Annotated in this window: 55 protein-coding genes (1 of these 55 cut by a window edge); 43 read left to right on the top strand and 12 right to left on the bottom strand. The window is 73.7% G+C overall.

Annotation, left to right across the window (positions count from 1 at the left end):
- Positions 1-758, top strand: partial view of a lysophospholipid acyltransferase family protein gene (locus tag AC54T2_RS12050; protein ID WP_496666292.1) — the 3' portion only. Its footprint begins 34 nt before the window's first position; only the last 758 of its 792 coding nucleotides appear in the window; its start codon lies beyond the left edge, outside the window; its stop codon occupies positions 756-758.
- Positions 755-1,756 (top strand): NAD(P)H-dependent glycerol-3-phosphate dehydrogenase, encoded by a 1,002-nt coding sequence (locus AC54T2_RS12045; RefSeq protein WP_496666291.1) that lies wholly within the window; start codon positions 755-757, stop codon positions 1,754-1,756. The genes AC54T2_RS12050 and AC54T2_RS12045 overlap by 4 nt, the downstream gene beginning before the upstream one ends.
- 180 nt (positions 1,757-1,936) lie before the next feature.
- On the opposite strand, the gene AC54T2_RS12040 is transcribed toward AC54T2_RS12045, so the two are convergent.
- Genes AC54T2_RS12040 through AC54T2_RS12030 form a run of 3 tightly spaced genes read right to left on the bottom strand, consistent with a single transcriptional unit; the run spans position 1,937 to position 4,243 of the window.
- Positions 1,937-2,554, bottom strand: a complete 618-nt coding sequence (locus tag AC54T2_RS12040) for a hypothetical protein (RefSeq protein ID WP_489974746.1) — start codon at positions 2,552-2,554, stop codon at positions 1,937-1,939.
- Positions 2,551-3,117 (bottom strand): sigma-70 family RNA polymerase sigma factor, encoded by a 567-nt coding sequence (locus AC54T2_RS12035; protein WP_489974745.1) that lies wholly within the window; start codon positions 3,115-3,117, stop codon positions 2,551-2,553. Before AC54T2_RS12035 ends, AC54T2_RS12040 begins: the two co-directional genes overlap by 4 nt.
- A gap of 52 nt (positions 3,118-3,169) precedes the next feature.
- Positions 3,170-4,243, bottom strand: a complete 1,074-nt coding sequence (locus AC54T2_RS12030) for a trans-sulfuration enzyme family protein (RefSeq protein WP_496666290.1) — start codon at positions 4,241-4,243, stop codon at positions 3,170-3,172.
- 32 nt (positions 4,244-4,275) lie between these two features.
- Between AC54T2_RS12030 and AC54T2_RS12025 the strand changes: the two genes are divergently transcribed.
- Positions 4,276-5,433 (top strand): D-alanine--D-alanine ligase family protein, encoded by a 1,158-nt coding sequence (locus AC54T2_RS12025; protein ID WP_496666289.1) that lies wholly within the window; start codon positions 4,276-4,278, stop codon positions 5,431-5,433.
- Positions 5,434-5,473: 40 nt separating this feature from the next.
- On the opposite strand, the gene AC54T2_RS12020 is transcribed toward AC54T2_RS12025, so the two are convergent.
- Positions 5,474-5,989, bottom strand: coding sequence for a DUF3515 domain-containing protein (locus tag AC54T2_RS12020; RefSeq protein WP_496666288.1), 516 nt, complete (start codon positions 5,987-5,989; stop codon positions 5,474-5,476).
- A gap of 14 nt (positions 5,990-6,003) precedes the next feature.
- Positions 6,004-6,240 carry an Lrp/AsnC family transcriptional regulator gene (locus tag AC54T2_RS12015; RefSeq protein ID WP_090972075.1) on the bottom strand — a complete coding sequence of 79 codons (237 nt, stop codon included), beginning with the start codon at positions 6,238-6,240 and terminating at the stop codon, positions 6,004-6,006.
- 117 nt (positions 6,241-6,357) lie between these two features.
- On the opposite strand from AC54T2_RS12015, the gene AC54T2_RS12010 reads away from it, so the two are divergent.
- On the top strand, positions 6,358-7,320 hold the full coding sequence (locus AC54T2_RS12010) for a thiamine-phosphate kinase (protein ID WP_496666287.1): 963 nt from the start codon (positions 6,358-6,360) through the stop codon (positions 7,318-7,320).
- 258 nt (positions 7,321-7,578) lie between these two features.
- On the opposite strand, the gene rpmB is transcribed toward AC54T2_RS12010, so the two are convergent.
- Positions 7,579-7,764, bottom strand: coding sequence for a 50S ribosomal protein L28 (gene rpmB / locus AC54T2_RS12005; RefSeq protein WP_056602600.1), 186 nt, complete (start codon positions 7,762-7,764; stop codon positions 7,579-7,581).
- A gap of 232 nt (positions 7,765-7,996) precedes the next feature.
- Here rpmB and AC54T2_RS12000 point away from each other — a divergent pair, with 232 nt between their 5' ends.
- From AC54T2_RS12000 to coaD, 4 genes are read left to right on the top strand one after another with little or no spacing between them, the layout of a single operon-like run.
- Positions 7,997-9,646 carry a DAK2 domain-containing protein gene (locus AC54T2_RS12000; protein ID WP_496666286.1) on the top strand — a complete coding sequence of 550 codons (1,650 nt, stop codon included), beginning with the start codon at positions 7,997-7,999 and terminating at the stop codon, positions 9,644-9,646.
- A 16-nt stretch (positions 9,647-9,662) separates the two neighbouring features.
- Positions 9,663-11,870 (top strand): ATP-dependent DNA helicase RecG, encoded by a 2,208-nt coding sequence (locus AC54T2_RS11995; protein WP_496666285.1) that lies wholly within the window; start codon positions 9,663-9,665, stop codon positions 11,868-11,870.
- 10 nt (positions 11,871-11,880) lie between these two features.
- A complete protein-coding gene (rsmD, locus tag AC54T2_RS11990; RefSeq protein WP_186340906.1) occupies positions 11,881-12,450 on the top strand; it encodes a 16S rRNA (guanine(966)-N(2))-methyltransferase RsmD in 570 nt (189 codons plus the stop codon).
- Between the two features lie 52 nt (positions 12,451-12,502).
- Positions 12,503-12,991, top strand: coding sequence for a pantetheine-phosphate adenylyltransferase (coaD, locus tag AC54T2_RS11985; RefSeq protein WP_496666284.1), 489 nt, complete (start codon positions 12,503-12,505; stop codon positions 12,989-12,991).
- A gap of 26 nt (positions 12,992-13,017) precedes the next feature.
- Here the strand turns inward: coaD and AC54T2_RS11980 are convergent, their stop codons facing one another.
- On the bottom strand, positions 13,018-13,686 hold the full coding sequence (locus AC54T2_RS11980) for a hypothetical protein (protein ID WP_186340908.1): 669 nt from the start codon (positions 13,684-13,686) through the stop codon (positions 13,018-13,020).
- A gap of 156 nt (positions 13,687-13,842) precedes the next feature.
- On the opposite strand from AC54T2_RS11980, the gene AC54T2_RS11975 reads away from it, so the two are divergent.
- The 8 genes from AC54T2_RS11975 (at position 13,843) to AC54T2_RS11940 (ending at position 19,810) form a co-directional block, all read left to right on the top strand.
- On the top strand, positions 13,843-14,997 hold the full coding sequence (locus AC54T2_RS11975) for a sensor histidine kinase (RefSeq protein WP_496666283.1): 1,155 nt from the start codon (positions 13,843-13,845) through the stop codon (positions 14,995-14,997).
- Positions 14,994-15,701 carry a response regulator gene (locus AC54T2_RS11970; protein ID WP_489974737.1) on the top strand — a complete coding sequence of 236 codons (708 nt, stop codon included), beginning with the start codon at positions 14,994-14,996 and terminating at the stop codon, positions 15,699-15,701. Before AC54T2_RS11975 ends, AC54T2_RS11970 begins: the two co-directional genes overlap by 4 nt.
- Before the next feature lie 113 nt (positions 15,702-15,814).
- Positions 15,815-16,414 (top strand): YceD family protein, encoded by a 600-nt coding sequence (locus AC54T2_RS11965; RefSeq protein ID WP_496666282.1) that lies wholly within the window; start codon positions 15,815-15,817, stop codon positions 16,412-16,414.
- 52 nt (positions 16,415-16,466) lie between these two features.
- Positions 16,467-16,652, top strand: coding sequence for a 50S ribosomal protein L32 (rpmF, locus tag AC54T2_RS11960; protein WP_056906555.1), 186 nt, complete (start codon positions 16,467-16,469; stop codon positions 16,650-16,652).
- On the top strand, positions 16,607-17,371 hold the full coding sequence (gene rnc, locus AC54T2_RS11955; protein WP_496666281.1) for a ribonuclease III: 765 nt from the start codon (positions 16,607-16,609) through the stop codon (positions 17,369-17,371). Before rpmF ends, rnc begins: the two co-directional genes overlap by 46 nt.
- A 3-nt stretch (positions 17,372-17,374) precedes the next feature.
- The gene (gene mutM, locus AC54T2_RS11950) at positions 17,375-18,247 is read left to right on the top strand and encodes a bifunctional DNA-formamidopyrimidine glycosylase/DNA-(apurinic or apyrimidinic site) lyase (protein WP_496666280.1); all 873 of its coding nucleotides are present in this window, start codon (positions 17,375-17,377) and stop codon (positions 18,245-18,247) included.
- Between the two features lie 77 nt (positions 18,248-18,324).
- A complete protein-coding gene (locus AC54T2_RS11945) occupies positions 18,325-18,519 on the top strand; it encodes a hypothetical protein (protein WP_186340912.1) in 195 nt (64 codons plus the stop codon).
- A 46-nt stretch (positions 18,520-18,565) separates the two neighbouring features.
- Positions 18,566-19,810 carry an MFS transporter gene (locus AC54T2_RS11940; protein WP_186340913.1) on the top strand — a complete coding sequence of 415 codons (1,245 nt, stop codon included), beginning with the start codon at positions 18,566-18,568 and terminating at the stop codon, positions 19,808-19,810.
- A gap of 1 nt (position 19,811) precedes the next feature.
- On the opposite strand, the gene AC54T2_RS11935 is transcribed toward AC54T2_RS11940, so the two are convergent.
- A complete protein-coding gene (locus tag AC54T2_RS11935; protein ID WP_496666279.1) occupies positions 19,812-21,092 on the bottom strand; it encodes a methyltransferase domain-containing protein in 1,281 nt (426 codons plus the stop codon).
- Between the two features lie 88 nt (positions 21,093-21,180).
- Between AC54T2_RS11935 and AC54T2_RS11930 the strand changes: the two genes are divergently transcribed.
- From AC54T2_RS11930 to ftsY, 6 genes are all read left to right on the top strand, one after another.
- Entirely contained in the window at positions 21,181-22,542 is a 1,362-nt protein-coding gene (locus tag AC54T2_RS11930; protein ID WP_496666278.1) for an FAD-binding oxidoreductase, read from the top strand.
- A 28-nt stretch (positions 22,543-22,570) separates the two neighbouring features.
- Complete coding sequence (locus AC54T2_RS11925) at positions 22,571-23,662, top strand: aminotransferase class V-fold PLP-dependent enzyme (RefSeq protein WP_489974731.1); 1,092 nt, start codon at positions 22,571-22,573, stop codon at positions 23,660-23,662.
- Between the two features lie 145 nt (positions 23,663-23,807).
- Positions 23,808-27,362 (top strand): chromosome segregation protein SMC, encoded by a 3,555-nt coding sequence (gene smc / locus AC54T2_RS11920; RefSeq protein WP_496666277.1) that lies wholly within the window; start codon positions 23,808-23,810, stop codon positions 27,360-27,362.
- Entirely contained in the window at positions 27,359-27,862 is a 504-nt protein-coding gene (locus AC54T2_RS11915) for an acyl-CoA thioesterase (RefSeq protein WP_186340917.1), read from the top strand. The genes smc and AC54T2_RS11915 overlap by 4 nt, the downstream gene beginning before the upstream one ends.
- 106 nt (positions 27,863-27,968) lie before the next feature.
- Positions 27,969-28,145, top strand: coding sequence for a hypothetical protein (locus AC54T2_RS11910; protein WP_186340918.1), 177 nt, complete (start codon positions 27,969-27,971; stop codon positions 28,143-28,145).
- Between the two features lie 72 nt (positions 28,146-28,217).
- Positions 28,218-29,381 (top strand): signal recognition particle-docking protein FtsY, encoded by a 1,164-nt coding sequence (gene ftsY, locus AC54T2_RS11905; protein ID WP_496666276.1) that lies wholly within the window; start codon positions 28,218-28,220, stop codon positions 29,379-29,381.
- A 258-nt stretch (positions 29,382-29,639) separates the two neighbouring features.
- Here the strand turns inward: ftsY and AC54T2_RS11900 are convergent, their stop codons facing one another.
- Positions 29,640-32,630 (bottom strand): glycosyltransferase family protein, encoded by a 2,991-nt coding sequence (locus tag AC54T2_RS11900; protein WP_496666275.1) that lies wholly within the window; start codon positions 32,628-32,630, stop codon positions 29,640-29,642.
- A complete protein-coding gene (locus AC54T2_RS11895; RefSeq protein WP_186340921.1) occupies positions 32,620-33,564 on the bottom strand; it encodes a rhamnan synthesis F family protein in 945 nt (314 codons plus the stop codon). The genes AC54T2_RS11900 and AC54T2_RS11895 overlap by 11 nt, the downstream gene beginning before the upstream one ends.
- A gap of 233 nt (positions 33,565-33,797) precedes the next feature.
- Between AC54T2_RS11895 and AC54T2_RS11890 the strand changes: the two genes are divergently transcribed.
- The 6 genes from AC54T2_RS11890 (at position 33,798) to AC54T2_RS11865 (ending at position 40,807) form a co-directional block, all read left to right on the top strand.
- On the top strand, positions 33,798-35,087 hold the full coding sequence (locus AC54T2_RS11890) for an ammonium transporter (RefSeq protein ID WP_186340922.1): 1,290 nt from the start codon (positions 33,798-33,800) through the stop codon (positions 35,085-35,087).
- On the top strand, positions 35,084-35,422 hold the full coding sequence (locus AC54T2_RS11885) for a P-II family nitrogen regulator (RefSeq protein WP_489974727.1): 339 nt from the start codon (positions 35,084-35,086) through the stop codon (positions 35,420-35,422). Before AC54T2_RS11890 ends, AC54T2_RS11885 begins: the two co-directional genes overlap by 4 nt.
- A gap of 28 nt (positions 35,423-35,450) precedes the next feature.
- Positions 35,451-37,673 (top strand): [protein-PII] uridylyltransferase, encoded by a 2,223-nt coding sequence (locus tag AC54T2_RS11880; protein ID WP_496666274.1) that lies wholly within the window; start codon positions 35,451-35,453, stop codon positions 37,671-37,673.
- A 92-nt stretch (positions 37,674-37,765) separates the two neighbouring features.
- The gene (ffh, locus tag AC54T2_RS11875; protein ID WP_186340925.1) at positions 37,766-39,343 is read left to right on the top strand and encodes a signal recognition particle protein; all 1,578 of its coding nucleotides are present in this window, start codon (positions 37,766-37,768) and stop codon (positions 39,341-39,343) included.
- Positions 39,340-39,699, top strand: coding sequence for a hypothetical protein (locus AC54T2_RS11870; protein WP_496666273.1), 360 nt, complete (start codon positions 39,340-39,342; stop codon positions 39,697-39,699). Before ffh ends, AC54T2_RS11870 begins: the two co-directional genes overlap by 4 nt.
- Positions 39,700-39,709: 10 nt before the next feature.
- A complete protein-coding gene (locus tag AC54T2_RS11865) occupies positions 39,710-40,807 on the top strand; it encodes an amidohydrolase family protein (protein ID WP_186340927.1) in 1,098 nt (365 codons plus the stop codon).
- Here AC54T2_RS11865 and AC54T2_RS11860 read toward each other — a convergent pair.
- Positions 40,791-41,690, bottom strand: a complete 900-nt coding sequence (locus AC54T2_RS11860; protein ID WP_186340928.1) for a VanW family protein — start codon at positions 41,688-41,690, stop codon at positions 40,791-40,793. The two genes, AC54T2_RS11865 and AC54T2_RS11860, sit on opposite strands and share 17 nt — an antisense overlap.
- Positions 41,691-41,772: 82 nt before the next feature.
- Between AC54T2_RS11860 and AC54T2_RS11855 the strand changes: the two genes are divergently transcribed.
- The 14 genes from AC54T2_RS11855 (at position 41,773) to AC54T2_RS11790 (ending at position 53,659) form a co-directional block, all read left to right on the top strand.
- Positions 41,773-42,426: a GNAT family N-acetyltransferase gene (locus AC54T2_RS11855; RefSeq protein WP_241005139.1), complete on the top strand. Its 654-nt coding sequence runs from the start codon at positions 41,773-41,775 to the stop codon at positions 42,424-42,426.
- A 60-nt stretch (positions 42,427-42,486) separates the two neighbouring features.
- Positions 42,487-43,704: a calcium-binding protein gene (locus AC54T2_RS11850; RefSeq protein ID WP_496666272.1), complete on the top strand. Its 1,218-nt coding sequence runs from the start codon at positions 42,487-42,489 to the stop codon at positions 43,702-43,704.
- Positions 43,705-43,873: 169 nt separating this feature from the next.
- Positions 43,874-44,446 carry a 30S ribosomal protein S16 gene (gene rpsP, locus AC54T2_RS11845; RefSeq protein WP_496666271.1) on the top strand — a complete coding sequence of 191 codons (573 nt, stop codon included), beginning with the start codon at positions 43,874-43,876 and terminating at the stop codon, positions 44,444-44,446.
- Positions 44,447-44,448: 2 nt separating this feature from the next.
- Positions 44,449-44,691, top strand: a complete 243-nt coding sequence (locus AC54T2_RS11840) for an RNA-binding protein (RefSeq protein WP_091196877.1) — start codon at positions 44,449-44,451, stop codon at positions 44,689-44,691.
- Between the two features lie 95 nt (positions 44,692-44,786).
- Positions 44,787-45,392 carry a ribosome maturation factor RimM gene (gene rimM, locus AC54T2_RS11835; protein ID WP_496666270.1) on the top strand — a complete coding sequence of 202 codons (606 nt, stop codon included), beginning with the start codon at positions 44,787-44,789 and terminating at the stop codon, positions 45,390-45,392.
- Entirely contained in the window at positions 45,389-46,567 is a 1,179-nt protein-coding gene (gene trmD, locus AC54T2_RS11830) for a tRNA (guanosine(37)-N1)-methyltransferase TrmD (protein WP_489974719.1), read from the top strand. Before rimM ends, trmD begins: the two co-directional genes overlap by 4 nt.
- A gap of 198 nt (positions 46,568-46,765) precedes the next feature.
- Complete coding sequence (gene rplS / locus AC54T2_RS11825) at positions 46,766-47,116, top strand: 50S ribosomal protein L19 (RefSeq protein WP_496666269.1); 351 nt, start codon at positions 46,766-46,768, stop codon at positions 47,114-47,116.
- Between the two features lie 137 nt (positions 47,117-47,253).
- Positions 47,254-48,021: a signal peptidase I gene (gene lepB / locus AC54T2_RS11820; protein WP_186340935.1), complete on the top strand. Its 768-nt coding sequence runs from the start codon at positions 47,254-47,256 to the stop codon at positions 48,019-48,021.
- Positions 48,018-48,764 carry a ribonuclease HII gene (locus AC54T2_RS11815; protein WP_241005138.1) on the top strand — a complete coding sequence of 249 codons (747 nt, stop codon included), beginning with the start codon at positions 48,018-48,020 and terminating at the stop codon, positions 48,762-48,764. The genes lepB and AC54T2_RS11815 overlap by 4 nt, the downstream gene beginning before the upstream one ends.
- Positions 48,761-49,069 (top strand): DUF2469 domain-containing protein, encoded by a 309-nt coding sequence (locus tag AC54T2_RS11810; protein ID WP_172259171.1) that lies wholly within the window; start codon positions 48,761-48,763, stop codon positions 49,067-49,069. Before AC54T2_RS11815 ends, AC54T2_RS11810 begins: the two co-directional genes overlap by 4 nt.
- 373 nt (positions 49,070-49,442) lie before the next feature.
- Positions 49,443-49,844 (top strand): YraN family protein, encoded by a 402-nt coding sequence (locus AC54T2_RS11805; RefSeq protein WP_489974717.1) that lies wholly within the window; start codon positions 49,443-49,445, stop codon positions 49,842-49,844.
- A complete protein-coding gene (locus AC54T2_RS11800) occupies positions 49,844-51,448 on the top strand; it encodes a YifB family Mg chelatase-like AAA ATPase (protein WP_496666268.1) in 1,605 nt (534 codons plus the stop codon). The genes AC54T2_RS11805 and AC54T2_RS11800 overlap by 1 nt, the downstream gene beginning before the upstream one ends.
- Complete coding sequence (gene dprA, locus AC54T2_RS11795) at positions 51,445-52,578, top strand: DNA-processing protein DprA (RefSeq protein WP_489974715.1); 1,134 nt, start codon at positions 51,445-51,447, stop codon at positions 52,576-52,578. Before AC54T2_RS11800 ends, dprA begins: the two co-directional genes overlap by 4 nt.
- Positions 52,579-52,759: 181 nt before the next feature.
- On the top strand, positions 52,760-53,659 hold the full coding sequence (locus AC54T2_RS11790) for a tyrosine recombinase XerC (RefSeq protein ID WP_186341252.1): 900 nt from the start codon (positions 52,760-52,762) through the stop codon (positions 53,657-53,659).
- An 83-nt stretch (positions 53,660-53,742) separates the two neighbouring features.
- On the opposite strand, the gene AC54T2_RS11785 is transcribed toward AC54T2_RS11790, so the two are convergent.
- Positions 53,743-54,342: a M23 family metallopeptidase gene (locus AC54T2_RS11785; protein ID WP_496666267.1), complete on the bottom strand. Its 600-nt coding sequence runs from the start codon at positions 54,340-54,342 to the stop codon at positions 53,743-53,745.
- A gap of 464 nt (positions 54,343-54,806) precedes the next feature.
- Between AC54T2_RS11785 and rpsB the strand changes: the two genes are divergently transcribed.
- The gene (rpsB, locus tag AC54T2_RS11780; protein WP_496666266.1) at positions 54,807-55,850 is read left to right on the top strand and encodes a 30S ribosomal protein S2; all 1,044 of its coding nucleotides are present in this window, start codon (positions 54,807-54,809) and stop codon (positions 55,848-55,850) included.
- Positions 55,851-55,972: the final 122 nt, after the last annotated feature.

Below are 55,972 nucleotides of genomic sequence, written 5' to 3'. Positions count from 1 at the left end.
GGGCGATGACCGTCGCCGCGTCGATCCTCAAGCCGACCCTGCTCACCGCCACCTCGCGGACCTGGATCGACGGCGAGAAGATCCCGGCCACGGGCGGTTGCATCGTGGCGATCAACCACCTCTCGCACGTCGACCCGCTGCTCTCGGCGCACTTCGTCTACGACCACGGCCGGCTGCCGCGCTACCTCGCGAAGTCCGGGCTGTTCACCAACAAGTACCTCGGCGCCTTCCTCACCGCTGCCGGCCAGATCCCCGTCGAGCGGCTCAGCCGCAACGCGATCGGCGCCTACGACGCCGCGGTGCAGGCGATCAACGACGGCGAGTGCCTCATCGTCTACCCCGAGGGCACGCTGACCCGCGACCCCGACCTGTGGCCGATGAAGGGCAAGACCGGGGCGGCGCGGATCGCGCTGGCGACCGGCTGTCCCGTGATCCCGGTCGGGCAGTGGGGTGCCCAGGACGTGCTCCCGCCCTACACCAAGCGGCCGCACCTCGTGCCGCGCAAGACCATCGTGATGAAGGCCGGCGACCCCGTCCCGCTCGACGACCTCCTCACGCGGCCGCAGTCGGCGGAGACCATCGCCGCCGCGACCGAGCGCATCATGGCCGCGATCACCGCCCTCGTCGCCGACATCCGTGGCGAGGACGCCCCGGAGCAGCGCTTCGACCCGCGCGCCAGCGGCGTACGCGAGATCGGCAACCCCCGCGACGAGGCACCCGTCCGGGGCCACCGCACGAACAGGAAGCGCACCCGATGACGAAGATCGCAGTGTTCGGTGCCGGGTCGTGGGGCACCGCCTTCTCGCTCGTGCTGGCCGACGCCGGCAACGACGTGTCCCTCTGGGCGCGGCGCGAGGAGGTCGTGGAGGCGATCAACGATCGCCGCGAGAACACCGACTACCTGCCGGGCGTCGAGCTGGCGCCGTCGATCACGGCGTCGACCGACCCCGAGAAGGTCGCCGCCCACGCCGACGTCGTCGTGCTGGCCGTGCCGTCACAGAGCCTCCGCGAGAACCTCACGGAGTGGGCCCCGGTCCTGCCGGAGCAGGCCACCCTGGTCTCGCTGATGAAGGGCGTCGAGCTCGGCTCCCTGATGCGGATGAGCGAGGTCATCCAGGAGGTCACCGACGGGCCGGGCGACCGGATCGCGGTCATCAGCGGCCCCAACCTGGCGCGCGAGATCGCCCGCCGCGAGCCCGCCGCCTCGGTCGTCGCCTGCGTCGACGAGGACCGGGCCAAGCACCTCCAGGCCCTCACCCACGGCCCGTCGTGGCGTCCCTACACCTCGGTCGACGTCCTCGGGTGCGAGATCGGCGGCGCCTACAAGAACGTCGTGGGTCTCGCCGTCGGGATGGCGGTCGGCCTGGGCTTCGGCGACAACACGACCGCGTCGGTGATCACCCGCGGTCTCGCCGAGACCGCCCGCCTCGCCACGGCCCAGGGCGCCAACCCGCTGACCCTCATGGGGCTCGCCGGCCTCGGCGACCTGGTCGCCACGTGTTCCTCGCCGCTCTCGCGCAACCGCACCTTCGGCGAGCGCCTCGGCCAGGGCATGACGACCGCCGACATCTACGCCACGACGCGTCAGGTCGCCGAGGGTGCCAAGTCCTGCAAGTCGCTGCTCGAGCTGGCTCGGCGCACCGGCGTGGACGCCCCGATCGCCGAGGCCGTCGACGCCGTCGTCGACGGCAAGATGACCGCGCTCGACATGATGAACTCGTTCATCGCCCGCGACACCAAGCCCGAGCTGCACTGAGACGCCCGGTTCTGACCGAGGTACGAGGTCGGGACGTGGGAGCGGGCAGATCGAGCAAGCGACGCGACTGAGGAGCGAAGTCGCACGAGCGCCTCGAGATCCGGTCAGCCGGGACACGACTTCCAGAGCCTGACTCGAACATCACTCGTACCAGGTACGAGTGAACTGCGACCCAGCTGCTCAGCCCCGCCCCGCCACGACGTCGCACGCCCCGACCGGGCCGCTGGCGACCTCGGCGGTCACGGAGGACTTCGTGCCCTCGACGACCCGCTGTCCGTCGCGCTCCTCGATGTCGGACAGCTCGTGCTGGGTCATGGCCTCGACGGACAGGACCATCACGAAGGTCTCGCCGTCACGGACCGCGCCCGGCGGGAGGGTCACCTTGACCATCTCCTGGCCGATCTGGAGGGACATGCCCACCTCGCGGCCCACCTCGGCGTAGCGGCCAGGTGCGCACCCCTGGAGGTCGGGGAGATAGGTGATGTCCGCCGCGATCCCGTGCTCCTCCAACGCGCGCTCGAGACCGGCGGCGTCCTGGGGGCGGTTGATCTGGACCTCGATGGTGCCTGCGTTGCCCTCCTGCACCGAGTACGCACGCGTCGTCCCGAGGCCCGGCACGAGGACGACTCCCACGACCGCGGTGGCGGCGACGCCTGCCGCGACGGCGAGGGCACGACGACGCGTACGACGTGGGGCGGGGGCGACGGCCGGCGCCGTCGCCACCTCGCGGCGCAGGCCGATGAGGAGGCGGGACTCGAAGGTGTCGAGCTCGGGCGGGGGAGGGGTGTGCGTGCTCATGCGGTCACCTCGAAGGGGCTGGGAAGGACGTCCTGGAGCCGGGTCCGAGCCCGGTGGTAGCGGACGCGGGCATTGCCGGCGGAGATGCCGAGGGCGTGCGCCGCCTCGGTGAGGCTGAGCCCGTCGACGGCCACGAGCTCGACGACGGCTCGCTGCTTGTCCGGCAGGGACGCGAGCGAGCGGTGGAGCTGACGTGCCATCCGCTCCCCGTCAATGCGATCGGCGATGCGTTCGGCGGACTGCTCGTCGAGGAGCGCCCGCCCGGACAGCCGGCCGTGCGCCCGCGACTCCCGCACCCGGCGACGGACGTCGTCGGCGACGACGTGCCGGGCGATGCCGGCCAGCCAAGCGCTGGCGGTGCCGGCGGTGGCGTCGTAGCGTGCTGCGCTGTCGATGACGGCGAGGAAGATGTCGGCCGTCAGGTCGGCCGCGGTGTGCGGGTCGTCGACCCGGCGCGCCACGAAACGGCGTACCCAGGCCAGGTGCGCGCGGTAGAACGCCTCGAAGGCGTCGGGGTCGCGCCCGATGCCGGAGATGTCGGCGACATCGGTTGGTGGCTCCATGCCCGTACTTCGCCCCATGGGGCTGAAGCGTTACACGCGCGCTGCGCAGCCGTCAGCCGACGCACCCGTCGAGCGCGGTGCGCAGGTCGTCCCAGAGGTCCTCGACGTCCTCGATGCCGACGGAGAGCCGCACCAGGCCGTCGGGGATGGTGGCGGCCTCGGCCTTCCACCGCCGGCGGCGCTCCAGGCTCGACTCGACGCCGCCGAGCGACGTGGCGTGGATCCACAGGCGGGTCTTGCGGCTGAGCAGGTCGGCGGCCACCTCGCCCTGGGCGAGCACGATGCTGACGATCGCGCCGAAGCCCGGGTAGCGCACCTCCGACAGCGCGGGGTGCTCGGCGAGCCGGCGGGCCAGCTCCTGGGCGTTGGCCTGCGCGCGCTCGACGCGCAGGTGCAGGGTGCGCAGGCCGCGCAGGGTCAGCCACGCCTCGAACGGGCCGGGGATCGCCCCGACGAGGTCGCGACGTCCCTTGAGCACGCCGTGGAGCTCGTCGTCGCGGGTGACGATCGCGCCCATCTGCACGTCGGAGTGCCCGGCGAGGTACTTGGTGGCGGAGTGCACGACGATGTCGACGTCGTCGTCGAGGGGCCGCTGGAGCAGGGGAGTGGCGAAGGTGTTGTCGACCACGACGTACGCCCCGGCCTCGTGCGCCGCCTTCGTGATCGTGGGGATGTCGGCAACCTCCAGGGCCGGGTTGGTGGGCGACTCCAGCCACACCAGCGCGGCGCCGTCGCAGGCCGCCACCACCGCGTCGGTGGCGGTGACGTCGACCAGCTCCGCCCTGAGCCGGCCCCGGGCCTCCAGGTCGGCGAGCTGCATGATCGTGCCGGTGTAGCCGTGCCGTGGCGCGACGACCTTTCCCTCCGCGCCCACCAGGTCGAGCACGGTGGCGACCGCGGCCAGGCCGGACGCGAAGGTCAGGCAGCGGCCGCCCTCCAGGGCGCCGAGCGCGTCCTCCAGCGCCGTCCACGTCGGGTTGCCGTAGCGCCCGTACTCCACCTCGCCGCCGGCGACGTAGGTCGCCGCCATCGTGATCGGGGTGTTGAGCGGCGCGTCGGGGACCTTGTCGGGCCGACCGGCCGTGACGGCGATCGTCGCGGGCCTGAGCGGTGAGTCTGCAGCCATACGCGCCAGCGTAGGTGGATAGGGTCGAGGCGATGAACGACACCTCCCCCCGCACCACCTCGGACCCCACCCCGGACTCCGCTGCGCGCAAGCCGCGCGTCGCCGTCGTCTTCGGGGGCCGCTCCTCCGAGCACGGCATCTCCTGCGTCACCGCAGGCAGCGTGCTGGCCGCGATCGACCGGGAGGCCTACGACGTGGTGCCGGTCGGGATCGCCACCGACGGGCGGTGGGTGCTCGAGCGCGACGAGCCGGCGCGTCTTGCGATCCGGGGCAACGACCTCCCGCAGGTCGACGCCGACCGGTCGCCCGTCGCGCTGCGGGGCGCGACCACGGGCACCGACCTCGTCGTCACCGAGGCGTCCAGCGTCCCGTCGGTCATCGGCGAGGTCGACGTGGTGTTCCCGCTGCTCCACGGGCCGTGGGGCGAGGACGGCACCCTCCAGGGCATGCTCGAGATGGCCGGCGTGCGCTACGTCGGCTCCGGCGTGCTCGCCTCGGCGATCGGCATGGACAAGGCCTACATGAAGGTGGTCCTGCAGGCCGCCGGGCTGCCGGTCACGCCCGGCATCGTCGTGACCCGCACCGAGTGGGAGCAGGACCCCCTCGGCTGCCGCGCCCGGATCGAGGAGCTCGGGTTCCCGTCGTTCGCCAAGCCGGCCCGCGCCGGCTCGAGCATGGGCATCAGCAAGGTCCACGACGCCACCGAGGTCGCGGACGCGCTCGAGGAGGCGTTCCGCCACGACCCCAAGGTGCTCGTCGAGCACTCGATGGAGGGTGCCCGCGAGGTGGAGTGCGGCGTGCTCGGCACGTTCGAGGGACCGCCCGAGACCTCGCGCCCCGGCGAGGTGCGCACCGGCGGAGACCACGAGTTCTACGACTTCGAGGCCAAGTACCTCCCCGACCAGCACACCGAGATCGACATCCCCGCCCACGTCTCCGCCGAGACCGAGCAGGAGTTGCGCGCGATGGCGGTGCGGGCGTTCGAGGCGCTGTCGTGCGAGGGGCTCGCCCGGGTCGACTTCTTCCTCATGCCCGACGGGTCGCTGGTGATCAACGAGCTCAACACGATGCCGGGGTTCACGCCGACCTCCATGTATCCCCAGCTGTGGGCGGCCACCGGGATGTCCTACCCCGCGATGGTGGACCGGCTCGTCCAGCTGGCGCTGCGCCGCGACACCGGCCTGCGCTGAGCGGTCACAGGCAGGATCACCGGCAGGATCCCAGCCAGGGTCACAGGCAGGGGAGGCCCTCGCGCAGGTGCTCCTTCAGCGCCGGCGCCAGGTCGGCGAGCGCGCGGTCGATCCCCTCGGTGCGGTAGTCGGCGGGCACCGTGAGCTCGACGAGCGGGTCGAGGGTGAGGGCCACCGGCGTCGCGGTCTCCGAGATGTCGGTGAGCTGGTCCGGGGTGACGTACCAGCCGACACCCTCGATGACGCTGCACTCCGCGGTGGGCTCGTAGTCGTCGGGCCGCTCCACGCCGCAGGAGAGGACGTAGGCCGGATCGCCCCAGGCCGCGCCCAGCGCGTCGGCCGGCTCCACCTCGCGCCGCTCCTGGCCGGCGAGAGTCTCGGGCAGGTCGGCGACCAGCGCCTCGCACGCGGCGCGGTCGCGCTCGGACAGGTCGACGTCGTCGATCGTGGGTGCGCCCGAGCACCCGGTGCCCGCCCACAGGACGAGGACGCCGAGGGCGACGGACGTGACGACGCCCCGGCCCGTGGTGGGGCCGAGGCGTCGAGGCGGCTGCACGGGGGCCGGGTCGCTCAGATGTGGACGACCGGGCAGGTGAGCGTGCGGGTGATGCCGTCGAGGTTCTGCACCTTGGACACGACGAGCTTGCCCAGCTCGTCGACGTTCTTGGCCTCGGCGCGCACGATCACGTCGTAGGGACCGGTGACGTCCTCGGCGAGCGTGACGCCGTTGACCTGCGCGATCTCGCGGGCGACCTCGGCGGCCTTGCCGACGTCGGTCTGGATCAGGATGTAGGCCTGGACGACCATCGTGGACTCCTCGGTCTCGTTCATCGGGTGTGACGGACACAACCTATCGCGCGGCGAGCCGGCCCCGACAGGGGACGGGTGCGACCCGGGCGGCCCGCCGTCTGGTGGGATGGGCCCATGGCACTGGCAGCGGACGCAACCCTCGGTGAGGCCGGCGAGTTCGACCTCATCGCCGAGCTCATCGCCCAGCTCGGCGATGCCACCGATGCCGACGAGCACGTGCTCGTCGGCCCCGGCGACGACGCCGCCGTGCTGCGGGTCAAGCGCGGCCACGTCGTGGTCTCCACCGACCTGATGGTCGAGGGCCGCCACTTCCGCCGCGACTGGGCCAGCGCCGCCGACGTGGGCCACCGGGCCGCGGCGCAGAACCTCTCGGACGTCAACGCCATGGGCGGGGTCGCCCGCCACCTCACCCTCGGCCTGGCCGCGCCGGCGGACCTCCCGGTGGCGTGGGCGCTCGACTTCGCCCGCGGCGTCGCGGAGGAGTGCGCGGGCATCGGCGCGACCGTCGTCGGCGGCGACCTGACCCGCGCCGACCAGCTGACGATCGCGGTCACCGTCCTCGGCGAGTGCGCCCAGGCGCCGGTCCTGCGCTCGGGCGCCCGGCCGGGCGACGTGCTCGCGCTGACCGGCCGCCAGGGGTGGGCCGCCGGTGGGCTGGCCGTCCTCGGCCGCGGGTTCCGCTCGCCGCGGGTGCTGGTGGAGGCCTACCGCCGCCCCGAGCCGCCGTACGCCGCGGGCCGGGTCGCCGCAGAGGCGGGGGCGACCTCGCTCATCGACATCTCCGACGGCCTCCTGGCCGAGGCCGGGCACATCGCCGACGCGAGCGGCGTCGCGATCGACGTCCGCACCGGGGCGTTCGAGATCCCCGAGCCGCTCCAGGCCGTGGGCGCCGCCCTCGGCGCCGACCCGATGCAGTTCATCCTCGGCGGCGGTGACGACCACTCCCTGCTGGCCACCTTCCCCGACGTGGCGTCGGTGCCCGCCGGGTGGCAGGTGATCGGCGAGGTGCTCGAGGGGGAGGGCGTCACCGTCGACGGCGGGGCGTACGACGGCCCCACCGGCTGGACCCACTTCTGAGTCTCCTGGCCCCTGAGTCTCCTGGAGACTCAACGCCGACCTGACCGCGCCGGGCGGGCTCGCCCGGCGCCGATCGGCGGCGATCGGTGCCGACCTGGAGGGGGAGTCTGACACTTCGAGGGGGTTGCAACGGCCTCCAGGTGTCGGAGTCCCCGCTCGAGCGGGGACTCCGACAAGCCGCCAGAAGCCGCGGACACCACCCACGCACGACGAAGCCCCCGGCGCAGAGCGGCGGGGGCTTCGATCGACGACGTCAGGTCAGCGGGAGACCTTGCCGGCCTTGAGGCAGCCGGTGCAGACGTTGAGGCGCTTGGGCGTGCCGTTGACGGTCGCCCGGACGCGCTGGATGTTGGGGTTGAAACGACGCTTGGTGATCTTGCGCGACCAGGGACGGTTGTTTCCGAAGCCCGGCTTCTTGGCGCAGATGTCGCAGACGGCAGCCACCGTGCACTCCGATCCGTTCGAGGTTGATAGAGATGTTCGTGAGGCCCGCACCCCGCATGAAGCGGCAGCAGGCAACCGCGCAAGAGTAGCCGAGGACCCGGGGCGGGATGAAATCGTAGCCCCGCGCAATGCGGGCACTAGCCTGTGGCGCGCACCACATCGCCCCACATTGCGCGATGAGAACCCGCCGGAACCCCTGACAACCCACGAGAACCCGGAGCAGACCGACCCGATGGAGCACGTCACCCACGGCATCACCCTCGACGGTGTCGCGCGGTTCGTCGACATCGCGACGGACGCGCTCTCGTCGGCGCGCGAGGAGATCGACGCGCTCAACGTCTACCCGGTGCCCGACGGCGACACCGGCACCAACATGTTCCTCACCGTCTCCGCGGCCCGCGACGCGCTGCGCGAGGCGATGGCGGACGACCCCGGGCTCGCGCTCGGCGACGGGATGGCCGTGCTCGCCCGGGCCGCGCTCATGGGCGCTCGCGGCAACTCCGGGGTGATCCTCAGCCAGATGCTGCGTGCCTACGTACGTCACCTCGCCGGCGCCGCGGTCGCCGACCGGCCGGCCGAGACGATCGCCGCGGCGATGGCCGAGGCGACCGAGGCCAGCTACGCCGCCGTCGGCGTCCCCGTCGAGGGCACCATCCTCACCGTCGCGCGGGCCGCCTCGGACGCGGCGGTCGAGGCGGCGGCGGGCGGGGCGCGCACCCGCGACGTGTTCACCGCCGCGGCGGCCGCCGCCCGCGCGGCCCTGCTGCGCACGCCCGAGCAGCTCGACGTGCTGGCCCAGGCCGGGGTCGTCGACGCCGGCGGCCGCGGGCTCTGCGTCGTGCTCGACGCGGTCGAGACCACCGCCACCGGACGCCGGCCCACGCCGTTCTCGGCCCCCCTCGGCACGCACCACATCCCCGTGGCCACGCTGGCCCCGGGTGACGACCTGACCGAGGACGGCCCCGGCTACGAGGTGATGTACCTGCTCGACGTCGACCCCGAGAGGGAGCAGGAGCGGGTCGTCGAGCTCCGTGCGCGGCTCGGACCGCTCGGCGACAGCCTGGTGGTCGTCGGGGGCGAGGGCCTGTGGAACGTGCACGTGCACGTCGACGACGTCGGCGCCGCCATCGAGGCCGGGATCGCCGCCGGCCGGCCGCACCGCATCCGGGTCACCCACTTCGCCGACCTGGTCGCCGGCCGGCAGAGGGCCTCGACCCGCTCGGGCCGTCGCGTCGTCGCGGTCGCCGCCGGCGACGGACTGGCCGAGCTGTTCGCGTCGGCCGGCGCGGTCGTCGTGCCCGGCGGGCCCGGCCGTCGCCCGTCGACCGGCCAGCTCCTCGAGGCGGTCGTCCAGTGCGGCGCGCACGAGGTCGTGGTGCTCCCCAACGACGCCGACAGCGTGCGGGCCGCGGAGATCGCGGCGCGTACGGCCGAGGCGGAGCACGACGTCACCGTCGAGGTGATCCCGACGCACGCGCAGGTGCAGGGCCTGGCCGCCATCTCGGTCCATGAGCCCGGTCGTGCCTTCGACGCCGACGTCCGCGAGATGACCGCGACCGCCCGCCACGTGCGCCACGGCGCGGTGACCGTCGCCGCCCGCCGGGCCATCACGATGGCCGGCCCGTGCGAGCCCGGCGACGCGCTCGGCGTCATCGCGGGCGACTTCGCGGTGGTCGGCTCCGACCTGGGCGAGGTCGCCACCGACGTGCTGGAGCGCCTCCTCGCCGGCGGTGGCGAGCTGGTGACGATCGTGTCGGGCGACGGCGGCGAGGAGCTCGCCCGCCAGGTCGCCGCCCACGTCGAGCAGCGCCACCCCCACGTCGACGTGGCGGTCCACGACGGCGGCCAGTCGCGCTACCCCCTGCTGGTCAGCGTGGAGTGAGCGGCAGGATTCACGCATGGTCGCGATCACCCCGGACAGCCCCATCGGGGCGGTGTTCGGCAACCACCACAAGAAGCGCAAGCTGGCCGAGGAGGGCCTCGGGCTCGAGACGGTCGGCGACCTGCTGCGCCACTTCCCGCGCCGCTACGTGGCGGCCACCGAGCTCTCGGAGGTCGCCACGCCCGTCGTCGGCGACCAGCTCACGATCGTGGGGGAGGTGCGCTCGTGCGAGAGCGCGTCCTTCTTCAGCGGCAACCGCCGCCAGTTCCGGACGACGGTGCGGCTGCGGACCGACGGCCCCGACTTCTCCGTCACCCTGTTCAGCCCCTACGCCACCATGGTCGAGCGCCACGAGGCCGAGTTCCGCCCCGGGGCGCGGGCCGTCTTCACCGGCAGGGCCAAGCAGTTCCGCGGCAGCTGGCAGCTCGAGCAGCCCCACGGGTTCGCGCTCGACGGCCCGGACGCACCGCGGTTGAGCAAGCTGATGCCGGTCTATCCGCTGACCGCCAAGCTCTACACCTGGGACATCCAGAAGGTCGTGGCGACGGCGCTCGACCTCGTCACCGACGTCCCGGACGTGCTGACTCCCGAGCTGCGCGAGCGCTTCGGCGTGCTCGACGTGATGCAGGCGCTGCGCTGGATCCACGCCCCGGACGACTGGACGCAGGTCGGCGCCGCGCAGAAGCGGTTCCGCTTCGAGGAGGCGCTGGTGCTCCAGCTCGTCCTCGCCCGCCGGCGCGCGGCCCACCGGGCCCAGGGCGCGCGGGCCCGCGTGCGCCGCGACGACGGGTTGCTGGCCGCCTTCGACGAGCGGCTGCCGTTCGAGCTCACCGGCGGTCAGCGCGAGATCGGCGACCTCGTCGCCGAGGAGCTCGGCCGCGACCACCCGATGAACCGCCTGCTCCAGGGCGAGGTGGGCTCGGGCAAGACCCTGGTCGCCCTGCGCGCGATGCTCCAGGTGGTCGACGCCGGGGGACAGGCCGCCCTCCTCGCCCCGACCGAGGTCCTGGCCCAGCAGCACCACCGCTCCGTCTCCGCCATGCTCGGCGACCTCGCCCAGGGCGGCATGCTCGGCGGCGACCCGCGTGCCACCCAGGTCGTGCTGCTCACCGGCTCGATGGGCAAGGCGGCCCGCCAGGAGGCGATGCTGCGGATCGTGACCGGCGAGGCCGGCATCGTCATCGGCACCCACGCGCTGCTCGAGGACCGGGTGGAGTTCGCCGACCTCGGCCTCGTGGTGGTCGACGAGCAGCACCGCTTCGGCGTGGAGCAGCGCGCGGCGCTGACCGACAAGGCCGGCTCGCCTCCGCACGTGCTCGTGATGACGGCGACGCCGATCCCGCGCACGGTCGCGATGACGGTCTTCGGCGACCTCGAGACGTCCGTCCTCGCCGAGCTGCCCGCGGGCCGCGCGCCGATCCAGACCAACGTCGTGCCGCTGGCCGAGCAGCCCACCTGGATCGAGCGGGTGTGGCAGCGGGTGCGTGAGGAGGTCGAGCAGGGGCACCAGGCGTACGTGGTGTGCCCCCGCATCTCCGGCGACGCGGGGGAGGAGGGCGAGACCGACCAGCTCGACTTCGACGACGAGGGGACCGAGATCGCGCCCAAGCGGTCGCTCGCGGCGGTCGAGGAGGTCCACGCCGAGCTGGCGGCCGGCGCCCTCGCCGGGCTCCGCACCGCCGTCCTGCACGGGCGGATGGCGCCCGACGACAAGGACCGCACGATGCGCGCCTTCGCCGCCGGGGAGATCGACGTCCTGGTGTCCACGACGGTCATCGAGGTCGGCGTCGACGTCCACAACGCCACCACGATGGTGCTCCTCGACGCCGACCGGTTCGGCGTCTCCCAGCTCCACCAGCTGCGCGGCCGGGTCGGTCGTGGCGGCCTGCCCGGGCTGTGCCTGCTCGTCTCGCACGCCGACGCCGGCAGCCCGGCGCGCGAGCGCCTCGACGCCGTCGCCTCGACCACGGACGGCTTCGAGCTGAGCCGCGTCGACCTCGAGCAGCGGCGCGAGGGCGACGTGCTCGGCGCCAACCAGTCGGGCTTCCACTCCAGCCTCGTCACACTTCGGGTACTCCGCGACGAGAAGACGATCGTCCGGGCCCGCGAGGCCGCGGAGGCGCTACTCTCCGAGGACTTCGCGCTCGGGCAGGCGCCCGACCTGGCCGCCGCGGTTGCCGAGGTCGAGCGCTCGGCGGTGTCGGGATTCATGGAGAAGGGCTGAGCACGGGGACATGACTCGCATCATCGGGGGAACGGCCGGAGGTCGACGGCTTGAGACGCCTCGCGGCCAGACGACCCGTCCGACGAGTGACCGGGTGCGCGAGGCCCTGTTCTCGGCGATCGAGTCGCGCACCGGGTCGCTCGACGGGCTGCGGTTCCTCGACCTGTACGCCGGCTCCGGCGCCGTGGGCCTCGAGGCGTGGTCGCGGGGCGCGGGCGTGGTGACCATGGTCGAGCAGGACCGCCGCACGGCCGCCCTGATCTCCCGCAACGCGGCCACCCTCGGCTTCTCGCGCGCCCGGGTGGTGGCGGCATCGGTCGCGGCGTTCCTCGCCTCGCCCCCCGCGGCGCCCTACGACGTGGTGTTCTCCGACCCGCCCTACCCGACCCCCGACGCCGCGGTCGACGCCGACCTGGTCGCGCTGGTCGCGCAGGGCTGGCTCGTGCCGGGCGCCCTGGTGGTGGTCGAGCGGGCCGCGAAGCGCACGGTGCTGACCTGGCCGCCGGGCATCGAGGAGGACCGCACGCGCCGCTACGGCGAGACCGCCCTTTGGTACGGTCACGCCACCGTGGCCCCCTGAGCCCGCCGACCACCCGCGGGAGCAGAGCCGTCCCTGCGAAGGAAGGACGCCCGTGCGTCGCGCTGTCTGCCCCGGGTCCTTCGACCCGGTGACCAACGGCCACCTCGACATCGTCGGGCGCGCCGCCACCCTCTTCGACGAGGTCGTCGTCGCCGTCGGCACCAACATGAGCAAGAACCGGCTCTTCACCCCCGACGAGCGCATCGCGATGCTCGAGGAGGCCACCGCCGGCATCGCCAACGTGCACGTCGCCGGGTTCGACGGCCTCATCGTCGACTTCTGCCGCGAGATCGAGGCGGTCGCCATCGTCAAGGGCCTGCGCGGGGCCGGTGACTACGAGTACGAGCTGCCGATGGCCCAGATGAACTCCCACCTCACCGCGGTGGAGACGGTCTTCCTGCCCGGTGCGGTCGGCAACGCGTTCGTCTCCTCCAGCCTGATCAAGGAGGTCGCGGCGCTCGGCGGCGACGTGCGCGGCTTCGTGCCCGACGCCGTGCACGCTCGCCTCCTCGCCCGCCTCGCCGAGCGCGCGCAGGCCTAGCCCCCGCGCGCCGGCCGGCGCCGGTCTCACGACCGTGCGCGTCGCGCCGCGCCGGCGATCAGCACGCCGCAGGTGATCGAGGCGAGCACGCCGAACGCCACGGTCTTCCACGCGAAGGGCAGGAAGTCGCAGACCACGGCGGCGAGTGCCGGCAGCACGACCCACCACCCGACCCAGCCCGCCCGCGCGCCGGCGCACGCCAGCAGCAGCAGGCCGAGCATCAAGCCCGGGATCAGGGCCAGGAACGTGACGCCACCCGCGGCGCCGGACTCGCCGATGCGTTCCATCACCGGTGCCGTACCGGGGTCGACGAGGTAGAGGTCGCGCGCGATCAGCTCCGCGGTCCGCAGCCCGGCCAGGCCGGCCGTCCCGAGGAGCCCGAGGCCCGCCGCGATCCTGCCGACCACCCGCCCGCGGCCGTCGGGCAGGCAGCCGAGCCGGACGAAGAGGGCGCCGATCACCGGCGCCGCGAGGAACGACATCACGTAGCTGACGAGCAACGGCCCCTCGTGCGCGACCACGAACGCGGCCCGTGCCTGCGGGTCGTCCGCGGCCGACATCGCCTGGTGCGGCGCGACGACCTCGCTGACGGCGACCAGCAGGAAGCCGCTGAGGAGCAGCCACCACGATCGTGAGGGGGCGTCGGGCCGCGGGGGAGCGGGCGCGTCGTGCGTGGCGAGGGTGGTGGTGGACATGGCTTCCTCCTGGTCGGGTGCGTAGGGCTCCGACGCTAGGAACGGCCGCGGGGCCCTCGGCACCCTCGCGACGACCGACCCGACCCTCCTGCGGGCGGGTCCGCACCCTCCTGTGGACGGGGCCGGACGCCTCGTCGCGGCAGTAGCGTCGTGCCTGTGGTGAGGTGCCCGGGGCGACACACGAGCGGTGGCGACGTCGCGCTCGCGGCGCTGCTCGCCCTGGGTGCGGCCGTCGAGACCCTGCTGGTGTCGCAGGCCGACCACGCGCCGGCCCGCGCCGCGCTGGCCGTGGCGACGTGCGGCGCGCTCGCGTTCCGGCGCCGCCACCCGCTGGGCACGGCGACGGCGGTCTCGGTCGGTCTCGCGGTCGAGTCGGTGGCGCTCGAGTCGCCCGACGAGGTGGGCGTCCTGCTCGCCACCGTGGTGGCGTCGTACTCGCTCGCGGCCTACGCGACGCGTCGTGACGGCGTCGTCGGCGGGGTGCTCCTCGCGATGGCCCTGGCGATGGCCATCGCGCTGGACCCGTCCGACTCGCCGGTCAACATCCTGCCCACCCTCATGCTCTTCCTCGCCGTGCCGGCGGCGCTCGGCCTGGCCGTGGGGCGACGACAACGCCGCATCGACGAGCTCGAGCGCGAGCAGCGCGAGGCCACTGCCGCAGCGGTCCAGCGCGAGCGCGCGCGGATCGCCCGCGAGCTGCACGACGTGGTGGCGCACGCCGTGACGCTCATCGCAGTGCAGGCCGAGGCGGGGGCGACCGTCGCCGAGGGCGATCCCGCGGCGGCCCGGAGGTCGCTGCTGGCCATCGGTGACGTCAGCCGCGAGGCGCTCGAGGAGCTGCACCGCCTGCTGGGGCTGCTGTCCACCGAGGACGAGACCGGCGCCGCGCCGGACGACCTGGGCCCCGGCTCGCTGGAGGCGCTCACGGCCGGCGTGCGGGCCGCCGGGCTCGCGGTGCGCACCGACCTCGCGCCGCTCCCGGTGCTGCCGCCCGACGTCGGGCGCTGCGTGCACCGCGTGGTGCAGGAGGGCCTCACCAACGCCCTGAGGCACTCCAGCGGCGAGCTGGCCGAGGTGCGCATCGACGTCGTCGCCGAGGAGCTGCGGGTCGTGGTCGACAGCACCGGCCGGCGGCACGCGTCGTCGTACGGCGGGAGCGGGCGCGGCCTGGCCGGCCTCCGCGAGCGCGTGGAGGCGCTCGGCGGCGAGCTGGCTGCCGGTCCGCGCGAGGGCGGGTTCGTGGTCGAGGCGCGGCTGCCTCTCGCGCGCGAGCGACGGGCCACCGCGCCCGAGCGGGACGGGGCCCGGTGAGCGCGCCCGCGCTGCCCTCCGCGCCGCCCCCCGCGCCGCTGCGGGTGGTCGTCGCCGAGGACGAGACGCTCGTGCGCGACGGGCTGGTGGCCATCGTCGCCGCGGCACCCGATCTCGACGTCGTCGGCACGGCCGCCGACGGTGAGGAGGCGGTCGCCGCGGCGCAGGCGTTGCTGCCCGACGTCGTGCTGATGGACGTCCGGATGCCGCGGCTCGACGGGGTCGGGGCGACCCGGCGGATCGTCGGTGCGGGCCTGGCCTCCCGCGTCCTGGTGCTCACCACCGTGCACGACGACGCGGTCGTGGCCGCGGCGCTGCGCGAGGGTGCGAGCGGCTTCCTGCTCAAGAGCGTGCGCCGCGAGCAGCTCTGGGCGGCCGTACGCGCCGTCCACGCCGGCGACACCCTGCTGGCCCCCGACGTCACGCGCCGGCTCGTCGAGCAGCACCTCGCGCGTCCTCCGGTCGGCGACGGCTCCTCGCTCGGCCTGACGCCGCGCCAGGCCGACGTCGTGCGCCTCGTCGCGCGCGGGCTGTCCAACGCCGAGGTGGCTGCGCGGCTGCACCTGGCCGAGTCGACGGTCAAGGGCTACCTCAGCGAGGTGCTCGTGCGCCACGGGCTGCGCGACCGCACCCAGGTCGTCGTGCTCGCCTACGAGTCCGGCCTCGTCGCCCCCGGCGACGCGGGCGGCGGCCCCCGGCCGTGAGACCCTCGTCCGGGGCCGCACCGGACTCGTCGCGTGTCACTCGTTTTGCCCCGCCGGTGGGGCGGCGGATACGATTCCGAGGTTGTGTTGGTGTCCAGATGTGGGAGTTCGACGTGAGCAGCCTGGACCCGAGGTCGCCGCTCGTGCTCGATACACGCGAGCTCGGGCGCCGTCCGGGGTCCCAGCGTGAGCTCGAGCTCTCCGTTCCGGCGCCGGCACAGCTTGGCATCGAAGTCCTCCGTGTCCCCGAGGGATCGCCGGTCGAGCTCGACCTGCGACTCGAGGCGGTCATGGAGGGCGTGCTGCTCACGGGCACGGCCACGGCCGCGCTCGAGGGGGAGTGCGTACGCTGCCTGGAGCCGATCGAGGACGAGGTCCACGTGACGCTGCAGGAGCTCTACGTCTACCCCGACCAGCACGACAGGGCCGCGGAGCACGACGACCGCGACCTCGACGACGAGACCAGCCGGCTCGAGGACGACCTGCTCGACCTCGAGCCCCTGCTGCGGGACGCGGTGGTGCTCGCACTACCCTTCCAGCCGCTGTGCATGGACGATTGCCCCGGGTTGTGCACCGAGTGCGGTGCCCGGCTCGCGGACGACCCGGACCACACGCACGACGCGCCGATCGACCCCCGCTGGGCCGGGCTCCAGCAGCTGGCGCAGACCGAGCAGGACAGCGAGCACGACCCCCAGCACGACCCCCAGGACTGAACCATCTCGCCGGGAATCCCCGGCAGAGCAACGCAAGCAACAGGAGACCACCATGGCTGTTCCGAAGCGGAAGATGTCGCGCAGCAACACGCGTCACCGCCGTTCGCAGTGGAAGGCCGTCGCGCCGACCCTCGTCACGTGCGCCAACCCCGCCTGCGGCGCCAAGCACCTCCCGCACCGTGCGTGCGGCCAGTGCGGCCAGTACGGCGCCCGGGCCGACCGTCGCCAGGTCCTCTGACCAGCGACGAGCTCCGCGCAGCGCTCGGTGATCCGGTCCTGGATCCCGAGCTGCTGCAGCGTGCCCTGACGCACCGCTCGTACGCCTACGAGAACGGCCAGATCCCGACCAACGAGCGACTGGAGTTCCTCGGTGACTCCGTCCTCGGGGTCGTGGTCACCGAGTCGCTCTACCGCGCCCACCCCGACTTCTCGGAGGGCCGGCTGGCCAAGCTGCGTGCCGCGGTGGTCAACGCGCGCGCCCTGGCCGACGTCGCCCGCCAGATCGGGCTGGGCGAGCACATCAAGCTGGGGCGCGGCGAGGAGACCACCGGCGGCCGCGACAAGGCCTCCATCCTCTCCGACACCGTCGAGGCGGTCATCGGCGCGATCCACCTCAGCGGTGGCATCGACGAGGCCGCCAAGGTCGTCCACCTGCTCTTCGACCCGGTCATGGAGGCCGCGGCGTCGATGGGCGCGGGCCTGGACTGGAAGACCTCCCTGCAGGAGCTCGCCGCCGACCGGGGCCTCGGCGTGCCCGAGTACCTCATCGAGGACGACGGCCCCGACCACATGAAGACCTTCGTGGCCCGCGTACGCGTGGGCGAGCAGGTCCTCGGCAACGGCACCGGCCGCTCCAAGAAGGAGGCCGAGCAGGGCGCCGCCGAGACCGCCTACCGCGAGATCAAGGCGGCCGACCCCGCGGGCCGCACGGCCGAGCCGGCCGGCGCCGACGCCTGAGCCGTGCCCGAGCTCCCCGAGGTCGAGGTCGTCCGGGCCGGCCTCGAGCGCCACGTCGTGGGGGCTCGCATCGACGCCGTCGAGGTGCTCCACCCGCGGCCCGTCCGTCGTGACCACCGCGGGTCGACCGGGTTCGTCGCCGCCCTGCGGGGCCGGCGCATCGAGGCCGTCCGCCGCCGCGGCAAGTACTTCTGGCTCGCGCTCGACAACGACGACGCGCTCCTGGGCCACCTCGGCATGAGCGGGCAGATGCTCCTCCACGAGCCGGGCGCGCTCGACGAGCGCCACCTGCGGGTCCGCTTCCGTCTCGCCGCCGCCGACGGGCGGCCACTCGAGATGCGCTTCGTCGACCAGCGGATGTTCGGCGGGCTGGTCGTCTCGACCGGCGGGGCGCAGCTGCCGACCGAGATCGCGCACATCGCCCGCGACCCGATCGACCCCGAGTTCGACGACGACGAGTTCGTCCGGCGCGCGCGCCGTCGCACGTCCGCGATCAAGCGGCTGCTGCTCGACCAGGGATTGGTCTCTGGCGTCGGCAACATCTACGCCGACGAGGCCCTGTGGCGCGCTCGCCTGCACGGCGAGCGGCCGGGGGACCGGCTCACCGGCACGGTGCTGCGCGACCTGCTCGGCCACGTGCGCGAGGTGATGGGCGAGGCGCTGGCGCAGGGGGGCACGTCCTTCGACGCCCTCTACGTCAACGTCAACGGCGAGTCCGGCTACTTCGACCGTTCCCTCGACGCCTACGGGCGTGAGGGCGAGCCGTGCCGGCGCTGCGGCACGCCGATCCGCCGGATCTCGTTCATGAACCGGTCGTCGTTCTTCTGCCCGCGGTGCCAGCGACCGCCCCGTGCCCGGAGCGCCCGGGCGCATTGACCGGTGCCCCGCGCGGTGGGACTCTAGGAGACGGCCGGAACGTCGGCCGGACGACTCGACCTTTCGAAAGGCTCCCCATGGCCAAGGCGCTGTTGGGTCATGTGCACAGCGACGTGCGGACCACGTCCGTCCTCGCCGCCGAGAACCATCGGCTCCGCCGCAGGGTCGCCGACCTGGAGGCGCTGGTGCTGCGGCTGGAGGCCGACAACGACCGGCTGGCCGCGGCGGCCCTGGTCGGCGAGCGCGTCGTCGAGGACCTCCAGCCCGCCTGAAAACCGCGGTGCGCGGGCGGTGCCGCCCCCGTAGGCTCACCTGCTTGTGAGTCGCATCGTCGAGACCGTCTTCCCGGCGCGCCTCGGGACGGGCTTCCGGTGGCTCGTCGGGTCGTCCTGGGTGACCAACCTCGGCGACGGGGCGCTCATCGCGGCTGGCCCGCTGCTGGTCGCGTCGCAGACCCGCAACCCGATCCTGGTCGCGTCCGCCATGATCGCCCTCCAGGCACCGTGGCTGCTGGTGGGGCTGTTCGCCGGCGCGCTGGCCGACCGGCTCGACCGGCGGCTGGTGATGATGGTCGCCAACTCGGTGCGCGGACTCGTCCTGGCCGGGCTGTGCGTCGTCATCGCGACCGGCCACGTCAACATCGCCCTCGTGCTCGCGGCCCTGCTCGCGCTCGGCACGGCCGAGACCTTCGTCGACGCCACCGCCGGCACGCTGACCCCGATGCTGGTGGACAAGAGCGACCTCGGCATCGCGAACTCGCGGCTGATGGCCGGCATGATCACGGGCAACCAACTCGTCGGTCCGGCCGTCGGCGCGCTGCTGTTCTCGGTGGGCATGGTCTGGCCGTTCGCCGTCACGGTCGCCTGCATCGTCGTGGGCGTGGTGCTCGTCTCGCGCATCGGCACCCCTCCGGGGGCGGTCCGCGGCGACGTCGACACCCACCTCCGGCAGGACATCGCCGACGGGGTGCGCTGGCTGGTGGGCAACCCGCCGGTGCGCACGCTGGCGATCATCATCGTCGTCTTCAACGTCACCTGGGCGGCCCCGTGGTCGGTCCTGGTGCTGTGGGCGCTGGAGCGGGTGGGGATCGGCGAGGCGGGCTTCGGCCTGCTCACCACGTCCTCGGCGATCGGCGGGCTGCTGGCCACCTTCTCCTACGGACGCCTCGAGCGGCTGGTGCCGCTGGCCACGCTCATGCGGGCGGTGCTGCTGGCGGAGGTCGTCTTCCACCTCGCCATGGCGCTCACCACCTCGCCGTGGGCGGCGTACCCCCTGATGCTCTTCTTCGGGGCGTACGCCTTCGTCTGGGGCACGTTGTCGCAGGCGGTCCGCCAGCGCGCGGTGCCGGCCGAGCTGCAGGGCCGCGTCGGCTCGGTCTACATGATCTGCGTGATGGGCGGCATGCTCCTCGGCTCGCTGCTCGGCGGGCTCATCGCCGGCGCGTGGGGGCTGACCGCGCCGTGGTGGTTCGCCTTCGTGGGCTCGGGCGTGACGCTCGCGCTCGTGTGGCGCTCGCTGGGACACATCGCCCACAACGACGAGGTCGCCGCAGCCGCCGCCTGACTCAGCGATCGACCCGGGCCAGGCGCCTCAGGCGACGCGACAGCCGCGCGGTCCACCGGCTCCGCTCCTTCTCCAGACTCGCCGCGAGCCGATCGCCGCGGGAGCGCGCTCGCTCGAGCCTGGCCTGGGTCTTCGCGAGCCTGACCTGCGTCTTCGCCAACCTGGCCCGTGTCTTCTCGAGCCGCGCACGCACACGGTCGCGCTGGGCACGTGCGCTGTCACGGACGCCGACCAGCTCGGCGACCTGCTCCTCCGCGCGCGCGAGACGGCGCTGGAGGTCGTCGTTGAGCGCGACCAGCTCGCGCTCGCGCACCTGGTGCGGCCAGGTCCGCTCCTCGTCGGGCAACGCGTCGCGGATCGTGGCGAGCTGCGCGAGCGCCGTCGCGACGGCCTCGTTCCGTCCCTCGCGCGGGAGGCGGCGCAGGGTGACGTAGAACTCGAGGTGGCCCGGAAGCGTCGCAGTGACCCGCTCGACGGCGAAGTCGACCAGTCCGAGCTCGAGGAGGTCGATGACGATGTCGGTGAACCGCACCGGCGTCATCGGCCACACATGGCAGTCGACGTAGTCGCCTCGCTGCTGGCGCTCGACGGCGGGGCGGACCGTGGACATCGGGTTGGTCCGCTGCTCCGGCCACGCCCCTGCCCACGCCTCGTGGGCGGGGAAGTGCACGGCGGTGCGAGCGTGGTCGTAGACGGCTCGGTAGGACGGGATGCGGTCGCCGTCGAGGTGGGCCTGGACGACCTGTCCCACGGTCGCGGGCGAGCGCCGCACGTCGAAGCAGAACCGCATGTCCGGCACGGCGAGCAGGAGGTCGCCGCCGTCGACGAGCACCTCCGCCACGTCGTGCAACCACCCGATCATGTCGGGCACGTGCTCGATGACGTGGCTGGCCAGCACGTGCTGGAAGGGCGCGGCCGGCGCCACCGCCTCGGCGAGCGTGCCGACCGAACCGTCCTCGCGCGTGAGCCAGAAGTCGATGTCCGGGATCAGGTCGACGTCGACGGAGGAGTCGACGCCGTAGTGAGCGACCAGGCCGTCGCGGTCCACCACGTCGACGTAGCGCACGTCGGCCATGTCGCGCGTGATGATCGCAGCGGCGAGCGGACCGACCTCCAGGCTGCGTCCGGCGCCGAGGTCGACGTCGGCCAGGAGCAACGACCGCCGCAACGTCAGGATGTCGAGCTGCGGTGCGTCCGGCTGGACGTCAGGTGCTGCCCGCGGCGGAGCGTCCGACGCGGCGGCTCGCTCGGCCGTCGAGTCGTCGTACGTGATCTCGCTCATGCCGGGGAGCCTAGGGGCTGCCCGCGGACCGATGCGCGTCGAGGCTCGATCCGGTCCTTTCGCGCGCGACGAGTGGTTCGATGGTCGGATGGAAGCACTCCCCGGTCTAGTCCGCTCGCTGCCGGCGGGTGTCGTCGCGACCGACCCGGCGACGCTCGAGACCTACCGCTACGACTGGTCGCGCGACGTCGGCGCCGGCACGCCGCTCGCCGTGGTGCGCGCCGAGGACGCCGCCCAGGTGCAGGCCGCGGTGCGCTGGGCGGCCGGGCACGGCGTGCCGGTCGTGCCCCGCGGCGCCGGGTCCGGACTGTCGGGCGGCGCCAGCGCCGTCGACGGCGGGATCGTGCTCAGCCTGGAGCGGATGCGCGGCATCGAGATCGACACCGACTGCCAGGTCGCCGTCGTGGAGCCCGGGGCGCTCAACGCGGAGGTCAAGGCCGCCTCGCGCGAGCACGGGCTCTGGTACCCGCCCGACCCGTCGTCCTTCGAGATCTGCTCGATCGGCGGCAACGTCGCGACCAACGCCGGTGGTCTGTGCTGCGTGAAGTACGGCGTCACCACCGACTACGTCCTGGGCCTCGACGTCGTCCTCGCCGACGGCACGCTGATCACCCTGGGCGGGAAACGGATCAAGGACGTCGCGGGACTGTCGCTGCTCAAGCTCTTCGTCGGCTCCGAGGGCACGCTCGGCATCGTCACCCGGGCGATCCTGCGGCTGGTGCCGGTGCCGCTGCCACCCGCGACGCTGGTGGCGTCGTTCCCCTCGGTCGTCGCCGCTGCCGAGGCCGTCGTCGCCGTGCGCCGCACGCTGCGGCCCTCGATGATGGAGCTGATGGACCGGGCCACGATCAACGCGGTCGAGGACCACGCCCCGCGCGGCCTGGACCGCACCGCGGGCGCCCTGCTCCTCGTCCAGTCCGACGCGCCGGGGGAGGCCCGGGTGGCCGAGATCGCGGTCGTGGAGGCGGCCTGCGTCGCCGCCGGGGCGAGCGAGGTCGTGCTCACCGACGACCCGGCCGAGGGGGAGATGTTCGTCGAGGCGCGGCGGATGGCCTTCCCGGCGATCGAGGCGCGCGGTGCGCTGCTGCTCGAGGACGTCGGGGCCGCGGTGCCACTGCTCCCCGACCTGCTGGCCGCGGTCGCCGAGATCGCCGCGCTCCACGACGTCGAGATCCCGACCGTCGCCCACGCTGGCGACGGCAACACCCACCCGATCATCGTCTACGACCCGGCCGACCCCGCCTCGGAGCGTCGGGCACGCGCCGCCTTCGACGACATCCTGCAGGCGGCGATCGCGCTCGGCGGCACGATCACCGGCGAGCACGGCGTCGGACGCACGAAGAAGTCGGCGCTCCCCGACCAGCTCGGCGAGGACGTGATGGCCCTGACCCGTCGGATCAAGGACGCCCTCGACCCGGCCGGCATCCTCAACCCCGGGGCGGTGCTGTGAGCACCGGAGCTTCGCTACGGTCGGTCCCATGATCCGCGAGCGGCACCTCTTCGGCCCCGGCCCGTCCAACCCCTACCCCGAGGCCACCCGCGCGCTCGCCGAGCCGCTGCTGGGCCACCTCGACCCCGAGTTCCTCCGGATCATGGACGAGACCTGCGACATGCTCCGCACCGTCTGGGGCACCGACAACGCCCGCACGCTGCCGCTCAGCGCCACGGGCTCGGCCGGCATGGAGGCGGCGTTCGTCAACACCGTCCACCCCGGCGACGTCGTCGTGGTGGCGGTCAACGGCCTCTTCGGCCAGCGGATGACCGACGTCGCCGCGCGGTGCGGGGCCGAGGTCGTGGCGGTCGAGCACGAGTGGGGGCAGCCGGTCGACGTCGACCGCGTCCTGTCGGCGCACGACTCGCCGGCGATCATCGCCGCGGTCCACGCCGAGACCTCGACGGGCGCGCGCTCCGACATCGCCGCGCTCGGCGCCGGCAAGGGCGACGCCCTCCTGCTCGCCGACGCCGTGACCTCGATCGGCGGCATCGAGCTGCGCGCCGACGACTGGGGGGTCGACATCGGCTACGCCGGCACCCAGAAGTGCCTCGGCGTGGCGCCCGGCCTCGCGCCGTTCACGATCAACGACCGCGCCTTCGAGCGCCGCGTCGAGACGCCGCGCTCGTGGTACCTCGACCTCGGCATGCTCGGCGGCTACGTCGGCGAGGCCGCGTCCAGGGGCGGCCAGCGGACCTACCACCACACCGCGCCCACGGCGATGGTCGCCAGCCTCCACGGTGGCCTGACCCGGATCCTGGAGGAGGGCCTCGAGGCCGTCTGGGCGCGGCACCAGGCCGCAGGCGACGCCCTGCAGGCGGGGCTGCAGGACCTGGGCCTGGAGCTGTTCGCCGAGGAGGGCAGCAGGCTGCCCGAGCTCACGACCGTCAAGGTGCCCGAGGGCGTCGACTCCGCCGCGGTGCGCGCGCAGCTCCTCGAGACCTACGGCATCGAGATCGGCGCGGGTGCGGGGGCCTACGCCGCCAGCGTGTGGCGGATCGGGCTGATGGGCCGCAACGCCCGCCCCGACGCCGTCCAGCTGGTGCTGGCCGCGCTCCGGGACGTACTGGGTCGCTGAGCGGCCTCCTGACGGGCCTCGTGCCACGCCGCGTGCAACCGGCTCCGGCGGGCGCCCGTGCCGTAGGGTGAGCCGCGCTGAGCGTCCCCAGTCTTCAGCCTCCCCGAGGACGGTGGGAGCGGTCTGATCCGGTGAGGAGCCCGCGTTGTACCTGAAGAGCCTGACCCTCAAGGGGTTCAAGTCCTTCGCCTCCTCGACGACGCTGCAGCTCGAGCCGGGCATCACCTGCATCGTCGGCCCCAACGGCTCCGGCAAGTCCAACGTCGTCGACGCCCTCGCGTGGGTGATGGGCGAGCAGGGCGCCAAGAGCCTGCGCGGCGGCAAGATGGAGGACGTCATCTTCGCCGGCACGTCGGGGCGCCCGCCGTTGGGGCGGGCCGAGGTGCAGCTGACCATCGACAACTCCGACGGCGCTCTGCCGATCGACTACGCCGAGGTCACGATCAGCCGCACGATGTTCCGCAACGGCGGCTCGGAGTACGCCATCAACGGCAGCAGCTGCCGCCTGCTCGACGTGCAGGAGCTGCTGAGCGACTCCGGCATCGGCCGCGAGATGCACGTCATCGTCGGCCAGGGCCAGCTCGACTCGATCCTGCACGCCACCCCCGAGGACCGCCGCGGCTTCATCGAGGAGGCGGCCGGCGTCCTCAAGCACCGCAAGCGCAAGGAGAAGGCGCTCCGCAAGCTCGACGCCACCGACGGCAACCTCACCCGCCTGGCCGACCTGCTCTCCGAGATCCGCCGCCAGCTCAAGCCGCTCGGCCGGCAGGCCGAGGTGGCGCGGCAGGCGCAGACCGTGCAGGCCGACGTGCGCGACGCCCGCGCGCGCCTGCTGGCCGACGACCTCGTCAGCGCCCGCACCGCCCTCGAGTCCGAGATGGCCGACGAGACGCTGCTGGTGCAGCGGCGCGAGCAGGTCGAGGCGGAGATCGCCGCCGGACGCGAGAAGGAGGCCGGCCTCGAGGCGGCCCTGCGCGACGACCTGCCCCGCCTGGCCGCAGCGCAGGAGACGTGGTTCGCCCTGTCCGGGCTCAAGGAGCGACTGCGCGGCACCGCGTCGCTGGCCGACGAGCGGATCCGCAACGCCGCCGGGGCGAGCGAGGGCGACGGCGTCGACTCCGGTCGCGACCCCGACGACCTCGAGGCCCAGGCCGAGCGGGTGCGCCGGCAGGAGGCGGAGATCGCCGAGCAGGTCGAGCAGCAGCGGGCCGCCCTCGACGCCGCCGTCGTCGCCAAGCGGGCGGCCGAGGAGGCCGCGGTCGCCGAGGACAAGCGCATCGCGGCCCTCCAGCGCGCCGCCGCCGACCGCCGCGAGGGCCTGGCCCGGCTGACCGGCCAGGTCAACGCGCTCAAGTCGCGCTCCGAGGCGGCCGATGCGGAGATCCAACGGCTCACCGAGGCCCGGGAGGACGCCGTCGCCCGCGCCGAGCGCGCGCAGCGCGACTTCACCGCGCTCGAGACCCGCGTCGCGGGCCTCGACGCCGGGGAGGAGGGCCTCGACACCGAGCACGAGGACGCCGTGGCGGCCCTCGACGAGATCGACGAGCAGCTCGCCCGGGCCCGCGAGGACGCCCAGGAGGCCGAGCGGGAGCGCACCGGGCTGGTCGCGCGTCGCGACGCGCTCGAGCTCGGGCTCAACCGCAAGGACGGCGCCGGGGCGCTGCTCGCCGCGACCGACGAGGTGGGTGGGCTCCTCGGCTCCGTCGCCGCGCTCCTCGACGTCGACCAGGGCTACGAGACGGCGCTGGCCGCCGCGCTCGGCTCCGCCGCCGACGCCGTCGTGGTCTCCGACGCCGCGTCGGCCCTCGACGCGATCGGCCACCTCAAGGCCGACGACCTCGGCCGCGCGGGGATGCTGCTCGGGGGCGCGCCCGCCACCGACCGCGACTGGCCGGCCCTGCCCGACGGCGCGACCTACGCCGTCGACGTCGTCGCCGCGCCCGACGACGTGCGTCCCGCGCTGGTGCGTCTCCTCGACCGCGTGGCCGTCGTCGACGACCTGGCGGCCGCCCGGCGCCTGGTCGCCGACCACCCCGAGGTCGTCGCGGTGACCCGCGACGGCGACCTGCTCGGCACGCACTTCGCCGCCGGCGGCTCGTCCAGCCAGCCGAGCCTGATCGAGATCCAGGCGGCCGTCGACGAGGCCGGCACCCGCCTCGCCGACGCGACCGCGACTGCCGAGCGCCTCGGCTTCGAGATCTCGCGGCTCGAGGCCGCGCGCCACGACGCCGTCAAGCGCGTCGACGTCGCGCTCGCCAAGCTGCACGAGTCCGACGCGACCCTCGCCGCGGTCGCGGAGGAGCTCGGGCAGTACGGATCGCAGGCCCGGGCCGCCAAGGGTGAGGCTGATCGGCTCGAGCGCGCGATCGCCGCGGCCCGCGAGGCCCGCGAGACCGCGTTGGCCGGACTGGTCGACCTCGAGGCCCGCCTCGCCGCCGCCGAGGACGTCACCGACGAGGAGCCCGACACGACCGAGCGCGAGCGGCTGGCCGAGGCCGCCCGCGAGGCCCGTCAGGCCGAGATGGACGCCCGGCTCGCGCTGCGCACGGCCGAGGAGCGTGCCCGCGCGCTGCACGGCCGCGCCGACTCCCTGCTCCGCGCCGCGCAGGCCGAGCGCGAGTCCCGCGCCCGCGCCGCCGAGCGACGCGAGCGGCTGATCCGCGAGGGACGCGCCGCCGAGGCGGTGTCGTCCGCCGTGCGCGTCGTGCTGCACCAGCTCGAGCGCTCGGTCATGCTCGCCGCTGACGAGCGGGCCGCAGTGGAGGAGTCGCGGCAGGGCAGCGAGCAGGAGCTCATGGCCGTGCGCACCCGGCTGCGCGACCTCGCCCGCGAGCACGACGAACTGGTCAGCTCGGTGCACCGCGACGAGATGGCCCGCACCCAGCAGCGGATGCGCATCGAGCAGCTCGAGGAGCGCGCGCTGGAGGAGCTCGGGCTCGACCCCGACGGCCTGGTCGCCGACTACGGCCCGGACGCCCCGATCCCGTTCACCGGCGAGGTGCCGGAGGGGGAGGAGCCGCCCGCGCCGACGGCGTACGTCCGCGAGGAGCAGGTCAAGCGGCTGCGCGCGGCGGAGCGGGCGCTGTCGATGCTGGGCCGGGTCAACCCGCTCGCGCTGGAGGAGTTCTCCGCGATGGAGGAGCGGCACAAGTTCCTCACCGAGCAGCTCGAGGACCTCAAGCGCACCCGCAAGGACCTCCTCGACATCGTGCGCGAGGTCGACACCCGGGTCGAGCAGGTCTTCACCGAGGCCTACGCCGACGTGGAGAAGGCCTTCGACCAGACGTTCGCCCGGCTGTTCCCCGGCGGCGAGGGACGGCTCGTCCTCACCGACCCCGGTGACATGCTCAACACCGGCATCGAGGTCGAGGCCCGCCCGGCGGGCAAGAAGGTCAAGCGGCTCTCGCTGCTCTCCGGCGGCGAGCGCTCCCTGGTCGCCGTCGCCTTCCTGGTCGCCCTGTTCAAGGCCCGGCCCTCGCCGTTCTACATCCTCGACGAGGTCGAGGCGGCCCTCGACGACACCAACCTCGGGCGGCTGCTGGAGATCTACGAGGAGCTGCGCGAGAACTCCCAGCTGCTCGTCATCACCCACCAGAAGCGCACGATGGAGGTCGGCGACGCCCTCTACGGCGTGACCATGCGCGGCGACGGCGTGTCCGCCGTCATCAGCCAGCGCCTGCGCGACGCCGAGAGCGCATGAGCGAGCAGTCGAGCGCGCAACCCGCCGCGAGCGTCGCAGGGGCCAGCACGCGTCGGCGCCGGCCGACCCGCGCCGACTACGTCGCCTGGCGCACCGCGACGACGCGGTGGCGCGACGACGACGCCTACGGCCACCTCAACAACGCGACCTACTACGAGCTGTTCGACACGGCCGTCAACGCCCACCTCTACGAGGCCACCGGCGTCGACGTCCGTGCGCTGCCCCAGATCGGCGTGGTCGCCGAGACCGGCTGCCACTACTTCCGCGAGATCGGCTTCCCCGAGCCGATCGAGATGGGCCTGGTCGTCGACAGGGTCGGCACCAGCTCGATCGTCTACCGCATCGGGCTGTTCCAGGGGCCCTCGGACGAGGCGGCGGCCGAGGGCCGCTTCGTCCACGTCTACGTCGACAACGCGCGCGGCACCGGTGACCGGCCCGTGGTGCCCGTGCCCGACGTGGTGCGCGCCGCGGTCGTGCCGCTCCTGCGACCGGGCGCGTGAGGCGCGCCACGCCCGCGACGCGCCCGGCCCACCTCGATGCGGGAGGGTCCGCCCCGGTGTGTCACGGTGGAGTGGACCCGACCGGCCCCACCTCGGAGGAACCCCCGTGCTCGCGATCATCCTGATGATGTCCCTCGGCGTGCTCGTCGCCGCCGCCGTTGCGGTCTACGTCGCCTACCCCCACCGTGGCGAGAAGCTGCCGGTCGCCCCCCAGCTCGGCACCGCCATGCGCAAGGGCGTCGACTCGCTGCCCACCCTCGAGGACTCCGAGTCGCGCTCCTGAGCCGCGCGGCGTCCCACGCCGGCGGCGCACCGCCCGACCGGGGCGCCGGACGAGGGTGGTTGGATTGGGCCCATGGGTGACTGGCTCTATCTGATCATCGCCATCGCAGTCGTCGGCGTCCTCACGCTCGGCGCGCTGCTGACCTCGGGACGCCGGCGCACGTCGGCGCCCCCGAGCGGCGGCACCGACGTCATCGCTCCGCCTCCGACCGAGACGGACGTCGCGACCGAGGCGCCGCCCGAGCCCGCGGTCGGCACCGCCGACAGGACAACCCCCGCAGCCCCGGAGGCTCCTGCCGCTCCGACGGTCGAGAAGCCCGAGAGCACGGCGTCGCGGCTGGTGCGGTTGCGCCAGCGCCTGTCCCGCTCCCAGGGTGGGCTCGGCAAGGGCATCCTGGCCCTCCTCAGCCGTGACCGCCTCGACGAGGACACCTGGGAGGCGATCGAGGACACCCTCCTCACCGCCGACGTCGGCGTCGCGCCCACCCAGGCCCTCGTGGAGCGGCTGCGCACCCGCCTGCGGGTCGAGGGCGGACAGGCGCCCGACGCCCGCGAGGTGCTGCGCGAGGAGCTGATCGAGCTCGTCGGCACCGACCTCGACCGCCGGGTGCAGGTGACCGGCACGGACGGCAAGCCCGGGGTGGTGCTGGTCGTCGGCGTCAACGGCGCCGGCAAGACCACGACCGTCGGCAAGATCGCCCGCATCCTCGTCGCCGAGGACCTGTCGGTCACGCTCGGTGCCGCCGACACGTTCCGCGCGGCGGCCGTCGACCAGCTCGCCACGTGGGGCGAGCGGGTGGGCGTCGAGGTGGTCCGCGGACCCGAGGGCGGCGACCCGGCGAGCGTGGCGTTCGAGGCCGTCAAGCACGGCATCGACAACGGCGTCGACACCGTGCTCGTCGACACCGCCGGCCGCCTGCAGAACAAGGCCGGCCTGATGGACGAGCTCGGCAAGATCAAGCGGGTCATCGAGAAGCAGGCCGAGGTCACCGAGGTGCTCCTCGTCCTCGACGCCACCACCGGGCAGAACGGCCTCATCCAGGCCCGCGTCTTCAGCGAGATCGTCGACGTCACCGGCATCGTGCTCACCAAGCTCGACGGCTCCGCCAAGGGCGGCATCGTGGTGCAGGTGCAGCGCGAGCTCGGCGTTCCGGTCAAGCTCGTCGGCCTCGGCGAGGGCCCGGACGACATGGCCCCGTTCGACGCCGCGGCCTTCGTCGACGCGCTGCTCGGCTGACGCCGCTGGGGGGTCGAGTGGGCGCGTTCTGACGCCGTTGGGGGGTCGAGTGGGCGCGTTCTGACGCCGTTGGGGGGTCGAGTGGGCGCGTTCTGACGCTGCACCGGTCAGGACGGGCCGACTCGGCGGGTCTGGGCAGTCAGGACGGGCCGACTCGGCGGGGTCTGGGCCGTCAGGACGGGCCGACTCGACCGGTCTGGGCGGTCAGGACGGGCCGACTCGACCGGGCTGGGCCGTCAGGATGCGCCGACTCGACGGTCAGCGCCGCCGGGCGAGCAGGGTCCGCACGGCGTCGTCGATCAGCGTCTCGGCGCGCTTGTCGAAGCTGTGCTCGGCGATGATGCGCATCGCGATCTCGCGACGGGTCGCGTCGTCGGGGAAGGCGTCGTAGGGCGGCTGCACGAGGCGGGCCAGCTCGTGCTCGTTGTCGAAGGGGAGCACCAGGCCGGAGAAGATCTCCTCCAGCCCGTCGATGCGGTCGCTGAGGATCCTCGCCCCGCACGCCGCCGCGTCGAAGAGCCGGTTGGAGGCGAAGCTGTCGCGGCGCATGTCGAGGTGGTGGTCGTTGAGCACGATGCCGGCGGAGGCGTAGAGCACGCCGACCTCCCGGTTGTCGATGCCGCCGGAGGCGATCTGGTCGCGTTCGACGAAGTCGGTCCAGTCGTTGCCGTGCAGGGTGAGGTCGGCTCCGATGGCCAGCGCGCTGCGCACGGCGTAGCGGTAGATGCCGCGCGAGTTGCCGACGAACAGCAGCGCCGGACCGGTGTCGGGCTGGGCCCGGTCAGGGTGGAACCAACGCGTGTCGGTGCACTGGAGCAACGGCGTGACGGGCGTGCCCCACTCGCGGCTCACGCGCTCGGACCAGCTGGTGCTGGCGGCGTAGACGAGGTCGAAGCCGGCCACCTCGTCGGGCGTGATCATGTCGGGGTGGCTGATGATCCACTCGACGTTGAGCAGCCCCGGCCGCGGCGTCACGCGGTCGAGGCCGCGGAGCACCAGCAGGACGTCGTCGTGGTCGCGCGAGTCGCGGTGCCGGGCGTCGCGCCGGTCGATCGCGACGTGCTGGCCGCGTCGTTCGAGGGCGTCGGCCAGTGACCGCGCGAAGTAGGTGTCGCCCCACCGGTCGCCGCGCTGGGCGGCCGGTGCGGCGATGTCGACGGCCCACCGCAGGCGCGGGGGCGACTCGCGGATGCCCTCGACGGCGCGCACCACCAGCTCGGGCACCAGCACCGCGGGCGCGGCCGGGTCGTCGGGGTCGGCGGTGATCCGGCGGTTGCGCTCGTCGGTCGCCTCGAGCCCGGCGGTGCGCAGCTGCTCGTGGGAGTCGTCGGGGGACGGGGGCGGCACCTCCAGCACGGTGGAGCGCAGCGACGACAGGGCGCCGATGAGCTCCTCGGTGTCGGCGTAGGCGGTGCGGGAGGTGATCACGGCGTCGGGCACGAGGACCGTGCGGCCCAGACCGGCCCGCGCGACGCGGAGCCCGAGGTCGGTCTCGGCGAGCACCGTGCGAAACCGCGCCCCGAGCCCGCGCAGGGCCACGGCACTGGCGGTGCGCAGCGCCACCAGGGGCGCGGCGGGCGCTGCGACCGTGGTCGTGCCGATCCGCAACGCGTCGCTGGTGGGCAGGCCGGCGAGGAACAGCTCGGGGTGGGGGTTGTCGGGAGCGAAGCGTGCCCCGGCGCTGAGGATCACGCCGTCGAGGTCGACGACCAGGGGTTGCGCCAGCCCGACCCCCGGCTCGCGGAGAACGCCCGCGAGCCGCTCGGCGATCGGCCGCCGCGGGGGCATCGCCTCCGGCCGCACCAGCACCACCGTGCTGCCTGCGGCCTGGGAGATGCCGACGTTGGTGGCCACCGACATCGAGACGTTGGCCGGGACCGAGACGAAGCGGGCCCCGGCGATGACCGCGGCGATCGACGCGGCCAGCACGTGGTGCGCGCGGCGCAGGCGGACGCCGACGAGCACGAGCTCGGAGCCCTCGCGCGGCACCGAGCCCAGCCACTCGACGGTGCGACGAGGCTCCGGGCCGACGGGCATGACGTGGCTGACCAGCGCCTCGTCGGTCTCGCGCGCCGCGGCCTCCTCCCAGTCGACGAGCTGGCGCTCGAGGACCGCGGAGTCCCAGTCGTCGGCGAAGCCGGCCGGCGGTGCCTCGGGTCGCCGGAGCACGGGTACGTCGACGGCGAGCGGCTCGTGGTCGCGGGTGAGCCGGAGCACCAGGTCGCGCTCGACCGCGCCGCCGAGGCCCTCGTCGAAGCCCCCGACGTCCTTGACGGCGTCGCGCCGCAGCAGGGCGGTGGCGAGGTCGACCGGGCGTCCCGCGAGGAGCTCGTGCCGCGAGCGGCCGACGGCACCGGCGCCGGCCAGCACGGCGGCCGCGCCGCTCGCGTGGGCGTGGGCGAGCAGGTCGCGGAGCATGTCGGGGAGCCACTCGCGCCCGAGCGGGAGGAAGGCGACGTGCTCGGCGGTGCCGTGCTCGAGGGCCACGTTGAGCGCCCGGGCGCGGCTGCACCGCGACTCGCGCACGAGCGTGATCCGGTCGTCGAAGGCCGCCACGCCCTGGAGCACCGCCGCCGTGTCGTCGAGGGACCCCCGGTCGACCGCGACGAGGTGCCAGTCGGTGAACGACTGCGCCTGCAGCGACGCCACCGTCCGACGCACCAGCGGCCCGTCGTCCTGGGCCGCCATCACGACGGTCACGGCGGGGGAGGCGCCCGTCAGGGCCGGGAGCTCGGGTGTCGGCCCGACCAGCGGGGGGCGCTCGCGCACGACCTCGTCGCGCCACTGGGCAGCGGCGGCGATGGCGGCCGCGCGGTAGGTGGACCAGGAGACCTTGCGGGGAAGGGTGCGCGTGGGCAGCGGGGTGGCCGGCCCGGAGACCGACAGCCAGTAGGACAGCGCGCCGTAGGGGTGGTGCCGGGCCTCGGGGTAGGCGGCGAAGACGATGCGCGGGTCGACCAGGGGGTGCGGGGCGATCCGGTTGCGGCGCCGGCGCTCGGAGACGTACCAGAGCACGGGGTGCTGGCCGGCGCGCTGCCACGAGCGGCGGCGCCCGATCCACTGCGCCTCGAAGAGCGGGTGGGGGGAGACGTCGCCCGCCTCGACGACCGCGCGCGCGGCCTCCGCGGGGGAGTCGAACGTCGTGCCGAGCTGGGCGGCGACGTAGTCGACGTCGACGAGGCCCGAGTCGACCATCACGTCGGCGGCGTCGTCGAGCCTCACCTGGTGCCGGCGGCGGTCACCGCGCATCGGAGTACCTCACCCGCGGGAAGAGGGGCTCGAGGGCGAGCGGGGTGGGCAGCAGCCGCTCGGTGTCGCGCAGCGGGTAGTACTGGGCGGTCTCCTCGAGGAACTCGCGCACCCCCTCGAAGCGCTGGGGGAAGCGGCGCTCGCACAGCTCGAGCAGGCGCCGGGCGTCGAGGTTGTAGGGGTCGTAGCGCAGGGTGTCGATCTTGACGTAGGGGAGGCGGGCGTCGTCGAGCACCCGGTCGGCGAGGCTGCGGGCGGGGTTCCACGGCTCGTTGGCGCGCTCGCGCCACTCCCGGATCTCGGCGCGGGTGCGGGGGAAGTGGGAGCGGTGGGCGGCCCACCAACGCATCCGCTCGCGGGCGATGCGGCGGTCCTCGGGCGTCTCCACGAAGTAGGTGTCGGAGGCGAACCCCGCGTCGTAGAGCCGTCGCGACATGCCCACCTCGTAGCGGCGGATGACCTGGCGCCGCTTGGAGATCGGCTCCATCTCCTCCCAGAACGTCGTGAACGCCCGGGAGCCGACCACCCACGGGCGGAAGGCGATGAAGAACGACTGGATGTGCGGCGCGACGCGCTCGGCCCCGGTCAGGCCCCAGAAGTCGCACGGCCTCGTGGCCATCTCGTCGAAGACCGGGTCGTAGGAGTCGAGGGCGAAGACGTAGGTGTCGTTGCAGACCACCACCTCGTCGTAGGCCGTGAGGTCACCGGCGGCGTCGAGGCCGACCTTGTAGCTGAAGAAGTCGTAGCCGTAGTTGGCCCGCTCGACCAGCACGGACCGCTCGCTGAGCCAGGCGCGCGCGGAGTCCTGCAGGCTGGCCGTGGTGCACACCAGGAGCGTGTCGACCGACGCGGCCAGCGCCTCGACCTGGCCCCGCACGTGGGGCCGCAGCTCCCCGGCGACGTCGTAGTGCGCCATCACGGCCAGTCTGGACACGGCCGAACACTACAAGGTGGTGCCGGACGTCGATCCGTTCACACACCCGTAACACGGGCACCCATTCCGTTGCGTGCGCGCAACATCCGTCGCGGCCCGGTGAAACGTCGTCAGCGCAGGCTGCGGGTCATCACGTGGGCACCGGCATGACAGCGGCGTCATGGCCCGGGTGACCAACCCCGTTCCGTACGCGCTCAACTCCTGGAGGTCCTGTGGACGGCTATTACGCCTTCATGCTGGTGGCGACTGCCTTCGTCCTGATGATGACGGTGCCCGCGCTGGCGCTGTTCTACGGCGGCATGTCGCGCTCGAAGTCCGTGCTCAACATGATGATGATGTCCTACGTGGCTGCCGCCATCGTCGGCATCCTCTACGTCGCCGTCGGCTGGTCGATGGGCTTCGGAGGTGACGGCACGTTCTTCGCCAACCCCTTCGAGCTGCTCTGGCTCGACGGTGTCTCGACCGGCGACTACATCTTCGTGATGTTCCAGATGACCTTCGCGATCATCACCGCCGCGCTGATCAGCGGCGCCGTCGCCGACCGGCTCAAGTTCTCCGCCTGGGTGGTCTTCGTGCCGCTGTGGGCGCTCATCGTCTACTTCCCGATGGCCCACATGGTCTTCAGCTGCACCGACGACTCCCTCATCTGCGGCCGGATCGGCGCCCAGGACTACGCCGGCGGCACCGCCGTCCACATCAACGCCGGCGTCGCCGCCCTCGTGCTCGTGGTGCTGCTCGGCAAGCGGATCGGTTGGCCGCGCGAGCAGATGCGCCCGCACAACCTGACGCTCACCATGCTCGGCGCCGGCCTGCTCTGGATGGGCTGGTACGGCTTCAACGTCGGCTCGATCGTCTTCGGCGACGACCCGGCGACCCAGTTCCCGCTCGAGACCGGCCGCACCTTCGCCAACACCACGCTCGCCACCATGGCGGCCATCCTCGGCTGGCTCGCCGTCGAGCGCCTGATCCACAAGAAGGCCACCTCCCTCGGTGCCGCCTCGGGCATCGTCGCCGGCCTGGTCGCGATCACCCCCGCCGCCGGTGCGGTCAACCTCTCCGGTGCGGTCGCGATCGGCCTCGTCGCCGGTGGCGTCTGCGCCTGGGCCGTCGGCCTGAAGTACAAGCTCGGCTACGACGACTCGCTCGACGTGGTCGGCGTGCACCTGGTCGGCGGCATCATCGGCACCGTCCTGATCGGCGTGTTCTCCACGGCCGAGGGCGCCGGCGGGATCGACGGCCTCCTCTACGGCGGCGGCTTCGGCTCGCTGGCCGACCAGTCCCTGGGCGTCGTCGTGGCGGTCATCTACTCCGGCGTGCTGACCGCGGTCATCGCCCTCGCGATCAAGTACACGATGGGTCTGCGCCTCGACGAGGAGGACGAGGTCAACGGCATCGACCTGGCCGCCCACGGCGAGTCGGCGTACGACCTGCACAGCGGCACCAGCGGCGGCGCGAGCAGTGTCCTCGCCTCGTCCACCGCGGCCCCGGCCGCCACCACCAAGACCGAAGGAGCAAGCGCATGAAGCTCGTGACCGCGGTGATCAAGCCGCACAAGTGGGAGGACGTCCGCGAGGCCCTCGAGACCTTCGGGGTCGCCGGGATGACGGTGTCCGAGGTCAGCGGCTACGGCCGCCAGAAGGGCCACACCGAGGTCTACCGGGGCGCGGAGTACGACATCGCGCTCGTGCCCAAGATCCGCATCGAGATCGTGGTCGACGACGCCGACGCCGAGGACGTCGTCGGGATCGTCGTCAAGACCGCGCAGACCGGCAGGATCGGCGACGGCAAGGTCTGGGTGAGCCCGGTCGAGAGCGTCGTCCGCGTCCGGACCGGCGAGCAGGACGCGTCCGCTCTCTGATGGATCCGGCTTCTCGGGACGTGACCGCATGAGCGCAGCAGACCGACGCACCAGGACCACCTCCGCCGACGAGCTCTGCCGGGAGGCGTACGCCGCCTCGGCAGGGCCCGCCACGGGGGTGGCCCTGGTCGCGGTCGGGGGCTACGGGCGGGGCGAGCTGGCCCCCCACTCCGACCTCGACGTCGTCCTCGTCCACGACGACGGGGTCGACCTGGGCGACCTCGGCACGGCCCTGTGGTACCCGCTGTGGGACTCCGGGAGGCGCCTGGACCACGCGGTCCGGTCGATGGGCGAGGTCCTCGAGGCCGCGTGCGACCTGCGGGTCGCGCTCGGGCTGCTCGACGTCCGGCACCTCGCCGGCGACCCGGGCCTGAGCCTGCGGCTGCGCACGACGATGCTCGCCGACTGGCGACGCCGGGCCCGGATCCGGCTGCCGGAGCTGAAGGCGATGACGCTCAGGCGGCACGGCGTCACCGGCGAGCTCGCCCACGTCTCGGTCCCCGACGTCAAGGAGGCGGAGGGCGGCCTGCGCGACGCCGGCGTGCTGCGCGCGATCGAGGCCACCTGGCTGGTCGACGCGTCGACCCCGGCGCTGGAGGCGGCGCGGCAGATGCTCCTCGACGTCCGCGACGAGGTGCAGGACCTGGCCGGGCGCCCCAGCGACCGCATCGCCCCCGAGGCGTGGGGCCCGCTCGCGGACCGGCTCGGTCTCGACGACGCCGAGGCCGCCCAGCGCCACGTCCGCGCGCTCGGCCGGCGCATCGCGCACCTGTCCCGCCTGGCGTGGCGCCGCGCCGACGCCGTGACGGCGCGCCCGACGGGGGAGCGCAGCCGTCGGACGCCCGCGCTGGAGCGCATCGCGCCCGGCATCGCGCTCTCGCGCGGCGAGGTCGTCCTCGACGCGGGCACCCGTCCCGCCGACGACCCCACCCTCCTGCTGCGCGCGGCGGCGGAGGCAGCGAGCCGCGACGCCGTGCTCGCGCCCACCACCGCCGCCCGGCTGGTGCGGGAGGGGGTCGTCCTCCCGGTGCCGTGGCCGGCCGCGGCCCGTGACGCCCTGGTCCGCCTGCTGGCGAGCGGGCCGGGCCTGCTGCCGGTGTGGGAGACCCTCGACGAGGTCGAGGGCATCGACACGTTCCTCCCCGAGTGGGAGCAGATCCGGCTGCTGCCGCACGCCTCGGCCATCCACCGCTTCACCGTCGACCGACACGTCGTGGAGACGTGTGCGGAGGCGGCAACGCTGATCCGCACCGTCCGGCGTCCCGACCTGCTGCTGGTGGCGGCGCTCCTGCACGACATCGGCAAGGGCTCGCTGCACGACCACTCCGTCGCCGGCGAGCCGCTGGCGCGCAAGGTCGTGGCCCGCATGGGCTTCACCGACCTCGACGCCGAGGTGGTCGCCTCGCTGGTGCGCTGGCACCTGCTGCTGGCCGACCTCGCGACCACCCGCGACCCTGACGACCCGGCCACCACCGCCGAGCTGCTCGCCCACGTCCCCGACGCGGCGAGCCTCGAGCTGCTGCGCGCCCTCACCGAGGCCGACGCCCGCGCCGCCTCCCCGGCCGCGTGGACGACGTGGCGCGCCTCGCTGGTCGACCGACTGGTCTCGCGGGCCCGGCACGCGCTGGGCGCGCAGGTCGCCGACGTCGCCGCCCCCGGGACGGTGCCGGTGCCCGACGTCGTACGACGTGACCCGAGCGCCGTGTCGGTGGAGGTCGCCCCGCACGAGGTCGGCGCCACCGTCACCGTGATCGCCGCCGACCGGGTCGGCCTGCTCGCCGACGTGGCCGGGGGGCTCGCGGCGCTGCGCGCGCCCGTGCACGCGGCCCGCGCCTGGGGACAGGTCGACGCCGACGGCGAGTGGGGCATCAGCGCGTGGGAGGTCCCCGACGCCTACCTCGACCCCGCCGTCGTCCGCGAGCGGATCCGTCGGGTCGTCGAGGGCACCGAGCGGCTGCCCGACCTGCCGGCCCGCCCCGACGGCGAGCTGCCGCCCATCGTGGAGGTGCGCCCCGACGCCTCACGCGCGTCGCTGGTGCTGGAGATCCGCACGTCCGACCGGCCCGGGGTCGTCCACCGCGTCCTCACCACCCTCGCCCGGCTCGGGCTGACAGTGGCCTCGGCCCACGTCTCGACCCTGGGTCCGCAGGCCGTCGACGTGTTCTACGTGCAGGAGCTCGGCGGGGTGCGCCCGACCGACGAGCGTGCGGCCGCGGCGGCACACGCGGTGCGCACCGCGCTCGGCGGCTGAGCCTCGCGCGGGTCCGGCGGCTAGTCTTGGGCGTCGTACCACCACCGATCCGCCCCTGATCCACCACCCGATGCGAGGGACAGACCCACACCGTGTTCGCCACACTCTCCGACCGCCTTGCCGACACCTTCAAGAACCTGCGGGGCAAGGGTCGGCTCTCCGAGGCCGACATCGACGCCACCGCGCGCGAGATCCGCATCGCGCTGCTCGAGGCCGACGTCGCCCTGCCGGTCGTCAAGGAGTTCGTCGGCGCGGTCAAGGAGCGCGCCCGCTCCGAGGAGGTCAGCGGTGCGCTCAACCCGGCCCAGCAGATCATCAAGATCGTCCACGAGGAGCTCGTCACGATCCTCGGCGGCGAGACCCGCCGCCTGCGCTACGCCAAGAGCGGGCCGACCGTCATCATGCTCGCCGGCCTCCAGGGCGCCGGCAAGACCACGCTGGCGGCCAAGCTCGCCCTGTGGCTGAAGGAGCAGGGCAAGACGCCCATGCTCGTCGCGGCCGACCTGCAGCGGCCCAACGCGGTCCAGCAGCTCCAGGTCAACGGCGAGCGGGTCGGCGTGCCCGTCTTCGCCCCCGAGCCCGGCAACGGCACCGGCGACCCGGTCGACGTCGCCCGCGCCTCCCTCGAGGAGGCCCGGCGCAAGGTGCACGACGTCGTCATCATCGACACGGCCGGCCGCCTCGGTGTCGACGAGACCCTCATGCGGCAGGCCGCCGACATCCGCGACGCCGTGCAGCCCGACGAGGTGCTGTTCGTGGTCGACGCGATGATCGGCCAGGACGCCGTGACCACCGCGCAGGCCTTCCTCGACGGCGTCGGCTACGACGGCGTGGTGCTCACCAAGCTCGACGGCGACGCCCGCGGTGGTGCGGCCCTCTCGATCCGCTCGATCACCGGCAAGCCGGTCATGTTCGCCTCCAGCGGCGAGAAGATGACCGACTTCGACCTCTTCCACCCCGACCGGATGGCCTCGCGCATCCTCGACATGGGCGACATGCTCACCCTGATCGAGCAGGCCGAGAAGGCCTTCGACTCCGAGCAGTCGCTCAAGGCGGCCGAGAAGCTCGCCACCAAGGGCGGCTTCACGCTGGAGGACTTCCTCCAGCAGATGATGCAGATCCGCAAGCTCGGCTCGATGACCAAGATCATGGGGATGCTCCCCGGCATGGGGCAGTTCCGCGACCAGCTCGAGAACTTCGACGAGCGCGAGATCGACCGCATCCAGGCGATCATCCAGTCGATGACGCCCGCCGAGCGCGACAACCCCAAGATCATCGACGGCTCGCGCCGCGCCCGCATCGCCGCCGGCTCCGGGCGCCAGGTCTCCGACGTCAACCAGCTCGTCGACCGCTTCTTCGAGGCGCGCAAGATGATGGAGCAGATGGCCCGCGGGGGCGGCGTGCCCGGGATGCCCGGGATGCCCGGCATGCCGGGGCTGGGCGGGGGCAAGCGGGCGGGTGCGCGGCAGGCCCAGGCGAAGGGCAAGAAGGGCAAGAAGCGGGTCTCGGGCAACCCCGCCAAGGCCGCCCAGCAGAAGGCCCAGCAGAAGGCCGCCGCGGCCGACAAGGGCGCCAACCCCTTCGGCAACCCCGACGGCGCCGACATCGACTACGAGAAGGCGGCCGAGCAGCTCAACCTCCCCAAGGACTTCTCGCAGTTCCTCAAGTGAGGGTCCTCGTCGTCGACGGCGCCAACGTCGTCGGGTCCGTGCCCGACGGCTGGTGGAAGGACCGTGCGGGGGCGGCGCGCCGGCTCCACGAGCGGCTGCTGGTCGCCGACACGTCCTTCGACGAGGTCGTCCTCGTGCTGGAGGGCCAGGCCAAGGCCGGCGTGCCCGCGGGCCGGGACGCCCACGTACGCACCGTCCACGCGCCACGTGACGGCGACGCCGCGATCCGCGAGCAGGCCCGACGCGCCGCGGAGGCGGGCGCGCAGGTCGTGGTGGCGACCGCCGACCGGGCGCTGGCGGCCAACGTGTCCCCCGCCCAGGTGGTCAGTCCGTCGTGGCTGCTCGACCGGCTGTAGCCTCCGCCGCATGCCATCCCATCGAGCCGAGCCTGCGCAGCGCTTCCGCGGCCCCGTCCTCCCCGACGGCGAGCCCACCGACCTCTACGTCGTGGACGGACGGATCACGTTCGAGCCGCAGGCCGGTGCCGACACGGTCGCCGAGGGCTGGATCGTGCCGGGCCTGGTCGACGCCCACTGCCACCTCGGGCTCGACGACTTCGGTGCCACCGACGACGAGGCCACCGAGCAGCAGGCGATCGCCGACCGCGACGCCGGGGCGCTGCTCATCCGCGACGCCGGCTCGGCCTCCGACACCCGCTGGATCCACGACCGCGACGACCTGCCCCGCCTGATCCGGTGCGGGCGCCACATCGCGGCGACCCGGCGCTACATCCGCGGCTACGCCCACGAGGTCGAGCCCGCCGAGCTGGCGACCTACGCCGCCCAGGAGGCCCGCAACGGCGACGGCTGGATCAAGCTCGTCGGCGACTGGATCTCCCGCGAGGAGGGCGACCTGGCGCCGTCGTTCCCCGCGGAGGCCTTCGCCGACGCGATCGCCGCCGCGCACGCCGAGGGCGCCAAGGTGACCGCCCACTGCTTCGGCCACGGCGTCCTGCCCGGCCTGATCGAGGCGGGGATCGACTGCATCGAGCACGGCACCGGGCTCACCGAGGACCTGATCGACGCGATGGTCGAGCACGGCACCCGGCTGGTGCCGACCGTCATGCAGCTCGACAAGTTCCCCCAGCACGCGGCGGCCGGGCAGGAGAGGTTCCCCGCCTACGCCGCGACGATGACCGACCTCTACGCCCGGATGCCCGCGACGATCATGGCGGCCTGGGAGGCGGGCGTGCCGATCTACGCCGGCTCCGACGGCGGTGGCATCAGCCGCCACGGCAACATCGCCGGCGAGGTCGAGGCCCTCGTGCGCATCGGGATGCCCGCCCACGACGCGCTGGGCGCGGCGAGCTGGAGCGCCCGGGAGTGGCTCGGGGTCGACGGCCTCGTCGAGGGCGCGTCGGCCGACTTCGTCGTCTACGACCGCAACCCGGTCGAGGACCTGTCGGTGCTCCGCACCCCGACCGCGGTCGTGCTCCGCGGCGCGCTGGTCAGTCCAGGTCGATGACCTGCACGTCCGGGCCGGGCTCGTAGACCACGAGCGCGCAGTTGCGCTTGACCAGCTCCTCGCCGACCTGCTCGCCGGTGCGGCGGTCGATGACCCGGCGCCAGATCTGGTTGCGGCGGAACACGTCGCCGTCGCGGCGCAGGAACTGCTCGTGCCGGGCCTCGACCCGGTAGGAGTGGTCCGGGCGCTCGTCGGCGCGCAGCTGGCCGTGCAGGAAGCGCTCGCCGACCCACGTCCGGAGCTGGAAGGTGTACGCCGTGTCGTTGCGCACCACGAGGTCGACGTAGTTGTAGACGATCGAGCACCCCACGCCCCACGGCAGCACCCGCCCGCGGTCGGGGAACGGGTCGAAGGAGTGCTCCGAGCGCTCCACGACGGTCAGCGGCGAGTGCAGCACCATCCAGTGCACGAGGTTGGCCAGCTGGCAGATCCCGCCACCGACGCCTGCCTCGGCCGCGCCGTTCGACAGCCGCATCCCGTCGACGTACCCCTTGCGGCGGGTGCAGTTGCCCACGACGCGGTTGAACGACACGCTCTCGCCGGGTCGGATGAGCGTCCCGTCCATCCGCTCGGCCGCGAGCCGGAGGTTGGTCACCTTGTTGTGCTGCAGGTGCATCTGGTCGGGGTCGAGCTCGCGCAGCAGCAGCGACCCGTGCTGCTCGAGCCGCACCGGCAGGTCGACCGCGTCGCGCGTGCGCGCCCACACGACCCGGCCCGACCACGCGTCCCGCACCCAGTGCGTACGCCGGCGGGCGCGGTGCACCGCCATCGCGGCGGGAAGCAGCCACGGGTGACGCTGCGTCAGGCGTGGGGGAGCGGTCAACCGCGCGGGGAGGTCGAGCGGCTCGGGCGGCTGCAGGTGCCCGGCGTGCGCGCTGGTCATGCCAGGTAGACGCACCAGGGGGCGAGGAGGTTGCCGGGAACTGGTTTGTGCCCGCCGCGACGGCTCGGCGAGGATCGGGCTCGTGAGCACCCTCGTCGACCTCTTCCCGCCCCTCGGCCTCCACGTGGTGGCCGGCCCGCTCGAGCTGCGCGGACTCACCGACGAGCTGATCCTCGAGGTGTGCGACCTCGCCGAGGCCGGCATCCACGACCCCGAGGAGATGCCGTTCTACTTCCCGTGGACGGCCGCCCCTCCGGGCCGGCTGGCCCGCAACACCGCCGCCTACCACTGGGGCAAGCGGGCGACGTTCTCCCCGGACGACTTCTGCCTCGACCTCGCCGTGCTGCTCGACGGCCGGGTGATCGGCTGCCAGGGCGTCGCCGCGAAGCACTTCCCGGTGACCCGGACCGGTGAGACCGGCTCGTGGCTGGGGCGCGAGCACCAGGGTCGCGGCCTGGGCACCGCCATGCGGCAGGCGATGTGCGCCCTGCTCTTCGACCACCTCGGGTTCGAGGAGATCACCTCCGCGGCGTTCCTCGACAACCCCGCCTCGCTGGGCGTCTCGCGCAAGGTCGGCTACCGGCCCACCGCGGTGAGCCGGATCAAGCGCCGCGAGGGCGAGCTCGCGCTCAACCAGGGGCTGGTGCTGACGCCCGAGACATTCGTCCGGGGCGCCGAGCCGATCCGCGTCACCGGCGCCGACGCAGTGCGTGCCTTCATCGGTCTGGACGACTAGGGTCGGCGCCACCGGATCGGGGGGTCAGGGATGCGTCGTACGTCAGGTAGGGGAGCGGTCGTGACGCTCGCCCTCGCGAGCCTCCTGGTGCCGGTCGCGCCGGCCGGGTCGACGCCGTCCGCCGCCGCGCCCCGGTGCGCAGGCCGGGTCGCGACGATCGTCGGCACCGCGGGTGCCGACCGGCTGGTCGGCACCCCGCGCGCCGACGTCATCGTCGCCCTCGCCGGGCGCGACCACATCGACGCCCGCGGAGGCGACGACCTCGTCTGCGGCGGCCCCGGCGGTGACGTGATCCAGGGCGGCTCCGGGGACGACCGGCTGCTCGGAGAGGGCAACGACTGGCGCGCCGACCGGGGCGGGGTCCACGTCTTCGGCGACGTGCTCGACGGCGGCGCCGGCGACGACGTGCTCGACGTCGGTCCTGCCACTCCGGCGGCCGAGGACCTCGTCCGCGACCGGGTCGAGTTCCGCTCGGCGCCGGGAGCGGTGGTCGTCGACCTCGCTGTCGGCACCGCGACCGGTCAGGGCGAGGACGTCTTCCGGCGCGTGCCCCGCCTGTCGGTGCGCACCGGGGCGGGCGACGACACCATCCGGGGGACGGAGGGGGCCGACGACGTCGACGCCGGCCCCGGCGACGACACGGTGGTGCTGCTCGGCGGCGCGGACTTCTACCGCGAGGGCCGTACGTCGCTGCCCGACGACGACGTGGTCGACACGGGCAGGGGAGCAGATGTCGTACGGGCCGCGTCCGGTGCGGACCGGATCACCACGGGCAGGGGCGCGGACGACGTCACCCTCCGCGGCCGGGGCCCGGTCACGCTCGAGACGGGCCCGGCCAGCGACACGGTCGTCGCCCCGGCCACCGACCGGCCCGGGGCGTCGTACGACCTGGGGCCCGGCGCGGAGAACCACCTGTCCCTGGACCCGGGGCCGCTGGACGCCACGCAGGCGGGCCTGCCGATCCGTGTCGACGTCCCGGCCGGCCTGCTCACGCTCACCCTCGCCGGGGGGCCTGTCGACGCCCGGATCGCCGGCATCCGCAGGCTCGTGCTCGACCCCGGCTTCAGGATCGACTTCCTCGGCGGTGCGGCCGACGAGACCCTCGACGTGGCCCCGCGGGGATCGATCCCGCTCCATGCCGTGATGGGCGCCGGCGACGACCGCGTGTGGGGCACCCGGGGCGACGACCACATCGACGGTGGGGACGGTGTCGACACGGCCTACGGCGACGAGGGGGACGACACGTGCGTCAACGTCGAGGAGCCCACCGACTGCTGATCGAGGGCGGATTGGTCGTCGTGCGTCGCCTCTGGCAGAATCAGTCGTTGTGTCCTGCGTGCCCGGACCCTCTCTCCGAGCACGCAGCGCCCTTCGAGTGACCCGCACCGGTGACCCCACCTGGCAACGGTCCCTCACCCACGACAATTTCTGAGGAGACACCACAAACGTGGCCGTCAAGATTCGCTTGAAGCGCCTGGGCAAGATCCGGGTGCCGCAGTACCGCATCGTCGTCGTCGACTCGCGCAAGAAGCGCGACGGCAAGGTCCTCGAGGAGATCGGCAAGTACCACCCGAAGGAGGACCCGTCCTACATCGACGTCGTCTCCGACCGGGCGCAGTACTGGCTCGGCGTGGGCGCACAGCCCTCCGAGGCCGTCGAGGCGATCCTGAAGATCACCGGTGACTGGCAGAAGTTCAAGGGTCAGCCGGGCACCGAGGGGACCCTCCGGGTCAAGGAGCCCAAGCGCTCCAAGCTCGACATCTTCAACGAGGCCCTCAAGGAGGTCTCCGCCGAGTCCAAGGGCGGCGCGGTGACCTCGAAGAAGAAGGCCGAGAAGGCTGACGACAAGGCTGACGACAAGGCTGACGCCAAGTCCGACGCCAAGTCCGACGCCAAGTCCGACGCCAAGTCCGACAAGGCCGAGGCGCCCGCCGAGGTGCCGGCCTCCGAGACGCCCGAGGGCGCTGCGGACGCCAACGCCGACCTCGAGAACGTCTCGGCCGCGGACAAGCAGGCCTGATCGTGCTCGCCGAGGCGCTCGAGCACCTGGTGCGGGGCATCGTCGACCACCCCGACGATGTCGTCGTCCGCGACAAGCAGCTGCGTCGCGGCTCCATCCTCGAGGTCCGGGTCCACCCCGACGACCTCGGCAAGGTGATCGGCCGCAACGGCCGCACCGCGACCGCCTTCCGCACCGTCGTCTCGGCCCTCGCGGGTCGGGGCGGCGCGCGGGTCGACTTCGTCGACACCGACCGGCGCCGCTGAGCGACCGACAGCCTCACGGACGGGCACCATCCCAGCGGGGGTGGTGCCCGTCCGGCATTTCCCGGGGATCGCCCGGGCGGCGATAGCCTCGGCGCGTGAACGAGGACAACGCTGGCGATGTCGAGGTCGTGGTCGGGCGCATCGGCAAGCCCCACGGGATCCGCGGCGAGGTCACCCTCGACGTACGCACCGACGAGCCCGACCGTCGCTTCGCCCCGGGGGCGACCCTGCGCGCGGAGGCCCCGGCCGGTGCCGACCGGCGCCCCGGCAGCCTGACCGTCGCCCGCGCCCGCTGGCACCAGAGCACCCTCCTCGTGACCTTTGAGGAGCTCGCCGACCGCAACGCCGCCGAGGCCGTGCGGGGCACGGTCCTCCACGCCACCATCGGCCGCGACGAGACCCCCGAGGACCCCGACGAGTTCTACGACCACCAGCTCGTGGGACTCGACGTGGTCGACGTCGACGGGAGCCCGCTCGGCACCGTCACGGCGCTCGTGCGCGGCTCCGCCCAGGACCTGCTGACGGTCCGCACGCCCGACGGCCGCGACACGCTCGTGCCGTTCGTGTCCGCGCTGGTGCCCGAGGTCGACCTCGCTGCCGGCCGGGTCGTCGTCGCCGACCGCCCCGGTCTGGTCTCACCGTTCCCCGACGAGGTCCTCGACGAGGTCCCCGACGAGGTCACCGACGGGGACGAGTCGTGAGGATCGACGTCGTCACGATCTTCCCCGACTACCTCGCCCCGCTCGGGCTGAGCCTGCCGGGCAAGGCCCAGGACCGCGGCCTGCTCGACGTCGCGGTCCACGACCTGCGGCAGTGGACCACCGACCGGCACCGCACCGTCGACGACACCCCCTACGGCGGCGGCGCCGGGATGGTCATGAAGCCGGAGCCGTGGGGACGGGCGCTGGACGCCGTGGCGGCGGGGGCGACGATCGTCTTCACGACGCCCAGCGGCGAGCCGTTCACCCAGGCGCTGGCCCACGAGCTGAGCGGGCACGAGCACCTGGTCTTCGCGTGCGGACGCTACGAGGGCATCGACCAGCGGGTCATCGAGCACGCCGCGACCGTGGGCACGGTGCGCGAGGTCTCCCTCGGGGACTACGTCCTCAACGGGGGAGAGGTGGCCGCGCTGGCCATCACCGAGGCGGTCGTGCGGCTGCTGCCCGGCTTCATGGGCAACGCCGAGTCGCTCGTCGAGGAGTCGCACGCCGACGGGCTCCTGGAGTACCCCGTCTACACCAAGCCCGCGTCCTGGCAGGGACGCGAGGTCCCGGAGGTGCTGCTCTCGGGCGACCACGCCCGGATCGAGGCGTGGCGCCGCGAGCAGGCCGTCCGCCGCACCGCCGAGCGTCGGCCCGACCTGCTGCGGGCCGACGCGCTCGTCGGCGCGCTGGGCGAGCTCGACGTACGCCCGGCCGTGCCCGCCGACGCCGGCGAGCTCTACACGCTCCAGCGGGCCTGCTGGCTCCAGGAGCTCGAGGCCAACCCCGGGGTCGAGATCCCGGCGCTGCGCGAGTCGCTCGACGACGTACGCCGCGGGCTGGGGGAGTGGACCGTCATGGTGGCCCGCGAGCCCTCCTCGGGCCGCCTGGTGGGCGCCGTGCGGGGTCGCCTCGACTCCCACGGCGAGTGGGACATCGGCCGGATCATGGTCGCCCCCGACCTGCAGGGCCGCGGGCTGGGCCGCGCGCTCCTCGAGCTCGTCGAGGGGCTCGCGCCGCCCGACGCGACGACCTACGTGCTGTTCACGGGGGCGGGCTCGACCGACAACCTCCGGATGTACAAGAAGGCCGGCTTCCGGCTGCGTGCGGATCGTCCCTCCCCGCCGGGAGCCGTGGTGCTGACCAAGCAGGTCCGGCGCCGGATTTCACGCTGACGCGCTCGCTCTGGCAGACTTCACCCTTGGTCCGCTCGAGGCCAGGGTCGCCCGGTCGCATCCTCCGATGCGCGCTCCGGGGTCCCGCCGCACCGCACCTGCCACAGGGGGCGCACCGGCCGGCCGCACCGGGCACCAGCCAAGTCCATCACCACCACGATCCGCGGCTGACCTGTGGCACCCGCGAGGAGCAACGACATGACCAACGTCATCGCCGAACTCGGCACCGCCATCAAGCGTGACGACGTCCCGGACTTCCGCGCCGGCGACACCGTCAAGGTCCACGTCAAGGTCATCGAGGGCAGCCGCTCGCGTGTCCAGGTCTTCCAGGGCGTCGTGATCCGCGTCCACGGCTCGGGCATCGGCCGCACCTTCACCGTGCGCAAGGTCTCCTTCGGCGTCGGCGTCGAGCGCACCTTCCCGCTCAACTCCCCGATCTTCGAGAAGCTCGAGGTCGTCACCCGCGGTGACGTGCGTCGCGCCAAGCTCTACTACCTGCGCAACCTGCGCGGCAAGGCCGCCAAGATCAAGGAGCGCCGCGAGGCGTGATCCGTCGAGCCACGCCCCCGGCGTGGACCCGACCAGGGACTCGTTAGTCTCTGCGAGTGACTTCTGATGACCGCGGTTCTTCGTCCCTCTCGACGGGCGAGGGACCGCGGTCGTCGCGTTCGGAGGAGGGCCCCGCGATGACCGGCGGCGCCCGCCCGGAGGCCGGACCGAAGGCCGGCCGCGGCAAGCGCAAGCAGCTCCCGCTGTGGCAGGAGACGATCCTCCTGCTCGGCGTCGCGCTGGTGCTCGCGATCGTCATCAAGACGTTCTTCGTCCAGGCCTTCTACATCCCCTCGGAGTCGATGGAGCCGGGACTGATCCTCAACGACCGGATCCTGATCCAGAAGGTCTCCTACTGGGGCGACGGCGAGCCCGAGCGCGGCGACGTCGTGGTGTTCAAGGACCCCGGTGGCTGGCTGCCGCCGGTCGACTCGGCCGGTCCCACCAACCCGGTCGCGAAGGCGATGGCGAAGGTCGGCCTCTACCCGACCGGCGGCCACCTCGTGAAGCGCGTCATCGGCGTCGCCGGCGACACCATCGAGTGCTGCGACGACAAGGGCCGCCTCATCGTCAACGGCACGCCGCTCGACGAGTCGGCCTACGTCAAGCGCGGCGGCGCGAGCTGCAACGGCCCGATGCCGACCAACGGCGCCTGCGACGAGGACTGGTCGGTCGGCCCGATCCCCGACGGCCACGTCTTCGTGATGGGCGACAACCGGTCCCGCTCGGCCGACAGCTCGCAGAAGATGTGCCGCAGCGACGAGACCGAGTGCGTGCCGGGCGACGAGTTCGTCCCGGTCGACCTCGTCGTCGGCAAGGTCTTCGTGCTGTTGTGGCCGGCCGACCGCTTCCGCTGGAACACCCGTCCCGACACGTTCGAGGACGTGCCGGCACCGTCCTCGTGACCGCCGTGTCCCACCTGCCGCCCGAGCCGCTTCCGGGCGGCTTCACCGTGCGCCGCGACGCCGGGATCTACGGCTACGAGCGGGCGCTGCGCCGGGCCGGCCTGGCGCCCGTCGCCGGGGTCGACGAGGCGGGCCGCGGCGCGTGCGCCGGCCCTCTGGTCGCGGGCGCGGTCGTCCTGCCGCCGGGGAAGGCGGGCATCGTCCCGGGGCTGGCCGACAGCAAGCTCCTCACCGAGGCCGCCCGCGAGCGTGTCTACGCGCAGGTGGTGCGCCGCGCGCTGGCGTGGTCGGTGGTGGTGGTGGACAGCGAGGAGTGCGACCGGCTCGGCATGCACGTCGCCAACGTCGAGGCCCTCAGGCGCGCGGTGGCGCGCCTGGAGACGCGCCCGTCGTACGTCCTCACCGACGGGTTCCCCGTCGACGGCCTCGGCGTGCCGGGGCTCGCGGTCTGGAAGGGCGACCGGGTGGCCGCCTGCATCGCCGCGGCCTCCGTGATCGCCAAGGTGACCCGCGACCGGCTCATGGTCGGGCTCCACGACGAGTGGCCCCACTACGACTTCCGCACCCACAAGGGCTACGTCACCGCCGAGCACGAGGCGGCGCTCGCCGAGCACGGCCCCTCTCCGGTCCACCGGATGCGGTTCGTCAACGTGCGCCGCGCGGCGGGCCTGGAGGCGGTGGCCGGGGACGAGGTGGCTAGTCTCGGCCGTGGGACGGGCAGCACCACCGAGGAGGACGCATGAGCGCCGAGGATCTCGAGAAGTACGAGACCGAGATGGAGCTCACCCTCTATCGCGAGTACCGCGACGTCGTGGGCATCTTCAAGTACGTCGTGGAGACCGACCGGCGCTTCTACCTGTGCAACCAGGTCGACGTGAAGGCGCGCTCCGAGAGCGGCGATGTGTTCTTCGAGGTGTCGATGACCGACGCCTGGGTCTGGGACATGTACCGCCCCGCCCGATTCGCCAAGAACGTCAAGGTGCTCACGTTCAAGGACGTCAACGTCGAGGAGCTCGCTCCCCAGGACATCGACCCGCCCAAGGACTGACCCGGCCGTCCTGCCGGGGGCGCGCCGGGCTCGTGCCGGCGCGTGTCGTCGGCGTCCCCGCCGCGTGTCGTCGGCGTCCCCGCTCGAGTGTCGTCGGAGTCCCCGCTCGAGCGGGGACTCCGACACCTGGAGGGGGTTGCCACCGCCTCCAAGTGTCAGAACGGGCCTCCAGGTCGGGCCTCCAGGTCGGGCCTCGTGCCGTGGGTCGTACGACGCCTCGCCGCGACCGCGGTGGCACCGACCTGGCCGCGGAGCGTCCACAGGCGCCCTGGTCCGGCCGTCCTCCACAGGCTGACGGCCCGACCGTCGAGGGGCGTCGGAGGGTCGCGGTGTGCTGGGTGCTCACCGACCCGCCCACCGGAAGGCACCCACGATGGCCCGACCCGCTGCCGCCTCTCCCTTCGCGCTCGACGCCGCCGCCGAGCATCGCCGCCGACTGGGGGCGCGCGGCGAGAGCATCGCGGTCCGACACCTCACCGGGCTCGGCCTGGTCCTGCTCGACCGCAACTGGCGCTGCGACGCAGGCGAGATCGACCTCGTCCTGCGCGACGGCGACGTCCTGGTGGTCTGCGAGGTGAAGACCCGCACGTCCACCGACTTCGGCACGCCGCTGGAGGCGATCGACCGACGCAAGGCCGACCGGCTGCGGCGTCTGGCCGCCCGGTGGCTGCTGGCCCACGACTGCCATCCCGACGATGTCCGCATCGACCTGGTCGGCGTGCTCACCCCGCACGGCCGACCGGTCGAGGTCGAGCACGTCGAGGGGGTCGGTTGATGGCCTTCGCGACCGCCCGCTCGCTGGCGCTCAAGGGCGCCGACGGCCACGTCATCGACGTCCAGGTCGACGTCTCCCCGGGCCTGGTCACCACCACGATCATCGGCCGCGTCGACAAGACCCTGTCGGAGGCCCGCGACCGGGTGCGCATGGCGATCAACAACGACTGCGGGCGCTGGCCGGCGACCAAGCGGGTCACGATCCTGCTGGCCCCCGCCGATCTGCCCAAGCGCGGCACCCACTACGACCTCGCGATCGCGATCGCCGTCCTCGCCGCCGACAAGTCGCAGCAGGAGCTGACGCCCGACCTGCTCGACGGCTGGGCCTTCATCGGCGAGCTGTCCGTCGCCGGCGGGCTGCGGCCGGTGCCGGGGGTGCTGCCCATGGTCATCGCAGCGGCGGCCCACGGCATGACCCGGGTGTTCGTGCCCGAGCCCCAGGCCGCCGAGGCGGCGCTGGTGCCCGGCATGACCGTGTTCGGCGTCCGGTCGCTCGCGCAGGTGTCCGCCGTGCTCCGCGGCGTCGAGGTGCCCGAGGCGCCGCCCGTCGTCGCCCCGTCGGCCAGCCCGCTGGCGACGTGGCGCGGCGACGACCGGCTGGCCGACCTCGACCTGCGCGACCTCGACGGGCTGGAGGACGTCCGCTACGCAGTCGAGGTGGCGGCGGCCGGCGGCCACCCGATGATGCTGATCGGCCCGCGGGGGACGGGCAAGACGTCGATCGCGGAGCGCATCCCGACGATCCTGCCCGACCTCACCACCGAGCAGGCGCTCGAGGTGACGGCCCTCCACTCCGTCGCGGGTGCGCTGCCACACGGCAGCGGCCTGTTGCGCCGACCGCCGTGGTTCGCCCCGCACCACTCCGCGACCGCGGCGAGCGTGCTCGGTGGCGGCACCGGCAGGGTCCGCCCCGGTCAGGTGAGCCTCGCCCACCACGGGGTCCTGTTCCTCGACGAGTTCCCTCACTTCCGCTCAGACGTCGTCGAGGCGATGCGCCAGCCCCTGGAGTCGGGCGAGGTGACCATCGCCCGGGGCGAGGAGTCCGCCACCTATCCGGCGCGCTCCCTGGTGGTCCTCGCGGCCAACCCCTGCCCGTGCGGCAACTTCCACGGCATGTCCGGCGGCAGCTGTGACTGCAGCGAGGTGCAGCGCTCCCACTACCGGCGCAAGCTCACCGGGCCGATCCTCGACCGCGTCGACATCTGGATGGAGGTACGCCCGCAACGCCGGCGCCGGGCCGTGTCCTTCGGGCCCGACCCCGAGTCGTCGGCCGACGTGCGGGCCCGGGTGGCCGAGGCGCGGCAGCGCCAGGCCCGTCGCTACCGCGAGTGTGCCTGGCTCCTCAACTCCTCCTGCCCCGGGCCCGTCCTCGCCGAGCGCTGGCCGCTCGAGCCCGCGGGCCAGGCGCTGGTCGACGCGGCGCTGGCCGACGGCACTCTGACCCGCCGCGGGCTCACCCGCGTGCAGAGGCTGGCCTGGACGGTCGCCGACTGCGCGGGTGTGTCGCGACCGGGCGTGCGTGAGGCGGAGATCGCGCTGGCGCTCAGGTCCGACGACGCGGCCCGGAGCCTGCCGGCGCGCGTGGTCTCGGTGGCGGCGTCATGACCGCCGACCCCAGCCGGGCCGCCGACGCCGAACGACTCGCCCGGGTCGTGCTGAGCTGCGGTGTCGAGCCGGGCGACGGCAGGACGTCGTCGCTCGTCCGGCAGATCGGCGCCGTCCGCACGCTGGAGCACCTGCTGGTGCCCAAGCCCGACAGCTGCCTGGCCGAGCGCCTCGAGCAGGTCGACCCGGCCCGCCGGCTCGAGCAGGCCGCGAAGTGCGGCATCAGGTTCCTCGTCCCCGGTGACCCCGAGTGGCCGAGCCCGCTCGACCAGCTCGACGACGCCATCACCGACCAGGGGGTGGGCGGGACCCCGCCGGGGTTGTGGGTGAGGGGCCCGATGCCCCTCACCGAGCTCGCGACGTCCGCGGCCGTGGTCGGCTCCCGCACCGCGTCGGTCTACGGCGTGGAGGTGACCCGTGGACTCTGTGACCGCGTCGCCGCAGCCGGAGTGCCGGTGGTCTCGGGTGGGGCGATCGGCATCGACTTCGTCGCCCACGACGCGACCCTCGGGGCCGGAGGGACGACGGCGGCAGTCCTGGCGTGCGGCGTCGACCGGGTCTATCCGGCGCAGAACCGCCCCCTGCTCGCGCACCTCGCAGCCGAGTACGCCGTGATCTCGGAGCAACCCCCGGGGTCCGCCCCCACCCGGCCGCGCTTCCTCGCGCGCAACCGGCTGATCGCCGCCCTGACTCGCGGCACCGTGCTCGTCGAGGCCGCCCTGCGCAGCGGCGCGCTCAGCACCGCGGCGTGGGCCGAGGCGCTCAACCGGCCGGTCATGGGCGTGCCGGGCCCGGTGACGAGCTACACCTCGCAGGGGGTCAACCAATGGCTCAGGGAGGGGCGCGCCACGGTGGTGAGCGACGGCGCCGAGGTCCTCGAGCTGATCGGCGAGTCCGGCGAGCACCTCGTCGACGTGCGACGGGGTGAGCGACGACCGCGCGACACGCTCGGCCCCGTCGATCGACAGGTGCTGGAGTGGGTGCCGGTCGGCGCCCCGGCCAGGGTGGACTCGATCGCCCGCCTGGCCTCGCTGCACATCCGCCAGACCGAGGCAGCCCTCCAGCGGCTGCTGACCGAGCGTTTCGTCCGCTACGAGGAGGGCGGGTGGCGACTCGCGCCTGACACGTGACGGCCAGCCGCGCGCCTAGGCTGCCGGAGTGAGCAACGAAGGGACCCGCGCGGCCGCCCCCGAGGCCGCCTCCGAGGCCGGCGAGGCCGGCCCCGAGGCCGAGGGCGGCGCGGACGCCGAGGGCGGCGCGGACGCCGAGGGCGGCGCGGACGCCGAGGCCGCGAGCGGCCTGTCCGAGGCCATGGTGCGGCTGCTCGGCGACTACGAACGCCATCTCGTCTCCGAGCGCGACCTCGCGCCCCACACGGTGCGGGCCTACCTCGGCGACATCGCCGGCCTGCTCGACCACTGCGACCGGCTCGGCATCACCGAGGTGTCCGACCTCGACCTCCGCACCCTGCGCAGCTGGCTGGCGCGGCTGCAGACGACCGGCCGCAGCCGCACCACCATCGCGCGCCGCGCCACGGCTGCGCGCGTCTTCACCGCCTGGCTGCACCGCACGGGCCGGTTGGACGCCGATCCCGGTGCGGCGCTCGGGTCGCCGAAGAAGCACAAGACGCTCCCGCCGGTGCTGCGCGCCGACGAGGCAGAGGCCCTGATCAGGTCCGCCGCCGACCTCGCCGACGACGGCACCCCGGTCGGGGTGCGCGACGTCGCGATGCTCGAGTTGCTCTACGCCACCGGGATCCGCGTCGGGGAGCTCGTCGGGCTCGACATCGACGACCTCGACGCCGAGCGCCGCGTCGTGCGCGTCTTCGGCAAGGGCCGCAAGGAGCGCTCCGTGCCCTACGGCGCCCCGGCCGGCAAGGCCGTCGACCGCTGGCTGCGGGTCGGCCGTCCGCACCTGCGCGTCGAGGGGTCTGGTCCGGCGTTGTTCCTGGGGGTGCGTGGGCGCCGCATCGACCAGCGCGCCGTGCGCGAGCTCGTCCACCGCCGCATCGCCGACGTGCCCGGCGCACCCGACATCGGGCCGCACGGCCTGCGGCACACCGCGGCCACCCACCTCCTCGAGGGCGGCGCCGACCTGCGGTCGGTCCAGGAGCTGCTCGGGCACGCCTCGCTGGCGACGACCCAGCTCTACACCCACGTCACGACCGACCGGCTGCGACGGGCCTACCAGCAGGCGCACCCCCGGGCCTGAGCGGTCCTACGAGACCGCCCTGAGGGATGCCGGTCCGGATGACGCAGGGAGGGGCGGGCGGTGCCCGGCGGGCGGGGGAGTGCTCAGGCGTGCCAGTCCACCGGGCGCCGCCAGCGCGACAGTGGCGGGCTCCACGGCAGCCGGAGGGTCGCGGGCTCGTCGCGCCACAGGGGCAGCAACCGCACGGGTCCTCCGCCGACGAGCGACAGCGGGTCGAGGTAGACCCGGTCGTCGCCGTCCCCCTCGACGAGGCCCCAGTGCAGACAGGCGGCGGGGACGCAGTGCCCGTCGGCGATCACGAGGCGGCCGATCACCTCGCCGGCGGCCACCTCCTGGCCGCGCTCGACGGACGCCACGACCGGCTCGTAGGTCGTCCGGCGGCCGCCGTGCAGCACGCTCACCACCGGCTTGCCGCCGATGGAGCCGGCGAACCCCACCGTGCCCGGCAGTGCCGCGCGCACGGCCTGGCCGGGCGCCCCGGCGAGGTCGACGCCGCGGTGGCCGGCGGCGTAGGGGTGGGGCGGCGGCTCGAAGGGGCGTACGACGTCGGGCTCGGGGTCGAGCGGCCAGACGCCGGTCGGCTCGTCGACCGCTCCGTCGGAAGGGCCCGCGCCGGACGGGGACGCGCCGAGCGTGACGGTCATCAGGAGCGCGCCGAGCACGGCGCCGAGGAGGGCTCGCATGCGCTCCACCCTCGCCCGACGATGCGCGCCGCGACCGCGCCGGCGCAGCGGCCTGTGGACGAGGGCCGCAAGGGCCGACCTGTGGACGTCCAGCGGACGCGTCCGGCCGGCCGGGAGGGCTCGAGCCCGACCGCTCGGCCCACGCTCGGCCCACGCTCGAGCGAGCACCCGCTGCGATTGGCCCCGCGGGGAGGGGCGGGCTTACGATGTGCGGAGCAGTCCACCCGGACTGACTTCGCACGCTCGCAGACCGCGTCGGAATGCATCCCTGGTTCCGGACCGCCCGTGGGCGTCGGTCCTCAGTTCGCGCCGGTCCCGCCGGCGTGATCGGACCGGCGCGCGAGCGTCAGGGCTCCCGGCACCCGCCGGGCGCAGCAACTGAAAACATCAGGAGCCCGCTCCCGGTCCGACCTGTCGCAAGGTCGGGCACGTCGGCGAGCGCCTCCGTCACCACAGGAGAACCCATGGCAGTCGTCACCATGCGCCAGCTGCTCGAGAGCGGCGTCCACTTCGGTCACCAGACCCGTCGCTGGAACCCGAAGATGAAGCGCTTCATCATGACCGAGCGCAACGGCATCTACATCATCGACCTGCAGCAGTCGCTCGCCTACATCGACCGGTCCTACGCGTTCGTCAAGGAGACCGTCGCCAAGGGCGGTGTCGTGATGTTCGTCGGCACCAAGAAGCAGGCCCAGGAGGCCATCGCCGAGCAGGCGACGCGCGTCGGGATGCCCTACGTCAACCAGCGCTGGCTCGGCGGCATGCTCACCAACTTCCAGACCGTGCACCAGCGGATCAACCGCCTCAAGGAGCTCGACGAGATCGACTTCGACGACGTCGCCGGCTCCAACCGCACGAAGAAGGAGCTCCTGCAGATGAAGCGGGAGCGCACCAAGCTCGACAAGACGCTCGGCGGCATCCGCGACATGACGAAGGTTCCTTCGGCCGTGTGGATCGTCGACACCAACAAGGAGCACCTGGCCGTCGAGGAGGCCCGCAAGCTGCGGATCCCGATCATCGGCATCCTCGACTCCAACTGCGACCCCGACGTCGTCGACTTCCCGATCCCGGGCAACGACGACGCCATCCGCGCGGTCGGCCTGCTGACCCGCGTGGTCGCCGACGCCGTCGCCGAGGGCCTCATCGCCCGCTCGGGCGCCAAGTCCGGCACGGCCGAGGGCGCCGTCGGTGCCGAGGAGCCCCTCGCCGAGTGGGAGCGCGAGCTCCTCGCGGGTGACGCCGAGAAGGCTGCTGCGGCCGCCACCGGTGACGCCGCCGCCGAGACCCCGGCCTCCGAGGCCACCGGTGCCGCTGCCGAGGCCCCGCAGGCCGACGCCGCCGCCGAGGCCGCGACCGACGCGCCTGCCGCCGGCAGCGACGCCCCGGCCGCCGAGGTCGCCGCCGAGGTCAACGCCGACGTCGACGCCGCTGCGGCCGAGGCCGCCTCGGTCGACACCGCCGCGGCCGTGAAGGACGCCGAGCCCGCCACCGACGAGCCCACGGCCTGATCGTCCCCGATCGCGGGGGCGCGCACGACCCTTGCGCCGCCGCGTCCGCCTTCACCAAACTGCAAAGAAGAAGGAACACGGCCAACCTCCCCGCTTCCGACACCCAAAAGCTCCGCCCACTC

It is taken from the genome of Nocardioides sp. Z35_8 (genome assembly GCF_059621125.1).
The sequence above is the reverse complement of the archived record's forward strand: the minus strand, read 5'-3'. Positions and strand labels throughout refer to the sequence as shown.

What these genes read in the sequence shown, in the direction of transcription:
- AC54T2_RS11915 (WP_186340917.1), top strand. Translation starts at nt 27,359, where the DNA reads ATGAGCGAGCAGTCGAGCGCGCAACCCGCCGCGAGCGTCGCAGGGGCC.
- rplS (WP_496666269.1), top strand. Translation starts at nt 46,766, where the DNA reads ATGACCAACGTCATCGCCGAACTCGGCACCGCCATCAAGCGTGACGAC.
- AC54T2_RS12000 (WP_496666286.1), top strand. Translation starts at nt 7,997, where the DNA reads ATGGAGCACGTCACCCACGGCATCACCCTCGACGGTGTCGCGCGGTTC.
- AC54T2_RS11945 (WP_186340912.1), top strand. Translation starts at nt 18,325, where the DNA reads ATGGCCAAGGCGCTGTTGGGTCATGTGCACAGCGACGTGCGGACCACG.
- AC54T2_RS12035 (WP_489974745.1), bottom strand. Translation starts at nt 3,117, where the DNA reads ATGGAGCCACCAACCGATGTCGCCGACATCTCCGGCATCGGGCGCGAC.
- AC54T2_RS12040 (WP_489974746.1), bottom strand. Translation starts at nt 2,554, where the DNA reads ATGAGCACGCACACCCCTCCCCCGCCCGAGCTCGACACCTTCGAGTCC.
- AC54T2_RS11810 (WP_172259171.1), top strand. Translation starts at nt 48,761, where the DNA reads ATGAGCGCCGAGGATCTCGAGAAGTACGAGACCGAGATGGAGCTCACC.
- AC54T2_RS11995 (WP_496666285.1), top strand. Translation starts at nt 9,663, where the DNA reads ATGGTCGCGATCACCCCGGACAGCCCCATCGGGGCGGTGTTCGGCAAC.
- AC54T2_RS12015 (WP_090972075.1), bottom strand. Translation starts at nt 6,240, where the DNA reads ATGGTCGTCCAGGCCTACATCCTGATCCAGACCGACGTCGGCAAGGCC.
- AC54T2_RS12045 (WP_496666291.1), top strand. Translation starts at nt 755, where the DNA reads ATGACGAAGATCGCAGTGTTCGGTGCCGGGTCGTGGGGCACCGCCTTC.
- rpsB (WP_496666266.1), top strand. Translation starts at nt 54,807, where the DNA reads ATGGCAGTCGTCACCATGCGCCAGCTGCTCGAGAGCGGCGTCCACTTC.
- AC54T2_RS11790 (WP_186341252.1), top strand. Translation starts at nt 52,760, where the DNA reads ATGGTGCGGCTGCTCGGCGACTACGAACGCCATCTCGTCTCCGAGCGC.
- AC54T2_RS11785 (WP_496666267.1), bottom strand. Translation starts at nt 54,342, where the DNA reads ATGCGAGCCCTCCTCGGCGCCGTGCTCGGCGCGCTCCTGATGACCGTC.
- AC54T2_RS12010 (WP_496666287.1), top strand. Translation starts at nt 6,358, where the DNA reads ATGGCACTGGCAGCGGACGCAACCCTCGGTGAGGCCGGCGAGTTCGAC.
- AC54T2_RS12025 (WP_496666289.1), top strand. Translation starts at nt 4,276, where the DNA reads ATGAACGACACCTCCCCCCGCACCACCTCGGACCCCACCCCGGACTCC.
- AC54T2_RS11925 (WP_489974731.1), top strand. Translation starts at nt 22,571, where the DNA reads ATGATCCGCGAGCGGCACCTCTTCGGCCCCGGCCCGTCCAACCCCTAC.
- AC54T2_RS11900 (WP_496666275.1), bottom strand. Translation starts at nt 32,630, where the DNA reads ATGCGCGGTGACCGCCGCCGGCACCAGGTGAGGCTCGACGACGCCGCC.
- AC54T2_RS11935 (WP_496666279.1), bottom strand. Translation starts at nt 21,092, where the DNA reads ATGAGCGAGATCACGTACGACGACTCGACGGCCGAGCGAGCCGCCGCG.
- dprA (WP_489974715.1), top strand. Translation starts at nt 51,445, where the DNA reads ATGACCGCCGACCCCAGCCGGGCCGCCGACGCCGAACGACTCGCCCGG.
- AC54T2_RS11890 (WP_186340922.1), top strand. Translation starts at nt 33,798, where the DNA reads ATGCTGGTGGCGACTGCCTTCGTCCTGATGATGACGGTGCCCGCGCTG.
- AC54T2_RS11805 (WP_489974717.1), top strand. Translation starts at nt 49,443, where the DNA reads ATGGCCCGACCCGCTGCCGCCTCTCCCTTCGCGCTCGACGCCGCCGCC.
- AC54T2_RS11930 (WP_496666278.1), top strand. Translation starts at nt 21,181, where the DNA reads ATGGAAGCACTCCCCGGTCTAGTCCGCTCGCTGCCGGCGGGTGTCGTC.
- AC54T2_RS11880 (WP_496666274.1), top strand. Translation starts at nt 35,451, where the DNA reads ATGAGCGCAGCAGACCGACGCACCAGGACCACCTCCGCCGACGAGCTC.
- AC54T2_RS11885 (WP_489974727.1), top strand. Translation starts at nt 35,084, where the DNA reads ATGAAGCTCGTGACCGCGGTGATCAAGCCGCACAAGTGGGAGGACGTC.
- AC54T2_RS11800 (WP_496666268.1), top strand. Translation starts at nt 49,844, where the DNA reads ATGGCCTTCGCGACCGCCCGCTCGCTGGCGCTCAAGGGCGCCGACGGC.
- AC54T2_RS11980 (WP_186340908.1), bottom strand. Translation starts at nt 13,686, where the DNA reads ATGTCCACCACCACCCTCGCCACGCACGACGCGCCCGCTCCCCCGCGG.
- rpmF (WP_056906555.1), top strand. Translation starts at nt 16,467, where the DNA reads ATGGCTGTTCCGAAGCGGAAGATGTCGCGCAGCAACACGCGTCACCGC.
- AC54T2_RS12030 (WP_496666290.1), bottom strand. Translation starts at nt 4,243, where the DNA reads ATGGCTGCAGACTCACCGCTCAGGCCCGCGACGATCGCCGTCACGGCC.
- rsmD (WP_186340906.1), top strand. Translation starts at nt 11,881, where the DNA reads ATGACTCGCATCATCGGGGGAACGGCCGGAGGTCGACGGCTTGAGACG.
- ftsY (WP_496666276.1), top strand. Translation starts at nt 28,218, where the DNA reads ATGGGTGACTGGCTCTATCTGATCATCGCCATCGCAGTCGTCGGCGTC.
- AC54T2_RS11860 (WP_186340928.1), bottom strand. Translation starts at nt 41,690, where the DNA reads ATGACCAGCGCGCACGCCGGGCACCTGCAGCCGCCCGAGCCGCTCGAC.
- lepB (WP_186340935.1), top strand. Translation starts at nt 47,254, where the DNA reads ATGACCGGCGGCGCCCGCCCGGAGGCCGGACCGAAGGCCGGCCGCGGC.
- AC54T2_RS11865 (WP_186340927.1), top strand. Translation starts at nt 39,710, where the DNA reads ATGCCATCCCATCGAGCCGAGCCTGCGCAGCGCTTCCGCGGCCCCGTC.